The organism is Nocardioides sp. AE5 (assembly GCF_031844485.1).
Lineage (GTDB): Bacteria > Actinomycetota > Actinomycetes > Propionibacteriales > Nocardioidaceae > Nocardioides.
The window spans coordinates 172,887-230,557 of record NZ_JAUZVI010000001.1 but is presented as its reverse complement, the minus strand read 5'-3'; the positions used below and the strand labels follow the sequence as shown (position 1 = coordinate 230,557).

The 57,671-nt window shown below is 68.9% G+C and carries 50 protein-coding genes, 1 tRNA gene and 1 other RNA gene (2 of these 52 cut by a window edge); 17 read left to right on the top strand and 35 right to left on the bottom strand.

The window, feature by feature from the left end:
* A protein-coding gene (locus tag Q9R27_RS01015) for a hypothetical protein (protein ID WP_311250460.1) crosses the window boundary here: on the top strand, positions 1-916 show its 3' portion. It extends 140 nt beyond the left edge of the window; only the last 916 of its 1,056 coding nucleotides appear in the window; the start codon falls outside the window, past its left edge; it ends in the stop codon at positions 914-916.
* Between the two features lie 174 nt (positions 917-1,090).
* Here the strand turns inward: Q9R27_RS01015 and Q9R27_RS01010 are convergent, their stop codons facing one another.
* The 7 genes from Q9R27_RS01010 to ffs form a co-directional block, all read right to left on the bottom strand.
* Positions 1,091-2,128 carry an aspartate-semialdehyde dehydrogenase gene (locus tag Q9R27_RS01010; protein WP_311250459.1) on the bottom strand — a complete coding sequence of 346 codons (1,038 nt, stop codon included), beginning with the start codon at positions 2,126-2,128 and terminating at the stop codon, positions 1,091-1,093.
* Positions 2,125-3,396: an aspartate kinase gene (locus tag Q9R27_RS01005; RefSeq protein WP_311250458.1), complete on the bottom strand. Its 1,272-nt coding sequence runs from the start codon at positions 3,394-3,396 to the stop codon at positions 2,125-2,127. Before Q9R27_RS01005 ends, Q9R27_RS01010 begins: the two co-directional genes overlap by 4 nt.
* A gap of 89 nt (positions 3,397-3,485) precedes the next feature.
* Positions 3,486-4,070 (bottom strand): DUF5063 domain-containing protein, encoded by a 585-nt coding sequence (locus tag Q9R27_RS01000; protein ID WP_311250457.1) that lies wholly within the window; start codon positions 4,068-4,070, stop codon positions 3,486-3,488.
* Positions 4,063-4,662: a recombination mediator RecR gene (gene recR, locus Q9R27_RS00995; protein WP_311250456.1), complete on the bottom strand. Its 600-nt coding sequence runs from the start codon at positions 4,660-4,662 to the stop codon at positions 4,063-4,065. Before recR ends, Q9R27_RS01000 begins: the two co-directional genes overlap by 8 nt.
* 1 nt (position 4,663) lies before the next feature.
* Complete coding sequence (locus Q9R27_RS00990; RefSeq protein WP_311250455.1) at positions 4,664-5,053, bottom strand: YbaB/EbfC family nucleoid-associated protein; 390 nt, start codon at positions 5,051-5,053, stop codon at positions 4,664-4,666.
* Positions 5,054-5,068: 15 nt separating this feature from the next.
* Positions 5,069-7,210, bottom strand: a complete 2,142-nt coding sequence (locus tag Q9R27_RS00985; RefSeq protein WP_311250454.1) for a DNA polymerase III subunit gamma and tau — start codon at positions 7,208-7,210, stop codon at positions 5,069-5,071.
* 89 nt (positions 7,211-7,299) lie between these two features.
* Positions 7,300-7,390, bottom strand: an RNA gene (ffs, locus tag Q9R27_RS00980) — signal recognition particle sRNA small type.
* A gap of 86 nt (positions 7,391-7,476) precedes the next feature.
* Here ffs and Q9R27_RS00975 point away from each other — a divergent pair.
* A tRNA-Ser gene (locus Q9R27_RS00975) sits at positions 7,477-7,564 on the top strand.
* Between the two features lie 143 nt (positions 7,565-7,707).
* Here the strand turns inward: Q9R27_RS00975 and Q9R27_RS00970 are convergent.
* The 6 genes from Q9R27_RS00970 to Q9R27_RS00945 all read right to left on the bottom strand — a co-directional run bounded on the left by Q9R27_RS00970 (position 7,708) and on the right by Q9R27_RS00945 (position 13,961).
* A complete protein-coding gene (locus tag Q9R27_RS00970; RefSeq protein WP_311250453.1) occupies positions 7,708-8,958 on the bottom strand; it encodes a S8 family serine peptidase in 1,251 nt (416 codons plus the stop codon).
* Positions 8,949-10,346 carry a type VII secretion protein EccB gene (locus Q9R27_RS00965; RefSeq protein WP_311250452.1) on the bottom strand — a complete coding sequence of 466 codons (1,398 nt, stop codon included), beginning with the start codon at positions 10,344-10,346 and terminating at the stop codon, positions 8,949-8,951. Before Q9R27_RS00965 ends, Q9R27_RS00970 begins: the two co-directional genes overlap by 10 nt.
* A gap of 6 nt (positions 10,347-10,352) precedes the next feature.
* Complete coding sequence (gene eccD, locus Q9R27_RS00960; protein ID WP_311250451.1) at positions 10,353-11,711, bottom strand: type VII secretion integral membrane protein EccD; 1,359 nt, start codon at positions 11,709-11,711, stop codon at positions 10,353-10,355.
* A gap of 108 nt (positions 11,712-11,819) precedes the next feature.
* The gene (locus tag Q9R27_RS00955) at positions 11,820-12,110 is read right to left on the bottom strand and encodes a WXG100 family type VII secretion target (protein ID WP_311250450.1); all 291 of its coding nucleotides are present in this window, start codon (positions 12,108-12,110) and stop codon (positions 11,820-11,822) included.
* 42 nt (positions 12,111-12,152) lie between these two features.
* Complete coding sequence (locus Q9R27_RS00950; protein ID WP_311250449.1) at positions 12,153-12,503, bottom strand: WXG100 family type VII secretion target; 351 nt, start codon at positions 12,501-12,503, stop codon at positions 12,153-12,155.
* A 102-nt stretch (positions 12,504-12,605) separates the two neighbouring features.
* Positions 12,606-13,961 carry a hypothetical protein gene (locus Q9R27_RS00945; RefSeq protein WP_311250448.1) on the bottom strand — a complete coding sequence of 452 codons (1,356 nt, stop codon included), beginning with the start codon at positions 13,959-13,961 and terminating at the stop codon, positions 12,606-12,608.
* Positions 13,962-14,087: 126 nt separating this feature from the next.
* Here Q9R27_RS00945 and eccCa point away from each other — a divergent pair, with 126 nt between their 5' ends.
* A complete protein-coding gene (gene eccCa / locus Q9R27_RS00940) occupies positions 14,088-18,113 on the top strand; it encodes a type VII secretion protein EccCa (protein ID WP_311250447.1) in 4,026 nt (1,341 codons plus the stop codon).
* A gap of 99 nt (positions 18,114-18,212) precedes the next feature.
* Here the strand turns inward: eccCa and Q9R27_RS00935 are convergent, their stop codons facing one another.
* Positions 18,213-18,683: a nuclear transport factor 2 family protein gene (locus Q9R27_RS00935; RefSeq protein ID WP_311250446.1), complete on the bottom strand. Its 471-nt coding sequence runs from the start codon at positions 18,681-18,683 to the stop codon at positions 18,213-18,215.
* Positions 18,680-20,287 carry a helicase HerA-like domain-containing protein gene (locus Q9R27_RS00930; protein WP_311250445.1) on the bottom strand — a complete coding sequence of 536 codons (1,608 nt, stop codon included), beginning with the start codon at positions 20,285-20,287 and terminating at the stop codon, positions 18,680-18,682. The genes Q9R27_RS00935 and Q9R27_RS00930 overlap by 4 nt, the downstream gene beginning before the upstream one ends.
* Positions 20,288-20,327: 40 nt before the next feature.
* Between Q9R27_RS00930 and Q9R27_RS00925 the strand changes: the two genes are divergently transcribed.
* Together Q9R27_RS00925 and Q9R27_RS00920 are read left to right on the top strand one after the other, a co-directional pair.
* Positions 20,328-20,624, top strand: coding sequence for a type II toxin-antitoxin system VapB family antitoxin (locus tag Q9R27_RS00925; protein ID WP_311250444.1), 297 nt, complete (start codon positions 20,328-20,330; stop codon positions 20,622-20,624).
* Positions 20,624-21,205: a LytR C-terminal domain-containing protein gene (locus Q9R27_RS00920; protein WP_311250443.1), complete on the top strand. Its 582-nt coding sequence runs from the start codon at positions 20,624-20,626 to the stop codon at positions 21,203-21,205. Before Q9R27_RS00925 ends, Q9R27_RS00920 begins: the two co-directional genes overlap by 1 nt.
* Before the next feature lie 18 nt (positions 21,206-21,223).
* Here Q9R27_RS00920 and Q9R27_RS00915 read toward each other — a convergent pair whose 3' ends face one another.
* Positions 21,224-22,741, bottom strand: coding sequence for a potassium/proton antiporter (locus tag Q9R27_RS00915; protein ID WP_311250442.1), 1,518 nt, complete (start codon positions 22,739-22,741; stop codon positions 21,224-21,226).
* A gap of 101 nt (positions 22,742-22,842) precedes the next feature.
* On the opposite strand from Q9R27_RS00915, the gene Q9R27_RS00910 reads away from it, so the two are divergent.
* The 5 genes from Q9R27_RS00910 (at position 22,843) to Q9R27_RS00890 (ending at position 28,282) form a co-directional block, all read left to right on the top strand.
* Complete coding sequence (locus tag Q9R27_RS00910; protein ID WP_311250441.1) at positions 22,843-24,315, top strand: FAD-binding protein; 1,473 nt, start codon at positions 22,843-22,845, stop codon at positions 24,313-24,315.
* Positions 24,312-25,481, top strand: coding sequence for a pyridoxal phosphate-dependent aminotransferase (locus tag Q9R27_RS00905; RefSeq protein ID WP_311250440.1), 1,170 nt, complete (start codon positions 24,312-24,314; stop codon positions 25,479-25,481). Before Q9R27_RS00910 ends, Q9R27_RS00905 begins: the two co-directional genes overlap by 4 nt.
* A gap of 109 nt (positions 25,482-25,590) precedes the next feature.
* A complete protein-coding gene (locus tag Q9R27_RS00900; RefSeq protein WP_311250439.1) occupies positions 25,591-26,031 on the top strand; it encodes a hypothetical protein in 441 nt (146 codons plus the stop codon).
* Positions 26,032-26,033: 2 nt separating this feature from the next.
* A complete protein-coding gene (locus Q9R27_RS00895) occupies positions 26,034-26,978 on the top strand; it encodes a hypothetical protein (protein ID WP_311250438.1) in 945 nt (314 codons plus the stop codon).
* The gene (locus Q9R27_RS00890; RefSeq protein ID WP_311250437.1) at positions 26,975-28,282 is read left to right on the top strand and encodes a hypothetical protein; all 1,308 of its coding nucleotides are present in this window, start codon (positions 26,975-26,977) and stop codon (positions 28,280-28,282) included. The genes Q9R27_RS00895 and Q9R27_RS00890 overlap by 4 nt, the downstream gene beginning before the upstream one ends.
* A 14-nt stretch (positions 28,283-28,296) precedes the next feature.
* On the opposite strand, the gene Q9R27_RS00885 is transcribed toward Q9R27_RS00890, so the two are convergent.
* The 5 genes from Q9R27_RS00885 to Q9R27_RS00865 form a co-directional block, all read right to left on the bottom strand.
* Positions 28,297-28,758 carry a hypothetical protein gene (locus Q9R27_RS00885; RefSeq protein WP_311250436.1) on the bottom strand — a complete coding sequence of 154 codons (462 nt, stop codon included), beginning with the start codon at positions 28,756-28,758 and terminating at the stop codon, positions 28,297-28,299.
* Positions 28,759-28,881: 123 nt separating this feature from the next.
* Positions 28,882-29,496 (bottom strand): class F sortase, encoded by a 615-nt coding sequence (locus Q9R27_RS00880; protein ID WP_311250435.1) that lies wholly within the window; start codon positions 29,494-29,496, stop codon positions 28,882-28,884.
* 11 nt (positions 29,497-29,507) lie between these two features.
* On the bottom strand, positions 29,508-30,509 hold the full coding sequence (locus tag Q9R27_RS00875; RefSeq protein WP_311250434.1) for a hypothetical protein: 1,002 nt from the start codon (positions 30,507-30,509) through the stop codon (positions 29,508-29,510).
* An 80-nt stretch (positions 30,510-30,589) separates the two neighbouring features.
* On the bottom strand, positions 30,590-31,984 hold the full coding sequence (locus Q9R27_RS00870; RefSeq protein ID WP_311250433.1) for a VWA domain-containing protein: 1,395 nt from the start codon (positions 31,982-31,984) through the stop codon (positions 30,590-30,592).
* Between the two features lie 133 nt (positions 31,985-32,117).
* Positions 32,118-32,996: an AAA family ATPase gene (locus Q9R27_RS00865; RefSeq protein ID WP_397219634.1), complete on the bottom strand. Its 879-nt coding sequence runs from the start codon at positions 32,994-32,996 to the stop codon at positions 32,118-32,120.
* A gap of 183 nt (positions 32,997-33,179) precedes the next feature.
* Between Q9R27_RS00865 and Q9R27_RS00860 the strand changes: the two genes are divergently transcribed.
* Complete coding sequence (locus tag Q9R27_RS00860; RefSeq protein ID WP_311250432.1) at positions 33,180-35,228, top strand: CocE/NonD family hydrolase; 2,049 nt, start codon at positions 33,180-33,182, stop codon at positions 35,226-35,228.
* 27 nt (positions 35,229-35,255) lie between these two features.
* Here Q9R27_RS00860 and Q9R27_RS00855 read toward each other — a convergent pair whose 3' ends face one another.
* From Q9R27_RS00855 to Q9R27_RS00835, 5 genes are all read right to left on the bottom strand, one after another.
* Positions 35,256-35,429: a hypothetical protein gene (locus tag Q9R27_RS00855; RefSeq protein WP_311250431.1), complete on the bottom strand. Its 174-nt coding sequence runs from the start codon at positions 35,427-35,429 to the stop codon at positions 35,256-35,258.
* 539 nt (positions 35,430-35,968) lie between these two features.
* A complete protein-coding gene (locus Q9R27_RS00850; RefSeq protein ID WP_311250430.1) occupies positions 35,969-37,618 on the bottom strand; it encodes a leucine-rich repeat domain-containing protein in 1,650 nt (549 codons plus the stop codon).
* A 284-nt stretch (positions 37,619-37,902) separates the two neighbouring features.
* Positions 37,903-38,802 (bottom strand): hypothetical protein, encoded by a 900-nt coding sequence (locus tag Q9R27_RS00845; protein ID WP_311250429.1) that lies wholly within the window; start codon positions 38,800-38,802, stop codon positions 37,903-37,905.
* 84 nt (positions 38,803-38,886) lie between these two features.
* Positions 38,887-39,690 carry an AfsR/SARP family transcriptional regulator gene (locus Q9R27_RS00840; RefSeq protein ID WP_311250428.1) on the bottom strand — a complete coding sequence of 268 codons (804 nt, stop codon included), beginning with the start codon at positions 39,688-39,690 and terminating at the stop codon, positions 38,887-38,889.
* 89 nt (positions 39,691-39,779) lie between these two features.
* On the bottom strand, positions 39,780-40,211 hold the full coding sequence (locus Q9R27_RS00835) for a hypothetical protein (protein WP_311250427.1): 432 nt from the start codon (positions 40,209-40,211) through the stop codon (positions 39,780-39,782).
* Between the two features lie 165 nt (positions 40,212-40,376).
* Between Q9R27_RS00835 and Q9R27_RS00830 the strand changes: the two genes are divergently transcribed.
* The 6 genes from Q9R27_RS00830 to Q9R27_RS00805 all read left to right on the top strand — a co-directional run bounded on the left by Q9R27_RS00830 (position 40,377) and on the right by Q9R27_RS00805 (position 49,470).
* Positions 40,377-43,037, top strand: coding sequence for a hypothetical protein (locus tag Q9R27_RS00830; RefSeq protein ID WP_311250426.1), 2,661 nt, complete (start codon positions 40,377-40,379; stop codon positions 43,035-43,037).
* Between the two features lie 87 nt (positions 43,038-43,124).
* Positions 43,125-43,724 carry a hypothetical protein gene (locus tag Q9R27_RS00825; RefSeq protein ID WP_311250425.1) on the top strand — a complete coding sequence of 200 codons (600 nt, stop codon included), beginning with the start codon at positions 43,125-43,127 and terminating at the stop codon, positions 43,722-43,724.
* Between the two features lie 47 nt (positions 43,725-43,771).
* Complete coding sequence (locus Q9R27_RS00820; protein WP_311250424.1) at positions 43,772-47,170, top strand: BTAD domain-containing putative transcriptional regulator; 3,399 nt, start codon at positions 43,772-43,774, stop codon at positions 47,168-47,170.
* A gap of 71 nt (positions 47,171-47,241) precedes the next feature.
* The gene (locus Q9R27_RS00815; protein ID WP_311250423.1) at positions 47,242-47,859 is read left to right on the top strand and encodes an AIM24 family protein; all 618 of its coding nucleotides are present in this window, start codon (positions 47,242-47,244) and stop codon (positions 47,857-47,859) included.
* A 34-nt stretch (positions 47,860-47,893) separates the two neighbouring features.
* Complete coding sequence (locus tag Q9R27_RS00810; RefSeq protein WP_311250422.1) at positions 47,894-48,664, top strand: thioesterase family protein; 771 nt, start codon at positions 47,894-47,896, stop codon at positions 48,662-48,664.
* A 116-nt stretch (positions 48,665-48,780) separates the two neighbouring features.
* On the top strand, positions 48,781-49,470 hold the full coding sequence (locus Q9R27_RS00805) for a hypothetical protein (protein WP_311250421.1): 690 nt from the start codon (positions 48,781-48,783) through the stop codon (positions 49,468-49,470).
* 780 nt (positions 49,471-50,250) lie between these two features.
* Here the strand turns inward: Q9R27_RS00805 and Q9R27_RS00800 are convergent.
* The 9 genes in view from Q9R27_RS00800 to Q9R27_RS00760 are tightly spaced (at most 60 nt apart) and all read right to left on the bottom strand, a layout consistent with a single transcriptional unit that may run on beyond the window.
* Positions 50,251-50,604 carry a hypothetical protein gene (locus Q9R27_RS00800; protein ID WP_311250420.1) on the bottom strand — a complete coding sequence of 118 codons (354 nt, stop codon included), beginning with the start codon at positions 50,602-50,604 and terminating at the stop codon, positions 50,251-50,253.
* A 45-nt stretch (positions 50,605-50,649) separates the two neighbouring features.
* Positions 50,650-52,146, bottom strand: a complete 1,497-nt coding sequence (locus Q9R27_RS00795; RefSeq protein ID WP_311250419.1) for an NAD-dependent succinate-semialdehyde dehydrogenase — start codon at positions 52,144-52,146, stop codon at positions 50,650-50,652.
* Complete coding sequence (locus Q9R27_RS00790) at positions 52,139-53,365, bottom strand: cytochrome P450 (RefSeq protein WP_311250418.1); 1,227 nt, start codon at positions 53,363-53,365, stop codon at positions 52,139-52,141. Before Q9R27_RS00790 ends, Q9R27_RS00795 begins: the two co-directional genes overlap by 8 nt.
* Entirely contained in the window at positions 53,362-53,580 is a 219-nt protein-coding gene (locus tag Q9R27_RS00785) for a ferredoxin (RefSeq protein ID WP_311250417.1), read from the bottom strand. Before Q9R27_RS00785 ends, Q9R27_RS00790 begins: the two co-directional genes overlap by 4 nt.
* Positions 53,581-53,608: 28 nt before the next feature.
* Complete coding sequence (locus Q9R27_RS00780) at positions 53,609-54,832, bottom strand: FAD-dependent oxidoreductase (RefSeq protein WP_311250416.1); 1,224 nt, start codon at positions 54,830-54,832, stop codon at positions 53,609-53,611.
* Complete coding sequence (locus Q9R27_RS00775) at positions 54,825-55,388, bottom strand: nuclear transport factor 2 family protein (RefSeq protein ID WP_311250415.1); 564 nt, start codon at positions 55,386-55,388, stop codon at positions 54,825-54,827. Before Q9R27_RS00775 ends, Q9R27_RS00780 begins: the two co-directional genes overlap by 8 nt.
* A 60-nt stretch (positions 55,389-55,448) precedes the next feature.
* Complete coding sequence (locus Q9R27_RS00770; protein WP_311250414.1) at positions 55,449-56,177, bottom strand: ABC transporter ATP-binding protein; 729 nt, start codon at positions 56,175-56,177, stop codon at positions 55,449-55,451.
* Entirely contained in the window at positions 56,174-56,929 is a 756-nt protein-coding gene (locus Q9R27_RS00765; protein ID WP_311250413.1) for an ABC transporter ATP-binding protein, read from the bottom strand. The genes Q9R27_RS00770 and Q9R27_RS00765 overlap by 4 nt, the downstream gene beginning before the upstream one ends.
* Positions 56,926-57,671 carry the 3' portion of a branched-chain amino acid ABC transporter permease gene (locus Q9R27_RS00760; protein ID WP_311250412.1) on the bottom strand. Its footprint extends 310 nt past the window's final position, so only the last 746 of its 1,056 coding nucleotides appear in the window; the start codon falls outside the window, past its right edge; the stop codon is at positions 56,926-56,928. Before Q9R27_RS00760 ends, Q9R27_RS00765 begins: the two co-directional genes overlap by 4 nt.

Below are 57,671 nucleotides of genomic sequence, written 5' to 3'. Positions count from 1 at the left end.
GGACTTCGACGCAGTCGTCCGCGGCAAGAAGGCCGAACCCGCACCGGACGACGTACCGGCGAAGAGCGCCCCTGCCCCTGCCGCGAGCAACCCTGCGAAGGAGCCGGCACCGGCACCGCAGGAGAAGCCGAAGCCAGTCGCCGCGGAGAAGCCAGCGCCCGCTGCCCGGCAGGAAGCGCCGGCCGCCGAGGCGGAACCCACGGTGATCGTCCCGCCGGTCGACGAGCCGAGCCAGGTCCCCGACGCCGAGCCCCCCGTCGTGGTCGAGGATGCACCAGCCAAGCCGGTCGAGCCGGAGTCGGTCGCCGAGGACGAGGTTGCTGCCAAGCCTGCGCCAGCAGCCAAGGCACCGGCGGCCAAGGCACCGGCCCCCGTGGCACCAGCAACCACGCCTGAGGACGCCCCCGTCACGATCTTCGACGAGGAGACGGACGAAGACGTCGCCGACGACCAGGATGCAGAGGAAGTCGCGCCCAAGGAGCCGCGCCCCAAGCGCGAGTTCAAGCTCCCGGCGATGCCCCAGCTGCCGCCGCTGGCCGCCCGCACCGCGGCAGCCGTGACCGGCCTGATCATCGGGATCCTCGCCGTTGCACTGACCTTCGGGTCGCTGCGCGGGTGCGAGGCGGTCAAGGGGACCAGCAGTTGTGGCACCCCGGGCTTCTTCCTGCTGATCGCGATCATGATCACCTTGGTCGCGCTCGGTAGCGCCCTACTCGGGGCGTGGAAGGTGACCGACCCGACCAGCACGAGCTTCCTGGCCGTCGGCCTGCTGGCAGTGATCGCGCTGCTCTTCTTGATCCGGGTCCTGTTCAGCCCGTGGATGGCGGTGGTGATCCCGATCGTCGCCGTGATCACCTACGTGGCCTCGCAGTGGCTGACGACGCTCTTCGAGGACGAGGAAGTCGTCCCCGAGTAGCACCGCGCTCCCGACTCCGCGCAGCACCGCCGGTCACTTGTGCGGTGCTGTTGCCCCCACTTGTGCGGTGGTGTTGACGAATCGGCGCGTCGCAGCAGTACTCCAGCGACGATAACCCCGCGTTACAGCTGGGTCGACGGCGCGGCGTTACAACTGGGTCGGCGGCGCGGCCGGTCAGAGGGTGGCGGCGACCAGTTCGGCGATCTGGACCGTGTTCAGCGCGGCACCCTTGCGCAGGTTGTCGTTGCTGACGAAGAGCGCCAGGCCACGGTCGTCGTCGACGCCCGGGTCGGTGCGCAGGCGTCCGACGTACGACGGGTCCTTGCCGGCAGCCTGCTGCGGGTTCGGGACCTCGCTGAGTTCGACGCCCTCGGCAGTGGCGAGCAACTCAGCCGCCCGCTCGACCGGCAGCGGCCGCTCGAACTCGGCATTGATCGCCAGCGAGTGGCCGGAGAAGACCGGCACCCGCACGCACAGTCCCGAGACACGCAGGTCCTCGATGCCGAGGATCTTGCGCGACTCGTTGCGCAACTTCTTCTCCTCGTCGGTCTCGTTGAGGCCGTCGTCGACGATTGAGCCGGCCACCGGGACGACGTTGTAGGCGATCGGACGCACATAGTTCACCGGGGCGGGGAACTCGACCGACGAACCGTCGGTGGCCAGGCTGCGCGCGTTGCCTGCGGCCTCGACCTGGGTGGCCAGCTCCTCGACACCGGAGATCCCCGAACCGGAGACCGCCTGGTACGTCGAGACCACCAGGCGGGTGAGCCCGGCCTCGTCGTGCAGCGGCTTGAGCACCGGCATCGCCGCCATCGTGGTGCAGTTCGGGTTGGCGATGATGCCCTTGCGGGCGTCCTTGATCGCCTCCGGGTTGACCTCGGAGACGACCAGCGGCACGTCGGGGTCCATCCGCCAGGCAGACGAGTTGTCGACCACGATCACGCCTGCTGCGGCGTACTTCTCGGCCAGCGCCTTCGAGGTGGCACCACCGGCGGAGAAGAGCGCAATGTCGAGGTTGGAGACGTCCGCAGTCGCGGCGTCCTCTACGGTGATCTCACCGTCGCCCCAGGGCAGGGTCTTGCCGGCGGAGCGGGCGGAGGCGAGGAACCTGATCGACTCGAGCGGGAAGTTGCGCTCGGCGAGGATGCGTCGCATGGCGTCGCCCACCTGGCCGGTGGCGCCGACGATGCCGAGGCGGACCGGGCGGCTCATCGTCCCGTCCCCCCGTAGACAACGGCCTCGACCTCTTCGGCGTCCAGGTCGAAGGCGGTGTGGGCGGCCTGGACCGCGGACTCGATGTCGGCGGTGTCGACGATCACCGAGAGCCGGATCTCCGAGGTGGAGATCATCTCGATGTTGACGCCGGCCGAGGCCAGTGCGGCGAAGAACTTGGCGGTGATGCCGGGCTCGGACTTCATCCCCGCGCCGATCAGGGAGACCTTGCCGATCTGGTCGTCATAGAGCAGTTCGGCGAAGCCGACCTCGTCCTGGACCTTCGCCAGGGCCTCCATGGCCGCCGGGCCGTCCTCGCGGGACAGCGTGAAGGAGATGTCGGTGCGCACCGTGGCGGCTGCGGAGACGTTCTGCACCACCATGTCGATGTTGGCGCCGGTGTCGGCCAGGGTGCTGAAGATCCGGGCGGCCTCGCCGACCTTGTCGGGCACGCCGACCACCGTGATCTTGGCCTGGCTCCGGTCGTGGGCCACGCCGGAGATGATCGCGTTCTCCATGGTGCTCTCCGCTTCGCTGTCGGGATAGACCCACGTGCCCTCCTTCTGGGAGAAGGAGGAGCGCACGTGGATGGGCATGTTGTAGCGGCGGGCGTATTCCACGCACCGCAGGTGGAGGATCTTGGCGCCGGACGCGGCCATCTCCAGCATCTCCTCGGCGGAGATGCTGTCGAGCTTGCGCGCGGCCGGGACGATCCGCGGGTCGGCAGTGAAGACACCGTCGACATCGCTGTAGATCTCGCAGACGTCGGCACCCAGCGCGGCAGCCAGCGCCACTGCCGTGGTGTCGGAGGCACCCCGCCCCAGCGTGGTCACGTCCTTGGTGTCCTGGGAGACGCCCTGGAAACCGGCCACGATCGCGATCGCGCCCTCGGCGATCGCCTTCTCGATGCGCCCCGGAGTGATGTCGATGATCTTGGCCTTGCCGTGCGCGGAGTCGGTGATCACCCCGGCCTGGGAGCCGGTGAAGGAGCGCGCCTCGTGACCGAGCTGGGCGATCGCCATCGCCACCAGCGCCATCGAGATCCGCTCCCCGGCGGTGAGCAGCATGTCCATCTCACGCGGCGGCGGGAGCGGGCTCACCTGCTCGGCGAGGTCGCGCAGCTCGTCGGTGGTGTCGCCCATCGCGGAGACCACCACGACCACGTCGTTGCCGGCCTTGCGGGTCGCGACGATGCGCTGGGCGACCCGCTTGATGCCGGTCGCGTCAGCCACGGAGGAGCCGCCGTACTTCTGCACGACAATGCCCACGTCAATGTCCTCACGGTAATAGCTTTGGCTTCGACCCGACCGCGCGAGCGCGCGGGGGCCACGTCAAGGCCAAATCCTACCGGCAGCCGTCAGGGTGCCCCGTCGAGCATCTCATCGGCCAGCGCAACCTGCTCCTGCTCGAGGTCGAAGTCGGTGTCGAGCCGGTCGTGGGTGACGATCGACTGGAGCGCCCGCAACACCGCCGATGCCTCGCTCCCCCAGCTGGAGACGTAGGAGAACTGCCACCACCACAGCGCCTCGTCGACCCGTCCGGCGCGGAAGTGGCGCAGCCCGTGGGCCAGCGCCGTGGCGATGCTGGACAGGTCGTCGGAGAGCATCGAGGTGACCACCTCCGGCTCGCCGTAGGTGTCGAAGACCTCCGCATACATGTCTACCCCGTCGAGCATCCGGGCCAGGCGCAGCCGCATCTCGTCCAGGTCGGGATCGGGCCCGGCGTCGGGCTGGAACTCCTCGACCGTGGCGAAGTCCTCCTGTACGCCGAGCCGGGCGCCGGCCAGGAGCACCTGGGAGACCTCGAGCAGCAGCAGGGACACGGCCCGGCTGCCGTCCTGCTCACGGGTGATCGCCTGCAGGGCGAGCAGGAAGCTCTCCACCTGGTCGGCGATCTGCTGGGCGAACTCCTCCAGCCCCGGCTCGAGCCTTGTCTCAGTCATCTGCGGATCTCCTCCCGGCGAATGCCCGTCCGAGGGTGACCTCATCGGCGTACTCCAGGTCACCACCCACAGGCAGTCCACTTGCCAAACGCGTCACGCGCAACCCCAAGGGGCGCAAATTCCGCGTGAGGAACGTCGCTGTGGCCTCCCCCTCGAGGTTCGGGTCGGTGGCCAGGATGACCTCGGTGACCTGTCCGTCGGCCAGGCGGACCATCAGTTCGCGGATCCGCAACTGGTCCGGTCCGATGCCATCGATCGGCGAGATCGCACCGCCCAGGACGTGGTAGCGCCCCCGGAACTCGCGGGTCCGTTCGATCGCGACGACGTCCTTGTATTCCTCGACCACGCAGATCACCGACGGGTCGCGACGCGGGTCGCGGCAGATCCGGCACTGCTCGTCCTCGGAGACGTTGAAGCAGACCGAGCAGAACTTGACCCGGTCCTTCACCTTGATCAGGACCTCGGCCAGCCGGCGTACGTCGGTGGGCTCGGCCTGGAGCAGGTGGAAGGCGATCCGCTGGGCGCTCTTGGGGCCCACGCCGGGGAGCTGACCGAGTTCGTCGATCAGGTCCTGGACGATTCCTTCGTACAACTCAGATCCCGGCCCCGGGCAGCCCGCCACCCGGGAGCCCGCCGCCCAGGCCGCCGCCGCCCAGTCCACCGGCGAGGGGGCCGAGGGTCTCGGCGGCCAGGGCGTCTGCCCGGCCCTTGGCGTCGCGCCAGGCGGCCACGATCATGTCGCCCAGGTCGGAGAGGTCGTCGGCGTCGTTGCCGTCGAAGCCACCCGCCTTGATGTCCACGCCGAGCAGGTCGCCGGCGCCCGAGAGCTTCACCGTCACCGCGCCCCCGGCCACGGTGCCCTCCACCTCGGCCTCGGCCAGCCGGGCCTGGGCGCCCATCAGCTGTTCCTGCATCTGCTGGGCCTGCTGGAGCAGGGCGTTCATGTCGAAGCCGCCCTCGCCGCCGAACGGGTTCTGGGTCATGGTGCTACCTCTCGCTCAGTCATGCTTGATCTCTTCGATGATCTGCGCACCGAGGGTGCGCTGGAGCAGCTCGGTCGAGCTGATCTGGGCATCCTCCATCTCCGGGTCGTCGCGGTCCACGTCGGCATCGGCCGAGGCGCTGTCCGGCGCGGGTGCGGCGGGCGCCACCGGGCCGGTGCGGGTCGGAGCGATGGCCTCGCGGGCGGCATCGATCGCCCGCGACGGGGCGGGTTCCGGCGCCACGGCCGACTCCGGCGGAGGCTCGGGCGGCGGCTGGTCGTCCGTCGCCCACGGCGGCGGCTCGGAAGGTGCACCGGGGGGTGCGCCGGCAGGAGCGGCCGGGGCATGGGCCGCCGGTTGCTGCGGGTCGGGAGCGGGCTGCGCCGCGGGAGCCGCCTCGGCGCGCCGCGGCACCTGCGCCGGCTGGGCCGGGGCGCCGCCGCCAGCCTGGGCGCCCGGGTCGACGATGGCCTCGACGACCCAGTCGGTGCCGACCACGTCGATGGCGGCCTGGCGGACGATCTCGGGGCTGCCGCCTCCGACGAACGACTCGCGCGCGCCGGCGTTCTGGAAGCCCAGGGTCAGCGTCTTCTCGTCGACGGCCACGACCTGGGCGTGCTGGGTGAGGTGGATCCAGGTCACCCGGCGCTTGAGCTTGGTGGCTTCGACGATGTCGGGCCAGAGCCGGCGTACGTCGGCCAGGCCGAGCCCACCGGCCGCTGCGGGCGCCTGCGGCGCAGGGGCCTGCGGCTGCGCCGCGGGGGCGCTTGGCGCGGACTGGGCAGGCGCGGGCTGTTCAGGTGCGGGCTGGGCAGGTGCCTCCGGCGCCTGAGCAGCGGGCGCAGGCGCGGGCTGGGTGGGTGCCGCCGGAGCCTGGGGCGCCGATGCCTGTGCAGCCGGGGCAGGTGCTGCCTGGGCAGGCGCGGTGACGGTGACCGTCTGCGCCGCCTCCAGCCGCGGCGAGGGAGCATCAGAAGTGGGCACCCCGGTGACCGACAGTCGTCGCTCCAGCCGGTCCAGGCGGACCATCAGCCCGTCGGTGGAATCATCCGCCGCGGGCAGCAGCACCCGGGCGCAGATCAGCTCCAGCAACAGCCGCGGAGCGGTGGCGCCACGCATCTCGGTGAGCCCGGTGGCGAAGAGGTCGGCAGCACGGCTCAGCCCCGGTACGCCGAAGCGCGCGGCCTGGGCGGTGAGCCGCTCGGCCAGGTCCTCACCGACGTCGATCAGCCCGGACGTGGAGGCGTCCGGGACGGCGCCGACGATGACCAGGTCACGGAGCCGGCGCAGCAGGTCCTCGGTGAAGCGGCGCGGGTCCTGCCCGGTCTCGATCACCTTGTCCACGACGCCGAAGACCGAGGCACCGTCGCCGGCGGCAAACGCGTCCACCACCTCGTCGAGCAGCGAATCAGGGGTGTAGCCAAGCAGCCCGGTGGCGAGCGCGTGGGTGACGCCCTCGGGGCCGGCGCCGCCGAGCAACTGGTCCAGCACCGACATCGTGTCGCGCGCCGAACCACCCCCGGCCCGGACCACCAGCGGAAGGGCGGCCGGCTCGATGGCGACGCCCTCCTTCTCGCACAGGTCGGCCAGATAGCTGGAGAGCAGCCGCGGCGGGATCAGCCGGAACGGGTAGTGGTGGGTGCGCGAGCGGATCGTCGGGATGACCTTCTCCGGCTCGGTGGTGGCGAAGATGAACCGCAGGTGCGGCGGGGGTTCCTCGACCAGCTTCAGCAGGGCGTTGAACCCCTGCGGCGAGACCATGTGTGCCTCGTCGATGATGTAGACCTTGTAGCGGCTCTTCACCGGCGCGAAGAACGCCTTCTCGCGCAGGTCACGGGCGTCGTCGACACCACCGTGCGAGGCGGCGTCGATCTCGATCACGTCGATCGAGCCGGGACCGCCACGCGCCAGGTCGCGGCACGACTCGCACTCACCGCAAGGGTCCGCGATCGGTGCCTGCTCGCAGTTCAGCGCCCGGGCCAGGATCCGCGCCGAGGTGGTCTTGCCGCAACCACGCGGGCCCGAGAAGAGATAGGCATGGTTGACCCGGTTGTTCGCCAGGGCAGCCCGCAACGGCTCCGTGACGTGTTCCTGGCCGATGACCTCGGCGAACGTCTCGGGCCGGTAGCGGCGATAGAGGGCGAGGGGTGCTTCCACGCCCTGAACACTAGCCACCCGTCCCGACACACGATCACCGCGGACTCATCCGGCACCCCGGAACGCCGCGCGACGGCGTACGAAATGGAAGAGGCCCCCCGTGCACCCGACAGAGCTCACCTGCCCTTGCTGCCTTCCGGCCCTGGGGGAGTTCAGCGAGATGCCGCCGCACGGGGGGTTGGCGAGGAGTCTAGGCGAGCGGCGTACGACGGCCAAAGTCGGCACTGATTTCCTCGGGCCGCGCCCGAGCAGGTAGCCTCCTGCGCGGAGGTATCGCCTAGTGGCCTATGGCGCTCGCTTGGAAAGCGGGTTGGGTTAACGCCCTCGGGGGTTCGAATCCCCCTACCTCCGCCATCTGATTGCCCCGGCTCCGGCCGGGGCAATCGTTCGTTCTGGCGCCTTTGAACCAGCCCGCAACGGTGCACGTGCACCCGATCGGCCCCGGAACGCCGGATTTCAGGGCCGTTCGGGTGCATGTGCGCGATTGCGGCCGGCGCTCAGGCGCGGCGCCCGGCCAGCACCGGCCGCAGCACCAGGGCCAGCACCAGCACTCCCCCGGCGCCCAGGGCCCACCACAGCAGTGGGCCGCCGCGTCCGGCGTGGCCGCCGTCGGGCGCCTGCGGTGTCGCGGCCACATACTCCGAGGAGCCGGTGGACCGCGTGGTGTCCAGCGTCCCGTCGGCGGCGATGTCCAGGACCCGGGTCAGCGCCTCGAGTGGCTGCACCATCCCATGACCGTCGGTGGCCACGTCCGCCAGTCCGCCCTGCGCAGTGACCGCGATCCGGGTGCGGACCTGGGCCGGCGTCAACGACGGGTCCTGTTCCAGCAGCAGCGCCACCAACCCGCTGACACTCGCCGCGGCCCAGGTCGAGGTGGGCACATCGACGCGACACGGCAGGCCAGCCAGCATCACCGAACGCATCCCGACCACCGGCGCCGAGACGTCGACACCCGGGCCGAGCAGCAGCGCCGAGGTCGACATCGCCAGTTCCGCGTCACGGGCGGTCACGGCCAGCACCTCGGGCATGCTCGCCGGGAAGAGTACGTCGTCAGGTGCCGCGGGCGGCCCGGCTTCCGCCTCACTCCCCGTGCCCTGTCCCTCCAGCGCTCCACCACCCGGGACCGTCGCCGGGCGGTCCCCCGCCGGGGCCACCACGACCAAGCCCGCAGCCACTGCCTCGCGGATCGCGTCGGCCAGGCCGGCATGCGGTTCGGCGAAGCCGACGGAGAGGTGGATGACGTCGATCGGCTGGTCCCGGTTGGCGATCGCCCACCGGACGGCCGCGGCCACCACGTCGGGGTTCGCGCCGGTCGGCGCCGCGCCGTCACCCGGCCTGCCGGAGACCACGCGTACGTCGTACAGCGTCGCCCCGGGCGCGATGCCGGTCGCCGGGGCGGCGCCGCTGATCAGCCCGGCAACCACGGTGCCGTGCCCGTCGACGATGGAACCGGAGGCGAAGTCACGGCCCTCACCGAGCCGCAACGACGGGGAGGCAGCGATCCCGGAGTCGATCACCGCGATGCCCACCCCGGCGCCGGTGGCGATGCGGTGCACCTCGTCCAGGCGCAGCGCGACCAGGGTCGGGTCGACGTCGTCGGACGGGTCGCCCTCGGTGGGTTGGGTGCCGGCCGCCGGGGTGCCGCGCACACACGTGGGTTCCTCGGCATGGGCCGCCGTCGCGGTCAACGCCAGGCAGGAGGCTACCAGCGCCAGCGCCAGCGCGGGACCGGTGCGCCTCAGTCGCATCGCGCCATCGCCTGCGGATCCGGCATCCGCCGCGCCGCCGCCTGGGAGAGTTCCGGGCCACAGCCGAATCCCTCGGTCCACGCATCCGGGACGGTGGGCGGGCGCACCTGGGAGAGGCCGAGCAGTTCGGCGGTCTGCCCCTGCGGTCCACCGAGGCGGTAGCGGCGGGCGTCCATGTCCACCAGGACCGGGGTACCACCGGTCGCGTCACCGTGCTGGCCCACATTCACATAGGCGCCATAGCCCGGCTGGACGCTCATCTCCACCGTTCCCGGCGGCAGGTCCGCGGCGCTCTCCGCCTCGGCCGGGTCGGTGGCCAGCACGACGCGGGCGGCCCGGTCCGGCGCGGCGTCGAGGACGGCACATGCCTCCTCGGCGTCGATCCGCCGCGGCACGTCGGCGGGCCACGCCGCGAGCGCCTCGATCCGGTTGCCCGACTTTCCGGAAATCGGCAACGGGTCGCCCTCGAAGCCGGAGACGACCTCATAGACGGCGCGTGCGAAGTCGTCGAGCAGCATCGGCGCCTCGGGACCCAGCACATAGACCTGGCCCGAGTTCTCGTTGACCACCAGGTCACCGTTGCGGAAGTCGCCCGACCCCATCTGGTCGGCGTACGGGACCGGGTCATCACCGGCAGGAATGCCGAAACTGGCCAACGCCAGGTCGGGCCCCTTGGGGAAGAGGTTGAGCCAGGTCGCGCTCACCTGGTGCGGCACCGCGCCGTCCAGGCCCAGGTCGGAGATCAACCGCTCGGCCGCAGCCTGGTCGCCCATCGCCAGGCGGACCCAGCCGCCCTTGCCGTCGCCAGCCGGCACCACCAGGTGGTACGTCGCACGGTCACCCTCGCCGGTCCGGGCCAGGAAGGCTCCCTCGGCCAAGGCGCTCGCCCGGGGATGGTCGCCGATGTGGATCCGGGTGGCGCCGGTCGCCGTCGTACATCCGGTCCAGCCGGTGTTGCGGATCAACTCTGGCCCGGCCAGGTTGGTCGGTGCGTCATAGATGCCGATCCGCGGCCCCAGCGGTTCCTTGCTGATGTCCTCCTGGCGCACGCTCTTCGCCTCGACCTGTCCCATCAGCAGCCGGGCCGAGACCGGGTTGAGCACGGGTTGCAGCGGCTCGCCCTCGGCCAGCACCACGTAATGGTTGCCGTTCTCCTGGGAGATGACGATCCCCGGGTCCTTCCAGTCCGCCGGGGAACGGCCGGCGAAGATGCTGGCCAGCGCTGCTCCGGCGAGCAACAGCACGCCGAGCGCCAGCCCGGCGACAACCGCCCGGCCGGGGCGGGCCGGTTCCACCTCACGCCCGCCGGGCGCGCCGCTGGTGAAGGCGGTGACCAGGCGCCGCCGACTGAAGGCGTGCGCCTCGACCAGGTCGCGCTTGGAGGACACCGGTCCTCACCCACCCAGCCTGGCGAAGAGGCCGACGGCGACCAGGAGCAGCGGCACCAGCGCGACCAGCGCCGCGGTCTCGACCAGGTCGCCGAGACGGCTGCGGCGCACCGAGACGGGGTTCGGCAGCGCGGTGGCCACCAGCAGTACGGCGCCGGTTGCGGCCAGTGCCACCGCCAGGCCGGGGCGCCAGTCAGGGTGCAGCACCAGGACCGCGGCAGCCGTGGAGACCAGGGCGAGCACCCCGGCCAGCAAACCAGCCAGCACTTCGGAACCGGAGCGGTATTGCCGGGTCCGCAGCATCACGACCACGCTGGCGGCCACGCAGAGCTGGGCGCCGGCCAGGCCGAGCGAGACCACCCACGGCGCGACCAGCACCAGCAACGTGCCGACGGTGGCCGTCACGCCGAGCAGGATCTCGTGGCCGACGGTGGCATCACGGCGCACCGCTTCGGCCTCGATCGGCGCCGGCGCCCGGTCGATGTCGGCCGCGGAGTGCAGTTGCTCGACACGGGTGCGGGTGAAGGCGAGCGCCAGCCACGGCAGCACGGAGCCGACGATGACCACGGCCACCAGGACCACCGCAAGCGTCGGCGCGATCTCCACCTCGGTGGCGTGGACCAGGAGGCCGACCGCACCGAGGACGGCACCGACCACGATGGTGGGCAGCACCAGGGCGCGTCCGTCGAGCAGGCCGACCAGCGCCAGGACCCCGGCCGCTGCGGCACCGGCGCCGGTGGCGGCCAGGACCAGTCCGGCGGAGTCCACCTGGTGGGTCAGCAGCACGCCCGCTGTTGCGCCGTACGCCGCGCCGAGCCAGGCCAGGCACAGCGACGCCTCCCGCTCGCGCTGCACATGGCCGAGCACGATGGCGCCCACCACCAGCAGCACCGCGATCGCGCTTGCCGCGACGCCGGCCAGGGTGGTCCCACGCTGCAGCAACAGTGCGGCCGCACCGAGCACGAGGAAGAGTCCGGCCGCGACCAGCGCCGTACGTCGTCCCGCGGCGGGTTGCCACGGGGCCAGGTCGCGCTCCACGGCGTCGGCCATCGCCTCCACCACGTCGTCGTAGACGCGCGGCTGTTCCTCGTCGACACCGGCGGCGACGGTGAGCAGGCCGCCGTCCTCGACGCCCTGGATCGTCAGACCGGCATCTCCGGTCAGGCGGCGCCCGTCACCGGTGATCACCCGATAGCCGGCGTGCACCGTGGCGGCGTCCAGGAGCCCGACGCTGCGGGCCAGTTCGGGGACCAGTTCGGCCACCGGGACCGAGCCCGGCAGGACCAGGTCGACCCGGCGGGCGCCGGAGGCAACCGTGACCCTGACCAACCCCGAGGTACTGGCTGGTGTCGCGGCTTGGGACATGTGCTCCCCGTTCACTGCTTCGGTGTGCTTCCACGAGAGACGCGGCGGGGAGGCCCCGCCGCGTCCTCAGCCTACCGTCGTGGCCGGTGCGATCCGCTGCTCAGCGACTCACCCGCCGAATCGGGCCGCGTTGCGTGCCTCGGCAGCGCGGTATTCGGCATTGGAGTGACCGACCGCGGAACCGATGTCGGCCAGCACGTTCTTCATCTGCTGCATCGATGCCTCCCAGCGGACGCGGGACTCGGTGAACGACGCCGAAGCCGCACCCGTCCAACTGCCGGAGCGGGCGACCATCCGCTGCTCCATCGCTCCGAGCGCGTTCTCGATCGCTGCTGCCTTGGCGGCGATGTTGGCCGCGGCCGTGTCGAGCGCCGCATAGCCGACCCTGATCTCACCCATCGTGGTTCTCCTCCTGTTGTTGGTCCGTGCCGTGTTGTCGGGTCATGCCGGGACGCCGCCGAGGGCGGCGTACTTGTTGAGTCGCGCTGCGACCACGTCCTCGGTCTCGTGGTACGTCGCCTCGGAGCTGACCAGTGAGTCATGGAAGGTGTCCATCGCCGAGATCACCCCGGCAGCGGTGCCCTCCCAGTGCACGATGGCGCGGCGGAAGGCCGCTCCACCCAGGCCGAGCCAGGCGGAGTTGAGCTCCTCGAGCTGGTGGCGCAGGGCGGTGATCTCACTGTCGATCTCCTGCTTGGTGGTGGTGATGTCGCGTGCCGCCTCGGTGAGGACGGCATCGGCCACTGCGTGGCCGGAACCGGATGTCGCCATCGGGTGTTCCTCCTTCGTCATGTGCCCGGAACCAGTCGGCTCCGGCACCGGACTCGTGCCCGGGGCGAAGGGCGGAAAACTACGACTTCGAGTTATCCACAGGCGCCTCGACGAGGCGCAGGATCAGCCCCCGAACGGGAGCTCCCAGACGGCACGGAAGAGGCCGCTGGAGACCACTGCGGCGGCCACCACGAGCGCCGTGGCGACCGTCTCGGCGACCTCGGCCCAGCGCGACCAGGCCACCGATCGCCACCCGTGGCCGGTCGCGATCGCGATCCCGACGACGAGTACGCCGAGCAGCAGCGCCACCCCGGAGGTGACGGCCAGGTGCCACGGCGCGGCCTGCGCGGCCAGTTCGATCGCCAGCACGGCCCAGAGCAGGACGCCGCTGGTCCGCAGCGCGGCACGCGCCCGGGCGTGGCGCTGGTTGCGGGCAGCGAGCAACAGCGCTGCCCCGGCCAGGCCGACCAGGGCCCGTGCCCCGACCAGGTCGACGTCGATGCTGGCGCCACCGAGCAGTGCCACGGCCGCGCCGACGGTGACGGGCAGGACGCCGAGTGCGGTGGCCTCCACGATCCGGCGGCCCCGGCGCAGGACGGCCTCGGCCAGGCCGGCGTCGCACTGGCGCGGCTCCGGCGCGCGAGGGGCCTCGCGGGCTGACCAAGCGTTGGCGGCGAGCCGGTCGACCTCGAGCAGCGCGCCATCGGCGACGTCGACGGCAAGGTTCGGCACCCACCGTGCGGCGAGGACACCGAGCACCACCAGCAGCGTCCAGGCCACCCCCGGGTCGGCCCCGGCCAGCACGGGGACACCGGCGACGACGAAGACGGCGCAACCGCCGACCATCCAGACCGCCTGCACCGTTGGTTGCCCGCCGCCCAGGGCCCGGGCCACTGCGGCCGTGGCGGCGCCGACGAGCGCGGCGACGGCCACACCGGTCAGCAGGTCGGCGTCCGGTGCGACCAGGGCGAAGGCCGCGGCCGCCCCGAAGGCGGGTGCCGTCGCGGTCCGTGGGCCCTGCAGCCTGCCGGTCGGGAGTACGCCGAAGAGTGCGGCACCGGCCAGCAGCGCGATGGTGACGACGTACGTCGTGCCCTGCTCCAGGGTGGCGCCCAGCCAGCCGGCCAGTGCCCCGAGCATGCCCGCCCCGGCGAAGAGGATCCCCGTCACGCCGGGGGTCACCGGGTCGGGCTGTCGTGCCGGCAGCGGAGCGGGCTGCGGGTCCGGGTCGACCCAGGAGGCGACCAGGACGGTGCCCGGGGCGAGGCCGGCCTCGGCGACCGTCTGGTTGGGCAGCAGGGTGCCGCCGTCGAGGCGATGCAGTCGCGGGGCGGCGTACAGGCGGGCGCGCAGCGCGTATTCCACGGAGATGTCGGAGAGGCGCACGCCGCGGGGGACGACCAGGTCGATCGCGCCCGAGGGCCCGTGGATGCTCAGCACCACGGTCTCGGTCGTCGCCGGTGACGCGACTGCTGACACGACAGGCTCCCTTCACCCGATGGAGCGAAGGTTAGTACGTCGTGTCGGCACTGGCGTCTAGGATCATCCGGGAATCGTCGGCACGGACACTCGGACCAGACAAGCACCGACCAGGCAGGGGGATGCGTGACCGCGCTCCGCAACACATCCCAGCACGAGGGCACCCGGCTGGAGGCACCCCGGGTCCCGGTGGGCCGGATCAGCATCCAGGCGCCGCCCGAGTTGCGCGCGCACGAAGGTGCCGGAAACGCGATGATGATGGCGATCCCGATGCTCGCCTCGGTGGGCGCGATCGTGATGGTGGCCAGCCTCAGCGGGGCCGACAACAGTCGCCGCCTGATCGCTGCCGGCCTCTTCGTCCTGGCCATGGTCGGCTTCATCGGGGTGCAGGTCGACCGGCAGCGCCGCCAGCGCCAGCAGCAGGTGGCCGGTTCACGCACCGAGTACCTGCGCCACCTGGCCGCCGTACGTCGCCTGGCCCGCGAGGCCGCTGCCCAGCAGCGGGCTGCGTTGACCTGGCTCCACCCCGACCCCGACGCGCTGCCGTCGCTCGCCGAGGACCGGACCCGGCTGTGGGAGCGCACCGCCACCGATGATGCCTGGCTGCACGTGCGGATCGGGCTGAGCGCGCAACCGCTCTCCCTGGAACTGGTACCGCCGGAGGCGCAGGCGAACACGGCCACCGATCCGGCATCGGCGTCGGCACTGCACCGCCTGCTGGCCGTGCACCGGACCCAGCAGGGCCTGCCCGCCTCGATCGACCTGGCCGCCGTCGACCGGATCGAGGTGACCGGCCCCGGTGACCGGGCCCGTGCCCTGGCCCGCGCCCTCATCTGCTCCGCCACCGCCAGCCATTCGCCCGAGCAGGTCGCCGTCGCGGTGCTGTGCCGCGACGACCACCTGGCGCAGTGGGACTGGCTGAAGTGGTTGCCGCATGCGCTCAGTGGCCGCGAGGGCGACGCCGTCGGCGCCCGCCGGATGGTGACCACCTCGCTGGACGACCTCGGCGCGATGCTTCCCGAGGACCTCCCGGAGCGCCCGCGCTTCGGCGCTGACGAGGGTCCCGCCCTGCCGCACATCATCCTGGTCATCGACGGTGGCCGGTTGCCGCCGGGCAACCACGTCATCCCTCCGGACGGGCTGCACGGCGTCACCCTGGTCGACCTGCCGGAGCGCTGGGACGTCCTGGATGACCCGACCCGACTCCGCCTCGACCTCAGCACACCCGCCCCCGGCGCTCCGGGCGCTCCCGGCGCTCCGGCCCTGGTCGACGGCAAGTGCCCGGTGACGGTGCAGCGCCTGCGCCACGAGCCGATGCCCGGCCTCGCCGACCAGGTCGACCTGGCCACGGCCGAGGCGTTCGCCCGCCGCCTCTCCCCGCTGAGCACCGTCGGCGTCGGCTCCGGCAACGGCGCCGAGGCGGCTGCCAGTGACTTCATGGACCTGCTCGGCCTGGGCGACGTACACAGCTTCGAGGCGAGCCGGGCCTGGCGACCGCGACCGGCCCGTGACCGGCTGCGGGTGCCGATCGGCAACGCCGACAACGGCTCACCGGTCCACCTCGACCTCAAGGAATCCGCCCAGCAGGGCATGGGGCCGCACGGACTGGTGATCGGTGCCACCGGCTCCGGCAAGTCGGAGTTCCTGCGCACCTTGGTCCTCGGGCTGGCGATGACCCACCCCCCCGACCAACTCAACATGGTGCTGGTCGACTTCAAGGGCGGGGCGACCTTTGCCGGGATGTCGTCGATGCCGCACGTCTCCGCGGTGATCACCAACCTGGCCGAGGAACTGACCTTGGTCGACCGGATGCAGGACGCGCTCTCCGGCGAGATGGTGCGCCGCCAGGAGTTGCTGCGCTCGTCCGGCAACCACGCCTCGGTCCGCGACTACGAGCGGGCCCGGGCCACCGACCCGGAGGCCGCCAACCTCCCGCCGATCCCGTCGCTGTTCATCGTGGTCGACGAGTTCTCCGAACTGCTCAGCGCCAAGCCCGAGTTCATCGACCTGTTCGTCGCCATCGGCCGCCTGGGTCGCTCGCTGGGCCTGCACCTGCTCCTGGCCAGCCAGCGACTGGAGGAAGGCCGGCTACGCGGCCTCGAGGCGCACCTGTCCTACCGGATCGGGCTGCGCACCTTCTCGGCCGTCGAGTCGCGCGCCGTGCTCGGCGTGCCCGATGCCTATGAACTCCCGGCCGTTCCCGGCCTGGGCTACCTCAAGCCGGACCCGACCTCACTGGTGCGATTCAAGGCGGCGTACGTCTCCGGACCGCCGACCGGGCGCCAACTGGTCCGCCGCGACGCGGGCGGCAACCTGCGCGGCATCCTGCCCTTCACCATTGCCGAGGTGCAGGCGTTCGAGGCCCGCGAGGAGAAGGCCGAGGAGCCCAGCGCCGCGACACCGGGCCAGGGCGAGGCGGACTCCCTGCTGGACCTGGCCGTGGCCCGGATGGCCGGGATCGGCCCCGGCGCCCACCAGGTGTGGCTGCCGCCGCTGGACCTGCCGGCCACGATCGATGCGCTGATGCCCGACCTGGCCGTCGACCCGCACCTGGGCCTGCACTCGCCGCAGTGGCGCGCGATGGGCGACCTGACCGTCCCGGTCGGCATCATCGACCGGCCACGGGAGCAGCGGCGCGACACCCTGACCGTCTCGCTCAGCGGCGCTGCCGGGCACGTCGCCGTGGTCGGGGCGCCGCGCTCGGGCAAGAGCACGTTGCTGCGGACCATGGTGACCAGCCTGGCGATGACGACCACGCCCCTGGAGTCGCAGTTCTTCGTGCTCGACTTCGGTGGCGGCACCTTCACGCCGCTGGCCGACCTGCCGCACGTGGCCGGGGTCGCGACCCGCTCGGAGCCCGATGTCGTACGCCGGATCGTGGCCGAGGTGCGGGGCGTGGTCGACCGGCGCGAGGCATGGTTCCGCGCCAACGGGATCGACACCATCGAGACCTACCGGATGCGGCGCAACCAGGGCAGCCCCGGGGACGGTTACGGCGACGTCTTCCTGGTCGTGGACGGGTGGAGCACGCTCCGTTCCGACTTCGACGACATCGAGATCGAACTGCAGGCCCTGGCCCAGCGCGGCCTCACCTTCGGCGTACACCTGGTCGTGGCGACCGGCCGCTGGGCCGACTTCCGCTCGGCGATCCGGGACACCTTCGGCACCCGGCTGGAGTTGCGCCTGGGCGACCCGCTGGACTCCGAGGTCGACCGGAAGGTGGCCCAACTGGTGCCTGCCGGGCGTCCCGGTCGCGGGCTGGTGCCCAGCCGCGACCATTTCCTGGCTGCCCTGCCCCGCATCGACGGCGACCAGGATCCGGCCAGCCTCGGCGACGGGGTCGAGGACCTCATCCGGCGCACCGCCGCCGCCTGGTCGGGACCGGCCGGGCCCAAGGTGCGCCTGCTGCCGGACCAGATCACCCTGGCCGAGGTCCGCGAGCGTGCCGAGCCCTCCCACGAGTTGCTGCTCGGGATCAACGAGCGCGAACTGGCACCGGTCGGAATCGACGCCGATGCCGAGCCGCACCTGCTGGTGCTGGGCGATGGCCAGTCCGGCAAGAGTTCGCTGCTGCGCTCCCTGGTCTCCGAGATCGTGCGGGTGCACTCGCCGGAGCAGGCGCAGATCATCGCGGTCGACTACCGCCGGTCCCTGCTCGGGGAGATCCCGGACGACTACCGCCTCGACTACCTGACCAGCGCCACCCAGGCGATGCCCGCGTTCAAGGACCTGGCCGACTACCTGACCAACCGGTTGCCCGGCCCGGACGTGACGCCCGAGCAACTGCGCAACCGGTCCTGGTGGACGGGGGCGGAGGCCTGGGTGCTGGTCGACGACTACGACCTGGTCGCCACCGCGCAGGGCTCGCCCGTGCATGCCCTGGTGCCGCTGCTGGCCCAGGCCCGCGACATCGGGATGCACCTGGTCGTCACCCGGCGGATGGGCGGCGCCTCGCGGGCGCTGTATGACCCGGTGATCCAGGCCCTGCGCGACCTGGCCATGCCCGGCATCATGCTCTCCGGCAACCCCGAGGAGGGCGCCCTGCTGGGCAACGTGCGCCCCGAGCAGTTGCCACCCGGCCGTGGCCGGCTGGTCACCCGGGATGCCGGCGTACAGACGGTGCAACTCGCCTGGAGCGCACCGACCGCCTGATTCCGCCGAGGCGGCACGAGTTGACACAGAAAGGCGTCGAGGCGGCGTCAATTGACGCCGCCTCGACGTGAAAAAACGTCAACACGTGCCGCCTCGGCATCAGTGGGTGGGCTTGACCTTCAACTTCCAGTTAGGCAGGTCCTTGGTCGACATCTCGACCTCGTAGGTCCGCTCATAGCCGGTGTGGGCGATCCGCCAGCCGTCCGGCGTACGCACATAGCGGTCGGTGTAGAACGCCGCACCCTCCAGGACGTAGGAGTACTTCTCGATCATCACCTTGTCCTGGAGATACCAGCGACCGGTCGCGGTGCCGGCCTCGAGGTCCACCTCGATCTCGGGGTGGTGGACCTGGTGCAGGGAGACCATCGACTCGTCCATGTTCTTGCGCATGAAGGCGACCAGCGACTCCCGGTCGGCGAAGTCGAGACCGGCGTACGCACCGGTCGTCTCCGGCAGCAGGCAGTCGGCGAAGTCGTCCCACTGCTTGGTGTCCAGGCAGCGCACGTAGCGATACTTCAGCGCCTTGATCTGTTCGATCGCGTCGAGCCGCGCCAGTACGTCGTCACTCATCGCCGGCGGCCCGTGCCGAACATGCCGCGCAGCACTTCGCGGGTGGCGGTGCGCAGCACCTGCTTGACCGCAGTGTTGTCCAGGACCTTCTCCACGTTCGACTTCTCCTTCTTGGTGGACCGCTTGCTCCGCGACTGGCTGGCCAGGCGGTCGGCCTCCTTCTGCAGCGCAGTCTGCTCCTCCGCCTTCGCCTGGGCGGCTGCCTCGGCCTCGGCCTGGGCAGCGCCGGCCTCGAGCTTGGCGGCAAGGATCTCGTGCGCCGACTCGCGGTCGATCGCCTCGGCGTACTTGGCATGCAACACCGACGAGGTGACCGTTGTCTGCATCGCCTCCTGATCAGCGGGACCGATCCGCGATTCCGGCGCCCGCAGCAGGGTCCACGCCACCGGCGTCGGCGCGCCGCGCTCGTTCATCACGGTGACCACGGCCTCGCCGATGCCGAGCGAGGTGATCACCTGCCCGAGGTCGTCGTACTCCGAGTTCGGATAGGTGTTGACCGTCGCCTTCAGCGCCTTGGCGTCGTTCGGCGTGTGGGCGCGCAGCTGGTGCTGGATCCGCGAGCCGAGCTGGGCCAGCACGTCGTCGGGAACGTCGGTGGGGCTCTGGGTCACGAAGAAGACGCCGACGCCCTTGGAGCGGATCAGCCGCACCGTCTGGGTGACCTGGGCCAGGAAGTCCTTGGAGGCGTCCTTGAAGAGCAGGTGCGCCTCGTCGAAGAAGAAGACCAGCTTGGGCTTGTCGACGTCGCCGACCTCGGGCAGGTCGTGGAAGAGGTCTGCGAGCAGCCACATCAGGAAGGTGGAGAAGACGGTCGGCCGGTCCTGCAGGTTGGGCAACTCGACCAGGGAGATGAGCCCGGTGCCGTCCTCGGTGGTGCGGAGCAGGTCGGCGCTCTCGAACTCGGGCTCGCCGAAGAACGAGTCGCCGCCCTGGTCGGCGAAGTTGATCAACTCGCGCAGGATCACCCCGGCGGTGGCGGACGAGAGGCCACCGAGCGACTTCAGGTCGGCCTTGCCCTCCTCGCTGGTCAGGTGGTGTACGACGGCGCGCAGGTCGGCCAGGTCGAGCAGCGGCAGGCCCGCCTTGTCGGCGTAGTGGAAGACCAGGCCGAGCGACGACTCCTGGGTGGCGTTGAGGCCGAGCACCTTGGAGAGCAGGATCGGGCCGAAGGAGCTCATCGTGACCCGCAGCGGGATGCCGATCCCCTCGCCGCCGATCGCGTAGTACTCCACCGGGAAGCCGCGCCCCTGCCACTCCTGGCCGACCTTCTCGGCGCGGGCGTCGATCTTCGCCCCGCCCTCGGCGGCAACGCTGATGCCGGACAGGTCGCCCTTGATGTCGGCGGCGAAGACCGGTACGCCGTTGCTGCTGAGCTGCTCGGCGAGCAACTGCAGCGTCACCGTCTTGCCGGTGCCGGTGGCGCCGGCGACGAGGCCGTGCCGGTTGAGCATCCCCAGCGGGATCCGGATCGGTACGCCGGGGGCGTCGGTCTCGTTGACGAGCAACCCGCCAAGCTCCAGCGCGTCCCCGTCGAACTCATAACCGGAGCGCACCGCCTCGGCGATCCGGTTGCTGGCGGTCTCTGCTGGGGTCGCTTCACTCATGGGGGGGAGCCTAACCAGTGCCACGGATATAGTCGCGTCCGTGATCTTCAAGCGCGTGGGCAGCGAACGCCCCTATCCCGACCATGGCCTGCAACCGCAGGACTGGGCCGGGTTGGCGCCGCGCCAGGTGCGCCTGGACGAGCTCGTCACCACCAAGGACACCCTCCACCTGGGCTCCCTGCTGGACGAGGACGGCACGTTCTATGGCGACCTCTTCGCGCACGTCGTCGCCTGGCGCGGCGAGCTCCACCTCGAGGACGGCCTGCACCGGGCGCTGCGTGCCGCGCTGCAGCAGCGCACCATGCTCCATGCCCGCGTGCTGGTCCTGGAGGACTGATGGACAAGAAGCAGACTGCGGCAGTGACCATCGGCGTCCTGGGCGTCCTCACCGCGCTGATGCTGGTGATCGGCGTCAAGTGGGCCACCCAGCCGTTGCCCTCGGCCGGGTTCGGCGCCGGTGAGAGTTCGATGTGTGAGTGGCGCACGGTCTCGGCCGGCTCCCGGGTGCGTCCGGCGGACGTGGTGGTGAGCGTCTACAACTCCAGCAAGCGGACCGGGCTGGCGAGCAAGACGATGAGCAGCCTGATGGACCGGGGATTCGGCCGGGGCTCCAGCGGCAACGTGGACGCACCCGACGTGCCCAAGGTCGAGGTCTGGGCGTCGTCGGCCAACGACCCCGCGGCGCAACTGGTGGCGACCCACTTCGGTTCCCACGTGCCGATCAACACCTCCCACCCCGAGGTCGCCGACAGCGTCGTGGTGGTCCTCGGCCCGGACTACACCCGGTTGGCCCGGAACCCGGCCGAGTTCGCCGTGGCCGAGCACGACACCGAGATCTGCAGCCCGCGCCTCGACGCCGATCCCGACGCCGACCCGGAACTGGACCCGGAGGCGGATCCCGCGGCAACCGAGGAGTGAGGGCACCCGACCAGCCGGTCAGGACCTCCGCTCTTCGACGCCCAGCCACTGGGCCAGCCGCCCGCCGCGCGAGACCGCCTGCAACCGGTCCTCGGTCGCGGCCCGCTGTGCTCGCGGAGTGACCACGAGGATCTCGTCGCCGCGCCGCAGCACGGTACGCCGTTCGGGCACGCGTGACTCCCCGTCGCGGATGACCAGGGCCACCGAGACACCCGGCGGCAGGCGCAGTTCGCCGACCTCGCACCCGTGCATCCGCGAACCGGCGCTGATCGTCACCTGGAGCAGGTCTGCCGAGATCCGCTCCAGCGGTGCCGCCTCGACCTCCAGGTCGCGGGGTTCGGTCGGCACGGCGACGCCGAGCACCCGGGCCACCCACGGCAGCGTCGGCCCGGTGAGCAGGGTGAAGACGATGACCATGATGAAGACGATGTCGAAGACCTGCTCGGCGGCGTCGACCCCTTCGGCGAGCGGGATCGTGGTGAGCACGATCGGGACCGCACCACGCAACCCGGCCCACGAGATGAAGGTCAGGTCGCGCCATCCCATCGTCGTCGCCCGGGCCACCAGTGCACTGGCCAGCACCGAGATGGGCCGGGCCAGGCCGGTGAGCAGCAGGCCGGCGACCAGGGCGATCCAGATGATCTCGCCGGTGACCCGCTCCGGGGAGAAGAGCAGGCCGAGCATCACGAAGAGGCCGATCTGGGCGATCCAGCCGATCCCCTCCGCGAACGATCGGGTGGCGCCGCGGTGGGGCAGGTCGGCATTGCCCAGCACCAGGGCGGCCACATAGATGGAGGCGAACCCGGAGGCGTGCAGCGCCGCGCCGGCGGCGTACGAACCGATGGTGAGGCAGAAGATCGCCAGCGGGTAGAGGCCCGGTGAGGGCAGGGCAAAGCGGCGCATCACCAGCGCCCCGCACCAGCCGATCGCGAGGCCGATGGCGACACCGGCGAGGAGTCCATAGACGATCGTCACCACGATCAGCGGCACCGGGTCGGTGTCGAGGGCGCCGCTGGAGACGAGGGCGACCAGGACCACGGTCGGTGCGTCGTTGAGGCCGGACTCGGCCTCCAGCGTGCCGGTGATCCGGCGCGGCAGCGGCACCACCCGCAGCACCGAGAAGACCGCCGCCGCGTCGGTCGGCGAGCAGACCGCACCGAGCAGGATGGCCAGGTCCCACGACAGCCCGAGCACGTAGTGTCCCGCCGCGGCCATCACGGCCACCGAGACCAGGACGCCGACGGTGGCCAGGGCGCCGCCGAACCCGATCACGGGGCGGATCTCCGACCACTTCGTCGACAGGCCACCCTCGGCCAGGATCAGTGCCAGCGCGCCGAAGCCGATCGCGTGCGCCATCGAGGCGTCCTCGAAGGCGATGCCGAGGCCCGCCTCCCCCAGCGCCACGCCCATCAGCAGGTAGACCATCAGTGAGGGCAGGCCGGCCCGGGTGGAGATGCGTGCGGCCAGGATGGCCAGGAGTGTGACGACGGAGCCAAGCAGCAGGAAGTGATCGAGCTGATGGACGTCGAAGCTCACCCGCACCGCCTTCCCTGCTGGTCATCGGTTGGCTCGTCCACCGAATCCTATCCACGCCCAAAATCTGGAACTTGTTCTAGTTTTCGCCTACGCTGCCCACCATGGACGGAACCACCCTGCCCGAGGTGATCGCGGCACCAGCACTCTCCGGGACCGACGAGGCCTTCGACGTGGTCGTCATCGGGTTCGGCATCTCCGGCGGCTCGGCAGCCCTGGAGGCGGCCCGCGCCGGCGCGAAGGTGCTGCTCCTGGAGCGCGCCGCGATCCACGGCGGTACGTCGTCGATGAGCGGCGGTGCCTTCTACCTCGGCGGCGGCACTGCGGTGCAGCAGGCGACCGGGCACGACGACTCGGTCGAGGAGATGGTCAAGTACCTCACCGCTGTCTCCCGCGATCCCGACGAGGAGAAGATCCGCGCCTACTGCGAGGGCAGCGTCGAGCACTTCACCTGGCTGGAGGCACTCGGCTTCGAGTTCGAGCGCTCCTTCCTCGACAGGAAGGCGGTGATCCAGCCCGGCACCGAGGGGCTGATGTACACCGGCAACGAGAAGGTCTGGCCCTTCCTCGACCAGGCCGTCCCGGCGCCGCGCGGGCACAAGGTCCCGGTCGCCGGGGACACCGAGGGCACCAAGCTGGTGATGGACCTGCTCCGTGACCGGCTCGCCGACGAGGGCGTCGAGGTGCGCTACGAGACCGGCGCCAACGCCCTGGTCACCGACGAGGCCGGCACCGTGGTCGGCGTGCAGTGGCGCCGGTTCGCCGAGACCGGCCTGGTCCGGGCGGGTTCGGTGATCATCGCCGCCGGCGGCTTCGTGATGAACAAGGACATGGTCGCCCGGTTCACCCCCAACCTGGCCGAGAAGCCGTTCGTGCTCGGATCGACGTACGACGACGGGCTGGGCATCCGGCTCGGCCAGTCGGCCGGTGGGGCGACCGCATTCATGGAGGAGGCGTTCATCACCGCGCCGTTCTATCCACCCTCCTCCCTGGTCAAGGGGATCGTGGTCAACAAGGATGGCCAGCGGTTCGTGGCCGAGGACTCCTACCACGCGCGCACCTCCGGCTTCGTGATGGAGCAGCGCGACCACGCGGCGTACCTCATCGTCGACAGCGAGCACATCGAGCACCCCGACTTCCCGCTCGCCCCGTTCATCGACGGCTGGGAGACGATCGAGGAGATGGAGGCCGGGCTCGGCCTGCCCCCGGGTTCACTGGCCGCCACCCTGGCGACGTACAACGAGCACGCGGCGCGCGGCGAGGACCCCGACTTCCACAAGCAGCCCGAGTGGCTGGCCCCGCAGGACAAGGGCCCGTGGGGCGCCTTCGACCTGACCCTGGGCAAGGCGCTGTATGCCGGCTTCACCATGGGCGGTCTGGTCACCGACGTCGACGGGCAGGTACGCCGCGAGGACGGCTCGGTGATCACCGGCCTGTACGCCGCTGGCGCCTGCGCCTCCAACATCGCCCAGGACGCCAAGGGATACGCAACCGGCACCCAACTCGGCGAGGGTTCCTTCTTCGGCCGCCGGGCCGGTCGCCACGCCGCAGCCCGGGCGGTCACACTGGGGGCATGACCAACCGCTTCGCCGTCGCTTCCCGGGCCAATGTTCCGCCGTTCCACGTGATGGACCTGCTCGCGGCGGCGGGCGAGCGGCAACGCACCCACGGCGACCTGGTCAACTTCGTCGCGGGCCAGCCGAGCACCGGGGCACCGGCGCCGGTGCGGGCCGAGGCGATCCGGTTGCTCGACTCCTCCGACCCGCTCGGCTACACGGTGGCCACCGGCATCCCCGAGCTGCGCGAGGCGATCGCGCTCCACCACCGCCGGATGCACGGCATCGAGGTGAGCGCCGAGGACGTGGTGGTCACCACCGGCTCCTCGGGCGGGTTCCTGCTCGCCTTCCTGGCCGCCTTCGAGGTGGGCGACCGGGTGGCGATGGCCCGGCCCGGCTATCCCTGCTATCGCAACGTGCTGGCCGCGCTCGGCTGCGAGGTGGTCGAGATCGACTGCGGACCGGAGACCCGGTTCCAGCCGACCGTCGAACAGCTGGAGGCACTCGGCGACATCAAGGGACTGGTGGTGGCCAGCCCGGCCAACCCGACCGGGACGATGCTGCTGCCCGAGGAACTGGCCGCGCTGGCGACCTGGTGCGAGGCGCGCGGGGTGCAGCTGATCAGCGACGAGATCTACCACGGCATCAACTATCTCGACGGTGGCGACCACAGCGCCTGGGCGACCTCGCGGGAGGCGATCGTCTTCTCCTCGTTCTCGAAGTACTTCTCGATGACCGGGTGGCGGATCGGCTGGATGCTGGTGCCGCAGCGGCTGCGCCGCGCGGTCGACGTACTGACCGGGAACTTCACCATCTGCCCGCCGGTGCTCTCCCAGCGCGCCGCCCTGGCCGCCTTCACCGATGCGTCGTACGCCGAACTCGACGGCCACGTGCAGCGGTACGCCGGCAACCGGGCGCTGCTGCTGGACGGCCTGCGTGGCCTGGGCATCGACAAGCTGGCGCCGGCCGACGGCGCGTTCTACGTGTACGCCGACATCGGGCACCTCACCGACGACTCGATGGGCTTCGCCCTGGACCTGCTGGACCGGACCGGGGTCGCCGTGGCGCCCGGCATCGACTTCGACACCGGGCACGGCAACCGGACGATCCGCTTCAGTTTCGCCGGCGCCGAGGCCGAGATCCACGCCGGCCTGGACCGCCTCGGCGCCCACCTGGGACGCGCCTGATGTTTGCCGGGCTGCAGGAGTGGGCAAGGATTCCGGCTTGACCGGTTTGAGAGCCGCCGGAACGGGGAACGCGTGTCCTCAGGCAACGGATGACGAGAAGGAGTGATCCATGTACGGCGACTCCGCCGCGACGCGCAAGCGTGCCGGCCAGTTGCGTGAGCAGGCGACCGACATCCGGGCCATGGCCGACCGCTTGGTGGGCCAGATCGATGCCATCACGTGGGACGGCCGCGCCGCGGCGGACCTGCGCCAGCGGATCCAGGACCGCGCCGGGCTGCTGCGCGAGTGTGCCGCCCAGCACGAGACCGCGGCCGACTCGCTGACTCGCCACGTCAACGAGGTGGACCGGCTCAAGGACGCCATCGCCGGCGTCGAGCGCAAGGCTGGTTCGCTGGTCGCCGACGCCCGCACCCGCATCGCCGCACTCGACGCCGCCCCGAGCGACGGCGTACGGGTCGAGGCGAGTGACACCGACCGCACGCTTGACCAGTTCGTGCCGCCCGCCCCGGGCCACAAGGACTGGCTCACCGTCGAACTCCCGGGGCTGTGACCATGGCAACCATTGATCTGTCCACACCCACACCGGCACCCGCTGGCACTCTTGACGGACTGCCCCGGCGCCTGGCGCTGACCCTGCCCGAGTTGCACCTGCTGGCCGAGAAGGCCGGCGGCGCCCCGTTGCCGTTCGAGCTCACCGAACCCGAGCCGAAGCAGGGCAATGCCCTGGAGGACCGCCTCGGCAAGTCGCGCAGTTCGGTCGAGGACGAGACGTACGCCGCGGCGCTCGACTCCCTGCACGAGGCGGCCGATGCGCTGACCCGGCGTGGGCTCCTCGTCGACGGTGCCGCCGACACCGCGGTCGTCGGCGCGCTCGGGCTCCTGGCCACGCCGTCCGTGGCCGTCGACATCGACCTGAACATCGGCGGGGTCCGGGCCAAGGCCTGGCACCGCCAGCGCGGCACTGCCGTGGCCACCCTGGCCACCACCGACGGCATCGTCTTCGAGCTTGCCTGGTTCGAGGCCGCCCACTGGCCCGGCGAACTGGGCCGGGTCGCGGTGCTGCCCGAGGAGCAGGCCCAGTCCGGCGACCAGCACACCTCGCGGGTGCCCGGCATGGTCGACTTCCCCCGCGAGTTGCTCGATGCGGGGGTCGAAGCGGTGCGGTCCAACCGCACCGACCTGCTCCCCACGATCATCGCCCACCACGGCGGGGCGGCCATCGACGCCGACGGCCAGCCGCTGGGCGACCTCGAGGTGGCCTCCGTGATCCAGTCCCTCGTCTCCGAGACCGAGGGCCGGCTGCGCGTCCTGGTCGCCGACGTCTCGACCGAGGAGGTCCAGACCGTGGGTGTCCTCTCCTGGGTGCTGGTCGCCGATGGGTGGCGCTCCCTGCGCCCGCACCGCGACGACGACGTACACCGGGTCGAGGTGCGCGCCGTCCAGCCGTCCGACCTCGCCGCCGAACTCGGCCCCGTCCTCGCGGAGGTGACCCCGTGACCCCGTCCGACCAGCAGGCGTTGGAGCAACAGAACGCGGACAAGTACGACCAGCTGATGCGGCTGGCCGACTTCTTCGACTCGTCCGGAGACGAGATGCGCGAGCGCGCCTCGCTCGGCGCCGAGGTGCTGGCCGACGAGTCCGTCGCCGACTCCGCCGAACTGGCGCCGAAGACCTTCGCCGAGGCCGAGTCCGACATCCTGGCCGCCACCACCGGCAAGTCCGGCCTGATGGTGCGCTCGGTCGAACTGGACGCCGACGCCTTGGTGGTGCGGGCCACCGTGCTCACCTACCGCTGGATCGACGACCTGCAGATCGCGGCGTACAAGACGCTCGGCTCGATCGCCGCCCGCGCGGTGGGCTACCTGGCTCCCGAGGTGGAGCTGGGTGGCGCGATCTTCTCCGCCGGCCTGATCGAGACCGACGCACTGGACCGCGACGGGCTCGCCTCCTACCTCAACGAACTGGCCGAGCAGAACCCCGAGCTGATGGACCACTTCGTCAGCGGTGGCGGCGGCCTGGTCGAGGGCCTGCAGATGCGCGCGCTGCTGACCGCGGCGGTGCTGGGATCCGAGCAGGGTCCGACCGTCACCCGGGCCGGCCTGCGGGCGGTCGGCGCCGGCGACTTCACCGACGACTTCTCCGCAGCACTGCGCGACACTGCCGGCCCGATGGTCCACTCCCCTGCTGCGGCAGGCGAGGTCTCCACAGCCGCAGGCGATGGTGCGCCGCGCTCGCTCGAGGAACTGATGATCTCGCTGAGCCAGGTCGAGGGCGACCTGCTGGTGCAGCAACTGGCCGGCGGCCGCTACATCGGCTACCTGCCCGGCCGGACCACTCCCGGCGCCAGCGGCCTGCGCCTGGTCAGCACCGACCAGGGCGATCAGGTGGCCACCGTGGTGGCCGGACTGGAGTCAGCGATCGGCGACGAGCCCGGTGCCCGGGTGATGCTGGTCGGCCACGCCCAGGGCGGGCTCACCGCGGCCGGGATTGCCGCGCACGCCCACTCGGAGCGGTTCGTGATCGACCAGGTGATCACGGCGGGTGCCCCCGGCGCCCAGGTGGCGCGGGTGCCCGAGGGCACCAACGTGCTGGCCCTGGAGGACCGGGCCGACCCGGTCGCACTGCTCGGTTCGCTGATCAACGCATCCGTGCCGAACCGGCTCACCGTGGTCTTCGACGGCGGCGACCTGACCGGCCCAGCGGCGTACGTCGCAGGCGGGCGCGCCGCAGACGCTGCCACCCATCCCGATCTGCGCGCTGCGATCACCCGGATCACCGAGCTGGGCTACCTCGCCGGCTGAGCCCCGGTGGGCTCTCAGGCAGCAGCGTCAGGGCCCTTGGAGCCCTGCATGCTCTTGAGTGCCTGCATCGCGCCGCCCGCCTGGTAGAGCAGGAATCCGCCCACGCCCAGCACCACCAGGCCGATCACTCCGACGAAGAAGCCAAAGCCGAAGTGCCCGTCGGTGAGGCGCTGGATCACGAAGATCAGGCCGAAGAGGAGCGCGCCGGCAGTGACGGCGAGCGTGGCCAGGTCGGACTTGCCCTCGTCCAGCGGGAGAACCCCGGCGATCCGGGTGCCCTCAAGGACCAGGAGCGCGATCACCAGCAGCCACACGACGGGGCCGATCTCGTGCCAACCGTTGGCGGTGGCGCTGCCGAAGGGACCGAGGTCGACGCTGTACCACGGCAGGAAGCTGTTGATGAAGAGCACCGCTGCGGCTCCGAGGAGCAACTTGCGGGGCAGGGAGAGATTGCTGAGGTTCTGGCTGGCGGTCATGACACCTGACTCCTGAGAAGACGTTTTGTGATGAGGCTACGCCATCCAACCGGCCTCGCCTCACAACTCCCTCACAGAGGCATGATGCGGTGCCAGCCGGCACGCCGCCCGCCGGCTGCCGAGTCAGGCGCGCAGCAGGACCAACCGGGCATAGACGATCACCGTGGCCCGGTAGTCACTTCCATCGAAGTCACCGCAGGTCATCAGCACGAGCCGTGGCTCGCCGGCGATGCGATAGATGTCCGCAGCCATGGCGCCGAATTCCTCGACCGGGACGCTCTTCACGCGCTCCACGGCGAACTCCGCAACACCGTCCGAAGCCACGACGCGAATGGTGTCGCCGACGCGCAAGGCGTCCAGGTCGTCAAAGACGCCCTCGCCGAGCGAATAGGTGTGACCAACCAGGACGCCGGTACCTGATGCGCCGGGTTCTGTCCCTGGTGCCCACCAGCCCACTTCGTGGACCGACGTCGGCACCTCCTGGGATCCGTCTGCCTCGGTGCCCACTTCGATGATCGGCGCGTCGACGCCGATCGCCTCGATCTCGAGCCCGCGTGGCGTGCCCGCCGGAGAACGCGTCGGTGACCCGAAGCCGGCGTCGGGTGACGACGACACGGCACTGCTCTCCGACGGCGTGGCGCTGGCCGTGTCCGGTGCTGCACCACCACAGCCGACCAGGGTCAGGATCGACCCGGCTCCCGCGCAGACCAGCGCGAGCCGGGTCGAGAACGACTTCATCTCCTCTTGGGTCAGCGGCCGGCGGCAGGTGCGCGCGTCGGGTGCGTCGGCGTCGCCTCGTCCGTCTTCACCGGCTTCTCCTCCTTGACGACGCAGGGCTCCACGTCGACACGGCCGTCCTCGGTCCAGTTCTCACTGGCCCATTGGGTGGTGGCGACATAGCCGAGGGAGGTCAGCTCACCGGTGCTGATCGTGACTGACTCCTGATGGGCAACGTCGAAGGTCTCCCCGCCTGCGGTCACTGAGATCGTCGAGTCGGAGTTCACGCCAGTGAAGGTCACCGTGCCGCACGCATTCGATGTCACCTCCACGTTGGTTCCCGGATCGACCACCGTCGCACCACAGGGCTCCACCTCGACGGTTCCGCCGTGCTCTGCAGGGTCGTCGACATCGGCGAACGTTACCGACGCATTCCACTGCAGCGTCCCGGGCGCCACCGAGACGGTCTGACTGGACACGTCGTCCAGCGTGGAGGCGGGGAGGTCGAAGACGCCGGCCTCGCCGCTGCCATCGGTGTGGCTGACGTCGCTGACCAGGCCGGAGAAGTTGCTGGCCCCGGAGGTGAACGTGACTGTCTCGCAGGAGGTGGAGACTGCCTCGATCCGAGGTGCGGTCAGCACGGTGACCCGATCCATGTCCAGCACCGCGTCCGCGGCGTCGTACGCACCCACGGTGGCATACCGCTCACCCGATGGGGTCAGGGTGACATCGAGCGTGCCGGACTTGTTCGCATTGACCTCCATCAACTGGCTGGTGTTCAGGAGGGAGCCAGTCACCATGTGTCGATCGGCGGCATCGCTGACCTCCCAGGCAAAGGTGACGGTGTCACCCTCCACGGCGGCCATGGTGCCGGTCTGGCCGTTGACGGAGATGACCACGTCGTCCTCGGCCGCGCCAGCTGGATTGACCGGCGCCAACGCCAGCACTGCGGCCGCGGAGGCCAGCGCAACGGCGCGCGCAACTGCAGCGGGATGTACGGCGTACGACGATGGGCTGAGCAGTCGGAGATTCATGCAGCGGATGCTAGGCGCCAGCGCTCACAGGGCACTCACATCCGCACAGCGGTCGCGCGCCCAGCGGGCCTCAGCGGGCCTCAGCGGGCGAGATCGTGGACGAAGTCTCCGAGCTGGGTCAGGTTGCGGCACTCCACCATCGGGGCGATGGCGGCGTACTCCTTGGCGGCGCTGTCCCCGGTGCCCCAGTTGCGCTGGTGCTCCGGGTTGAGCCACCACGTCTGCTTGCACCCGTCGACCATGGTGCGGAACGTGTCCAGGTGGAGGTCGGAGTAGTTGGAGCGGCCGTCACCGAGCACCAGCAGGGACGTCTTCGGGCCGAGCGCATCGGCATGGTTCTCGACGAACTTGTCGAAGGCGCGCCCATAGTTGGTCCGCCCCCACAGCGCGGCGTGCGAGACGGACGCGGTCAGGTCGGCCATCACGTCGACCACGTCGGCGCCCGGCTTGAAGTGGTGGGTCACCTCGTGCACATGGTCGATGAAAGTGAACGCGCGGACCTTGGTGAACTGGTCGCGCAACGCGAAGACCAGCAGCAGGGTGAACTGGGCGAAGTTGGCCACCGAGCCGCTCACGTCGCAGAGCACCACCAGTTCGGTGCGGTGCGGCCGCTTCGGCTTGTGGTGGGTGGTGATCGGGACGCCGCCGGTGGAGATGGAAGCCCGCACGGTACGCCGGAAGTCGAGCGGCCCGCGCCGGCGTGCGTGGTGCTCCTGGGTCAGCCGGGTGGCCAGGCGCCGGGCCAGCGGCTGGATCTCGCGGCGCATCGCCTCCAGGTCGGTGCGCCGGGCGCTGAGGAAGGAGAGGTTGTCGATGGTGGGGCGCAGCGTGGTTTCGGCGACGCGTTGTGCGCCCTTCTCCTCGGCGATCCGGCGCAGCGCGTCGTCCTCGACCCGCTTGCGGAAGTCGTCGACGATCCGCCGTGCCCGGCGCCCGGCCGCGGCCTGGTCCATGCCCTGGGCGAGCAGGCCGGCGATGATCCGCTCGACCAGTTCGTCGGGGTCGGTCCGCTTGAGGGCCTGGTAGGCGCTGTACGCCGAGAGCCCGGGTGCTCGTCCCGGCATCGAGCCGAACGTCCCCACGGCCTCGATCGCGAGCCGGGCCAGTTGCTCGTCGTCGCCGGCCTGCATCGCCTCGGCCAGTCGGTCGCGGAAGTCGGCGAGCGCGGGCCCGGTGTCGTTGGGCTGCCCGTCCTGGGGGTTCTCGTCGTCACCGGTGTCCTCACCGGCCAGGGCGGTATGGCCGTTGCCGACCAGGGCCGGGAAGAAGAGGTCGAAGAGCGCGTCGAACTGGGGACGGTGCGCCTGGCGCTTGACCAGGGTCGCGGCGTACGCCGTGCGGAGCAGTTCCCGTTCGTCCCACGGCAGGGCGCCGATCGCCTCGGCAGCGTCGATGTCCTCGGCCAGCGAGACCGGGACGCCCGCCGAGCGCAGCGCCTCGACGAACGCGACGTGACGCTCGACCAGACCGCTCATCGGCTGCGCACCCGCCAGCTCGGGTGCAGGCGCCCGCTCGGGTGCAGATGCACCGTTGCGGCCCCTGATCGGGTGATTCCGGGGCCGATCGGGTGCACCTGCACCGCAACGTCCCGGCGGACGGCGGACCCACTCATCGCGGGCCGAGCCGGAGTTCCTTGACGGCGCGCTCGTGGTCGGAGACGTGCTTGAGCACGGCGCCGAGGGTGGCGCTGATCGCGGCCTGGTCCAGGTCCTTGATCTGCAGCGCGATCAGGGTCCGCGCCCAGTCGATCGACTCGGCGATCGAGGGTGCCTTCTTCAGTTCCAGCTCGCGCAGCCGGCTGATCACCTCGACCACCTGGCCGGCCAGCGCCTGGTCCAGGCCCGGTACCCGGGAGAGCAGGATCTCCTGCTCCCGCGCCGCGTCGGGATAGTCCAGGTGCAGGTAGAGGCAGCGCCGCTTGAGCGCCTCGGAGAGTTCGCGGGTCGCGTTCGAGGTGAGCACCACGAACGGGCGCCGGGTGGCAGTGACGGTGCCGAGCTCGGGGATGGTGACCTGGAAGTCGGAGAGCACTTCGAGGAGCAGGCCCTCGACCTCGACATCGGTCTTGTCGACCTCGTCGATGAGCAGCACGGTCGGCTCGTCGCGGCGGATCGCGGTCAGCAGCGGGCGGGAGAGCAGGAACTCGTCGGTGAAGATGTCGTCGTGCGTCTCCTCCCACGACTGGTCCGGCCCGGTGGCCTGGATCCGGAGGAGCTGCTTCTTGTAGTTCCACTCATAGAGCGCCCGCGCCTCGTCCAGGCCCTCATAGCACTGCAGGCGGACCAGTTCGGCCGACGCGGCCTGGGTGACGGCCTTGGCCAGTTCGGTCTTGCCGACCCCGGCGGGTCCCTCGATCAGCAGGGGCTTGCCCAGCGCTCCGGCCAGGTAGGCGGTGGTCGTGGTGGCGGCGTCGGCGAGGTAGCCGGTCTCCCCCAGGCGGGTGAGCGCGTCGGTCGGCGAGCTGAACCAGGTCGAGTCAGGGGTCACCCGGGTGAGCCTACTTCTCCCCGACCTGGCGGATCACGGTGGTCGGCCGAAGGGATGGCACCGGAAAACTTGCACCAGGTGACTGCGATCCGGTGCCATCATTCGCCGGCCGCGCGGTCAGCGTGACCTGCGCCATATCTCCTTCGTTGAACGCTTGTCGAATACAGCGATCCCGGAGGTCCCATGCGCCGCACCGACTCCCGCACTGCCGCCGTACGCCGTCGCCTCAGCGTCCTGGCCGCCACCGCGCTGGCCGCGACCCTGGCGCTGACCGCGCCTGCTACCACGGCGAGTGGCGACGAGGGGACGCCGGATCCGACCCAGCCCCAGGTCTCGAGCGCGTTCGTGCCGGATGCCGCCGAGGCGTCGGAAGAGCTCTACGACATCGTCACCGAGACCGACATCCCGATCACGATGCGCGACGGGCGCGTGCTGCGCGCCAACGTGCACCGGCCAGCGATCAAGGGGACCACGACGCCCGCACCCGGCGAGTTCCCGGTGATCCTGGTCCAGACGCCGTACGGCAAGTCGGTCGGCAACACCGGGCTCGGCGAGATGAACCCCTACCTGATCAAGCGAGGCTACATCGGCGTCATCGTCGACGTCGCCGGCACCGGCGGCTCCGAGGGGCAGTCGATGCTCTTCGGCACCTCCGAGGCGCTCGACGGCGCGGAGATGGTGCATTGGTCGGCCGAACTGGAGGGCAGCAACGGCAACGTCGGCCTGCTCGGTGGGTCCTACCTGGGCATCGACCAGGTCTTCACCGCAGCCGCAGTCGGGCCGGGCTCCCCGCTCAAGGCGATCTTCCCGATCGCGACGGCCTCCGACCCCTACCGCGACCTCTTCGTCGCCGGTGGCGTGGTCAACCTGGTCTCCAGCGTCGGCCTGATCGGCGGCTATTTCGGGCTGCGCACCTTCACCCCGTTCGCGGAGCGGATGAACGATCCGGCCGACGCGTTCCGGCTCGCCCTGGAGCACGGCCTGGCCGGGATCCCGTTCGAACTGACCACGGCGATCCACGCCCTGCTCGACACCGGCCGCGTCTACGACTCGGCGTACTGGCAGGAGCGGGCGCCGCAGAACGTGCTCGACCAGGTGGTCGCCAATGGCGTCCCCGCCTATCTGGTCGGCGGGCAGTACGACGTCTTCCAGCGCGGTGAGCCGCTGCTCTACAGCGGCCTGCAGAACGCGTGGGCCGGCAAGTCGGTGTGGGCGCCGATGGAGCCCGGCCAGCCGGTCACCCCGCGCTACCAGTTGCTGACCGGGCCGTGGGACCACGGCAACCAGGGCAGCACGGTGGACCTGAACGCGATCCAGCTGGCCTGGTTCGACCACTGGCTCAAGGGGATGGACACCGGTATCACCGACACCAGCACGCCGTTCCACGTCCAGGAGCCGGACGGCGCGACGTACAGCGTGCGCAACTATCCCGCCGAGACCGCGACGTACCAGCGGATCCACCTGCACCCCGGGCAGCAGCTCGCACCCGGTGCACCCGACGTCCCGACCGGGACCGAGAAGGTGACCTACCGTCCGATCGCGTTGTCGTGCCAGCGGGCGCTGGTGCAGTGGAGCGCCGGGCTGACCCGCGATCTCTACGCGAGCTGCCAGAACCACAACGGCATGACGAAGCCACAGCCCGGCGACGTCGCCTATGACTCCGGCGTGCTCACCGAGGACCTGCGCCTGGCCGGCCCGGTCGGACTGACCGTGCAGGCCACCTCGACCACGGCGCAGTCGCTCTTCGTGGTCACGCTGCAGTCGGTGGCGCCCGACGGCAAGGTCACCGACATCTCCGCCGGCGCCCTCCTCGGTACTGCTCGGGCGATTGACCCGGACCGCAGTTGGTCGGTCAACGGGGACGGGTTCGCCCTGCCCTACCACCCGCACACCGAGGAGGCCGAGGTCGCGGTGCCGCGCCGGGAGATGGCCCGCTATGACATCGAGATCCGGCCGGTCTTCGAGACCATCCCGGCCGGGCACCGGCTGCGACTGCTGATCCAGACCGGCGACACCCCGCACCTGCTCACCTCGCCGATGCGCCTCCTGGGCCTGCTCGGCGGCGTCTACCAGGTGCAGAACAACCAGGTGCACCAGTCCTGGCTGGAGTTGCCGGTGGCCGCCGGCGCCCTGCCTGCGGCACAGCCGGAGTCGCCGGTTGCCGCCGATCCGGCACAGGCACTGGTGGGGCTCCTCCAGGGCCTGTTGGGAGTGCTCCGGCTACCGTTCTGAGCCACGTCGTGTCGGAGCGTTCGACGCCTACTCGTCGCGCTTCATCACCTGGAGGGTGATCGCGGGCGGTCGCACCACCGCGTCGATGCTCAACGTCGAACTGTTTCCAGAGACCATCGATCCGGATACATCGACCTCGTAACCCGCTTCTCTCAAGACCCCGGCGTAATTGTCGGCGACATTGTCAGCATCCGGATCCACCACCAACATCAGGCGCCAGGTCGTTTCGGTGAGCTGGCTGGCCGAACTGATCCTGTCGTGTTCCGGCAGGGGTACCCCGTCGGGGAAACCATCGGGGAGGGCTGCACCGCCTTCGCTTCCGGTCGACCCCGAGTTGGTCTCGCCTCCATCTGGCTCGTTCGACGAAGACTGCGAATCGCCGCGGTGTGAGCGAATCCAGCGGCCAAGGCTTCCTCATGGTCCAGAACCGGAGCGGAGTCGTCGGCTTCGTCCTCGGTGTCGGTGTCGGGGCCCGTTCTGGACGAGGGGTCGTCCGATGACGTGGAAGTGCCCGCTGTGTTGGAGCTCTCGTCATCGTCAGAGCCACCGCACCCGGCCACCCCAAACACGAGGACAGCAGCCGTCAGCCAAGGTAAAGCCTGCTGCCGTAGGCCTCGCGGCGCTGTTGTCATGCGGTGCCTCGCTGTGGATCGTTGGAGAAATGACGAACACCGATCGGGGTGGTGCAGTGCCTGCCGGGGAGTCGAACCCCGGCGAAGACCGTCCAGGCGAGCCAGCGATTACGCTCGCTGGCGGCGCGTCCTTCCGGTCAGGACCATCAGTCCACCGATGCCCAAGAGCGCGACACCGAGGATGCCTGCGGTAGCGCCGGGGCCACCAGTGTTCGGCAGGGTATGGCCGGTGGTCTCGATCTGATCGCTGTCGTCACCGTCGGCGCCAGAGCTGGCCGGACATGCTTGGTTGGTGTCCGGCGCGTAGCCGTATTCGCGGAGCATGGGGTCGAGGTTGCCGCTGGGGTCGGAGAACACGTAGCCGTCATTGGCCTCGGCGGTCAGCAGACCATCAGCGTTGACCTTCCAGGTGAAGCCGACCGGAACGTCCGCACCCGTGGGCAGCACCCACGTGGCGTTGTCCGGACCACAGGGGTCATCGACCGGAAGATCGCCATTGGGTGCATCAATGACCCTCGGCGCGGGCGCATCGCAGTCCGGGTCATCGAGGGTGATCTCCAAGGTGGCGTAGATGTGATCACCAGATGCATCGACCCAATCACTGGCCGGATCGACGTAGATGGCGTGATCGTCGTCGGCCGGGACGGCCTCGATGGTGACCGTCTCGCCGGGAGCCACGTCACCGACGATGGTGTACGTGATGCCCTCGGTGTCCGGCAGGGTGATCTGCGGGTAGACGACATCGCCGTTCATGCAGGTGGTCTGCACGACCGCAGGGTCCTCCGGCACGGCCTGGGCAAACGAGATCCGCTGGCTGATCGTGCCGGAGAACGTGGCGTCGGTGACCGTGCCGATCGCCACCGATGTGCTCCAGGCCAGGCTCTTGTTGCCTCTGGCCGCGAACGTCCACGCATTGGTGGCCGAGTCGTAGCTGAACCCGGAATCCGTTGAGGTCACCGGCACCGCATCGCCGGCCACGTCAGCCACCGGATTCGTGGTGGTGGCACCGAGTTCGGTTGTCGGGACGCTGGCCGACTGGTCTTCTACACGCAGATTCGTCAGGTTCGTCATCCCGGCCAGTGGTGAGATGTTCGTGATGCCATTATTTTGCAGCCACAGGTTGGTCAAACTCGTCAGACTCGACAGCACGGAAATGTCGGTGATGACGTTGGCTTCCGCATGCAGATATCTCAGGTTGCTCAGGCCTGCCACAGGTGAGAGATCAGCGATGTTGTTGTTGCCGACCAAGAGGAAGTTCAGATTCTGAAGGCCGGACAACACCGAGATATCGGTGATGCTGTTGTTGGTCAAATACAGGCTAGTCAGGTCTGTGAGGCCCGACAGGGGCGAGATATCGGTGACGCTATTGCTGTTCAAGTACAACACTGTCAGGCCTGTCAGGCCCGACAAGGGCGAGATATCGGTGACGCTATTGCTGATCAAATACAACACTGCCAGGTCCGCGAGGCCCGACAAGGGCGAAATATCGGAGACGCTGTTGTTGAAGAGCCGCACCTCTGTCAGGTTGGACATGGTTTCCAGCCCGGTGATATCGGTGATGCCCATGGTCGGACAGTCCACTTCGGTGATGCCAGCGGCCTGAGCCTCGGTGATCGGGTCACTGGCTCCCTGCCCGAGGTCCGCATTGATGCAGGCACGCAGGTTGTCGTCCGGCATGGTGATCGGATCGGCCGGGCCCGCTGTGGCTGGTAGCGCCATCGCCAGGCCGCTGCCGAGCATGAGCGCCGATGCCGCCACGAGTCCCATGATGCGACGGGGTCCGCGAGCGGCCGGCCGCCGGCGTGCTCCTGATTGGCTTGGCTCATGCGGCTTGGCTGCTGCTGTTCGGTGCTTCACGGAGTGTCCTTCACATCGTTGGGGAGCGGCGACAACCTCTGAGGCCACTGACTGGTCACTAGGCGGACTGTGCACGTCACACCCGCGCTACTTCCTAAGCGATGCCGCTCACATGCCGCTCACATGATGCGAGGGCAGTTTGTGACGACAGGGTGAAGAAGCTTGCGCTCCGACGGAGCGCTGCTTCAGCGGCGCAACTCCATGTAGTCCTCGGTGGTGGCGACCTTGCCGTCCCCGTCGACGTCCCGGCCCTGGTGCAGCTCCTCCTCCACCACGGTGAGCTGCCGGGCACACTCGGGCATCGAGAACGAGCCGATGATGCCGGCCACCACCGCTTCGTCGAGTTTCTTCGCCTCCTTGGTGGGCTCGATGGTCACGACCATGGACGCGGGATAGACACTGCCGTCGAGCCAGCGGCCATAGATGTTCGCCGTCCGGATCCTGGCCTTGTATTCGTCGACCTTGAGCAGGTCCGGAGCCTGTTCGTGGTGCGCCACCAGCACCGTCACCAGCTGGCCGTCCAGCGAGACCGTGGCGAACTCCTCGTAGACGACGGTCCCGGTGACGTCGCCGACCCGGTAGTCGTAGTCGAAGGTGGTCCAGACTTCTCCCTGACCGTCACTGATCTGTCCATCCGGCAGGATCGTGTCGCCGTGGAGGTCGACGCTCGCACGGTCACTGCCGGTCCCGAATCGGACCGTGGTGCCTTCGCTGAGCGGCGAGGAAGATCCACCGGTCCTGCCCGCGGCTTCCCAGTCGTCGGGCACCGCGAAGGCAAGCCAGGCCCGGTACTCGTTCGCCTGGGCCTCCGCATCGCAGATCGCCGGGATCGTGTGGAAGCCGTCGGGCTCTACCGAGGTCTCGGGCAGGAGGAACTCGATCGGCTTGAACTCACCGCCATCCGGTTGGTCCTCCCCCGCCGGTTCCGCATCCTGCTCGTCCAGCGACTGGGCGCCACGCAATGCCTCCTCCAACGCATCCTCGTCGACGCCCAGCGGATCGTCGGGACCGTCCGATCCGCAACCACCGAGCAGGGCCACACAGAGCAGGGTTGCCGCGGTGTGGGCAAGAGCAGAGCGCTTCATGGGGCAAGTTCCTCCTCTTCGCGCGACGTACGCGATGGACGCAATGGTGAGCAACGACCGTGACAGGCTCCGCTCACGCCGCGCTCACATGCGGTGCCGCCCGCGACCCGCGCTGAGAACCGGAGTCTCGACCGGGAACCGAAGGAGCGCAGCGGGGGGCTCCTCCCGCAGGATCTTCAGGTGCAGTGCGCGAAGCTCACCGCTCGGCTCAACCCCCAGCCTGTCCACGAACACTTCACGGGCGCGCGAGAAGGCATCCAGCGCCTGCGGCGCCTTGCCCGTGGCATAGAGGGCAGTGAGCAACTGGCTCCAGTGGCGTTCCAGGAGTGGCTGCTCGCCGACCAGCACGTGGAGCTCGTCGACGACCGCACTCGCCCGCCCCATGGCAAGGTCCAGATCGACACGATCCGACAATGCCGCCTGGCGTAGCCGCGCCAAGCGCGCGGATTCGAGCTGAAGCGCGACGATCTCGTGCAGGCCCTCGAAGGCATCGCCGCGCCACAGGCCCAGCGCCTCGCGCAAACACTCTGCCGACTCGGCGCGAGCGCCCTCTGCGAGCAACCAACCGGCCTGCTCGCAGAGGTCTTCGAACCGGGTGGCATCGGTGTGGAACGTCGCCGGGTCGACGCGGTATCCATGGTCGAGGAAATCGATCTCGACCCCCGGGGCAGAGCGCAGCCTGGAGACCTGCGCCTGGAGTGCATGGCCCGGGTTCCGGGGCGCCGTTGCGGGCCACAGTTCTGCGATCAACTGCTTCGCCGGCACCTCGCGTCCCTGGGCGAGGACCAGCAACGCCAGGAGCGCCCGTTGCTTGTCGCCGCGCACCCGTTGGCCCTGCCCGTCCAACGTGGCTCGCATGGACCCCAGCACGAACACGTCCAGCACCACACGGTCCTCTCACCCGACTCATCGCACCGTAACAACGTTCGCAGGGGGGTTTCCGGGTTTTGCGGAAACTGGCAGGGCAGCTGACGGACTCAGTAGTCCAGGACCTGGACGGTGATCGTCGGCGGGCGCACCACCAGGTCGACTCGCCAGTCGCTGTTGGTTGCCTGCAGGTTGCTGCTGGTTCCCTCGTTCGTCACGGTGAATCCAGCATCCTCATAGAGCGTGGTGTATTCCGCCTTCAACGCTTCCGCATCGGCGTCGAGTGGCACCGCCACCATCAGCCGCCAACCAACGTCGCCGACAGCGGAGCCGTTCCTGAGCTCACCGGCGGGGACCGGCACATCCTCAGGGAATCCGCTGGGCAGGTTTCGCGCACCAGGATCGCCGGCGTTCTTGAAATCGGAGTTCGCGGCACCGCCGTTGCCCTGTTCACCTCCGCCCTCCGAGCCGCAGGCTGCCAGGGCAAAGGACAGGGCCATGGAGAGGGCTGCGACGGCAACTCCAGTCAGTTTCGGGCTCATGATTCCTCCGGGTGGTCGGGTCCTGACAACTCCAGCAGGCGCCACTCACACGCCACTCACATCGTCGACTCGGACCAGGTGCGCGACGGCATGTGAGCATGGCGTGAGCGGCGCCAACTACGATCCCGGTTCTGAGCCTGGCGGACCAGGAGGAGGGACGAGGAGATGGCACCACGACGATTCCTTCTGCGCGCCCGCAGAGGCGTGCTGGGGCTGGTCCTCGCCACGGCCATGCTCGCTGCCTGCGGGAGCGAGGATCCCGAGGCCACGCACGAGGAGCAGACCCCCTGCATGGTCGAGGGTTTCCCGTGTGACCTGAACGACGTACCACAGGAGGTCTTCGACGCCACCCATGAGCTCGGCGCCGAGGCCGAGGCCCTGTTCGTCGAGGACGAGGGTGACACCACCCGGATGGTGCAGCTGCTGCGCGACGACGAGCGCGTGCTCGCCCTCGACGAGTTGGAGGGCGAGGTCATCTTCCGCCTCGACGGCGGCCGACCCCACCACCTCTACACGAAGCCCACCTACTACGTGGGCACCGATGACCTGGACCTCGAGCTCCCGCCGGCACCGCCGGAGCCCCCGGCCAGCGAGCCCGACGGTGCAGCCTTCGAGGGTGCATCGTTCGAGCAGGCGCCGGGCGGGACCGGCTCGATCCACGTCACCCCGATCGCCTACCAACCCGCCGGGACCCCGGCCCAGGGCCATGACATCGGGCAGCCGCGGCGTGCGCTCCTGCTCGAGCCCCTCGGCCCGATGGCTGGTGAGGCCAGCGGCAAGGACTATGCGCGCCAGTTGGACCAGGAGTCGACGAAGCTGGGCGAGGTCACCTACATCGACGGCCGCGCCGGGGCCGACGTCGGCTTCTACGAAGCGCTCATGGACCTGGGTTCCTACCAGGTCATCCACATCTCCACCCACGGGACACCCGATGGCTTCGCCGGCCCCCGGCTCAAGCACCTGATCGACATGCCCAGCACCCTCCACAAGGCCACGATGGATGACCTGGTCGACATCCCACAGGGCGTCGACACCGGGCGGGAGCTCACCTGGAGCATGCTCGACTATCCCCTCCAGCAGAGGAACCGTTCGAACCCGGACGAGCTGGTCTCGATCGTCACGGCGGAGTTCTGGCAGATCAACTACCCGGCCGGCCTGCGTGGCACCGTCTTCCTTGCCGACTGGTGCAAGTCCTCGGAGAAGCCATACACGGGCCGGACGATTGCCGGCTCCGGCAGCGCCTACCTCGGGTGGGACGAGAACGTCGAGGTCAGGCACGCGGCCTTCACTGCCTCGTGGTTCTGGCGCTTCATGAGCCAGGGCGTCGACGTGGGCACGGCCATGCATGCGCTGGAGATGGACGGCTACACCACCTTCCGCGGCGGGAACGTCGAGAACGGCGGCGTCAACCTGGTCAACCAGGCGCACTTCACCTGGGTCGGGGCCGACCTGCGGATCCTGGACGCCGTCACCAGCTTCGTCGATGCACAGACCCGGATCGCGACCGGCACCAAGTTGGACTGGACCGGCACCATCGGCGACGGCGAGGAGGACATCCTGGACAAGCTGCGCCTGGAGGTCATCGGCGTCGCAACCGGCAAGGAGGGCGAGGCCGAACTCACCGTCTTCCTGGACAAGAAGAAGTTCCCCGAGACCTTCACGCTCAGCCAGGCAGTGATGCAGCCGAGCGACCACGAGGACTGGGCCACCTGGATCCTCGAACTCACCGACGTGGAGCTTCCCTTCGACGTGACCCGGGAGATCCTCGAGAAGGAAATGCCGTGGGAGGTCCGGGTCTCCGACGGCAGTGGTGGCTACGGCGCCCACTCCGTGCGCAAGGTCCAACTGCGCAGTGTCGAGGTCGAGGCGACCCATCCGCAGGCCTTGTCCCGCCTGGCCAACGGCGAGATCGTCCACATCGACGGCACCGAGGGTGACGGCAAGCCGGACCGTGCGCCGATCGTGCTCACGGTGCACGGCGTGGATCCCGACGAGGTGGACCGCTATGCGGTCCGCGCCCGGATCAGTGGTGGCACGCTCTCGGGCATCTGGGAGCACCAGTGGAGGTTGGACGATTTCGAGGACCTGGGCGGGGTCGACCGCCTGCGGTTCCCCGTGCAACTCGACCACGACCTGACCGATGACAACAACGACCTCACCATCGACGTCCGTCTGCTCCGCGACGGCGTCGAGGTCTCCGAGCACGCTCCCACGATCCAGCTCGAGGGCCGCAAGGCCTCCGGCTGCTCGATCGATCTCACCTGGAGTGGCTCGGCACAGGACTATCTCGGGAGTGAACCGTCCGTGGGGTCCACCGTGCCGCCGATGTCAGAGGAGAACACCGGAGCGCCCTTCGAACACAAGTTCGAGGCGGGCAGCACCTACGGCCGTGACCAGCGCGAGGGTGAGCTGAGCATGCTTCTCTACTACACCTCCGACACCAGGATCGCGCTGGTCGTCAACGCCCTGGAGACCTATGGGACCCCGCCACCCAACGCTCCTGCCTACACCCTCGACATCAGCTTCAACGACGAGATCTCCGGCGGAGCGACCGGCACCTTCACCCTGCCGCTGGTCGACGAGGACCGGGGCATCCTCACCAGCGGGATGCAACTGTGGATCCCCGACGTCGCGCCGGCATACAAGGGCGCGGCGACGGTGACGATCACCGAGAATGGCTCCACCGGCGAGGAGCGGGGCATTGCCAGCGACTATTCCACCGCAGGGTTCCTGAGTGGCACGTTCGAGGCCACGTTGAGCAACAAGAACGGTGACCAGGTGAGCGTCACCGGCGGCTTCAAATACTCACGTCAGGAGTGCTCCTGATCCGGTGATGCAGCCTCATGTGAGCCCCATGTGAGCGGGGTGTGGTGAGATGAATGGTTCCGCCGCCACCTGATCGAAGGAAGCCCCATGCAGACATCGCGTCTCGCTCGCCTGGTCCCTGCCTGCGTCTTGATCATCTCTGTTTCTGTCCTGGCCGGGTGTGACGACGACTCGACGGATCCGCCTGGGGAGTCCAACGGGCAATCCGGGCAGGTCGCGCCCGGCGAGGCTCCGGACGACACCGACCCGGGCGCGGAGGCGTCCGCCGACCCGACCGACGCTGACATGGACCCCCCGTCCCCGGCTGAGGACGGGGACGCACTCGTCCAGAAGGCCTTCGCGGGCGATCTGACCATCCGGTGCACCTTCGAACAGGAAGGCCACCACGGCGTCGCCTATGTCACAGGCGATGCCCATCTGCGGATGGAGGTCGACGCCCCCGAGGGCACCATGCACATGCTCAAGCTCGACCGGGAGAGCTACATCTGGGGCGGCGGCATGCCGATGGGCATCAAGTTCGACGGGGAAGCACTCAACGAGTCCTTCGCCGCACAGTTCGATCAGTTCACCCCCGAGGCGTTCGAGCAACATGCCGTGGGGGACAACGTGTCGTGTGAGGAATACACCGGTGACGACTCGGTCTTCGCCGTGCCGAGCGACGTCACCTTCCAGTCGATGGGCGGGTGATCCTCGAGCACCGGGTGACGATCGACTCGTAGAAAGCGGATGGTTCCATGATGCGCGCCCAGATCCTTGGGCCCCTCGGCCTCCGGGTCGCGGGGAAGCAGCTCAAGCTCGGAGGCATCAAGCAGCGGGTCCTGCTCGCCACCCTGATCCTCGCCGAAGGACAGGCCGTCTCGGTCGCCCGCCTGCAGGAGGCGATGTGGGGCGGCTCAAGCCCCGACCGCGACCACGGACACGCATTGCAGGCACACGTTTCACGGCTGCGTTCCATGCTCCCCGTGCCGATCGAACTGGGGCCGGGTGGCTATCGCATCGACACCAGCGAGTTCGACCTCGACGCGGTGCAGTTCAGTGAACTCGTCGCCTCCGGCAGGGCACGCCTCGATCAGGACGACCCCGGACAAGCGTTGAAGATGTTCGACGAAGCGCTGGACCTGTGGCGTGGCCCGGCCCTTGCCGACCTGGCCCACGTGCTCGCGCTCCAACCGAGCGTGGTGCGACTCGAGGAGTTGCGGCAACGGGCCACGACGGACCGGGTGACGGCGTTGCTGCGCCTGGGGCGTCCCGGCGATGTCATCCCCGGTCTCTATGCACGGCTCGAGGAGTTCCCGCTGGAGGAGCACACCTGGCACCAACTGATCAGCTCGCTGCAGCAGTCCGACCGGCTCAGCGAAGCCATGGCCTGCTATCACCGAGCCAGGGACACCTTTGTCGAGGAACTGGGCAGCGAACCCGGACCGGCCCTGACCGCGCTCCACCAACGGCTGCTCCGGGCGACCACCCTGACCGCGACCGCCCCCGAAGAGGTCAGCCTTGCTCCGGCGATCGGTCGTTTCCTGAGCACCCCCATCACCGGGCGCGACCGCGAACTGGCACTGATCCGGCAAGCCTGTGCGACCGCGGACGACGGCCTCCACCTGGTGACGATCACCGGCGAGCCCGGCATCGGGAAGACCCGGCTCGCCGCAGAGTTCGCCGACGAGCGCGTCCGCGGCGGGAGCCCGGTGCTCTTCGGGCGCTGCGACGAGTTCATGACCGTCCCCTACCAGCCGTTCGCGGAGATGATCCGTGCCCATGTCGAGGGCCTGACAGGAACGCCCCTGGCGCGGGCGCTGGGTCCCTATCCGGCCGAGCTCGCGCGGATCGTGCCTGACCTGGCGGAGCGCCTGCCGGCGGGTCTCTCTGCCCCGTTGCGCTCCGACCCGCAGACCGAGCTGTATCGCACCTTCGACGCTGTTGCTGGTTGGCTGGCAGTTGCCAGCAGGACCGCGCCACTCACCCTGCTCCTCGACGACCTGCAGTGGGCGGACCGACCGACGGTCCTGCTGGTGCGCCACCTGACCCACAGTCCTCGCCGGATGCGCACTCTCCTGCTGGCCACGTTGCGCGATCGGGAGCACCTGCAGTCCGGGTCCACCAGTGACCTGCTGGGTCACCTTGTCCAGCAGTCCGGCGCAGTGAGCACGGTGTCGGTCAGTCGCCTCAGGGAGGCGGATGTCGCTTCCCTGGTCGATCTGCAGGGGCTCGGGAGTCCCGCCGCTGCACGTGACCGTTCCGACCTCGTCGCCTGGCTGACGACGGCTTCCGGGGGAAACCCGCTCTTCGTCGTCGAGCTCATCCGCAACATCATCGAGGACGGGATCGACACGACGGCCCCGGGGTTGGGCCGCTTGCCCGTCGGCGTACGCGAAGTGATCCGGGGCAGGCTGGCCCGCCTGCCCGACGGCGTACGCCCCCTCATCGAGATTGCCTCGGTGCAGGGAGCCACCTTCGACGTTCACCTGCTGGCCGATGCCTCCCGCAGGAGTCCGGCAGACATCGAATCCGGGCTCGCGGCCGCGGAAGCGGCCTGGCTGATCAAGCCCACCAACGACTCCGGCGCGCAATGGGCGTTCTCCCACGACGTGGTCCGGTCGGCGCTGTACGACGAGATCCCACCCCTGCGACGTGGTCTCCTGCACCATCGGATCGCCGAAGCCCTGGAGGCCCGCCTCGACTCGCCCGGACTCGCCGACGCCACCCAGCTCGCCCACCACTTCACCCTGTCGATCTCTTCGACACCGGATGGCGAAGGCCCGGAGCGGGCTATCCGCTACCTGCGCAGCGCCGGCGACAAGGCCATGGAGCAGCAGGCCCCCGCGGTTGCCGCGGATCACTACCAGGACGCGCTCGAACTGCTGCCGGGGAGTTCCCCGGTCGCCGATCAGTGCGAACTGATGATCGCGCTGGGCACCGCGTTGTTCCGCAGCGGCAACCCCGGCTTCCGGGAAGTCCTGCTCAAGGCCGGTCGCCTCGCCCTGCGCGATGGCGACCCGCACCACCTGGCTGCAGCAGCAGTCGCCAACAGCCGGGGATGGTGGTCGAGCACGGCGGCCGTGGACCATGAACGGATCGCGATCATCGAGGCAGCGATGGACCGTTGCGATCCCGACGACGCCCATCTGCGCTGCCAGCTCCTGGCCTCGTGGGCGCTGGAGAACGTCCGTGACCCGGCTCAACGAAGCGAGGTGGCCCGGCGCGCCTCGGCAGCGCTCGAGCTCGCCGAGCAGCTCGGGGACGAAGAACTCCTCGGCTTCACGCTCTCCCACTGCTATGCGGTCACCTACGCGACCTTCAGCGACCCCCGCGCGTGTGTGGACCTCAGTGAGCGCATCTTCCGCCTCTCCCGCAGGCGGGCCGATCCTGGCCTGCGGCTCAACGCGACCATCGGCCTGGCCCAGGCGACGGCCACCCTCGGCGAGTTCACCGTCTCCGACCAGGCGCTGGACCAGGCCCTCGAGCTCGGCGAGAAGCTGCACCAGCCCGCCCGGTTGTGGATGGCGCGCACCTGGCACGCCATGCGGCTGGCCACCCGCGGACGGATCGAGGAGGCAGAGGCCGAGGCGATCGCGGCGTACGAGCTGGGGACCGAGACGGGCCAACCGGATGCCTTCACCTGGTTTGCCGGCCAGCTCTTCACCTTCCGTCTGCTGGACGGCCGGTTGCCCGAGCTGTTCGACGAGATCGAGGAGCAGGCCCACAGCCAGGCCAGCGGCATTCCGTCGTGGCAGGCGGCCTATGCGCTGGCGCTGACCACGGTCGGGCGCCATGACGATGCGGCGAAGATCCTGGATAACTTCGTCGCTCGGGACTTCGCGCAGTTGCCGCTGGACATGCTCTGGTTGCACGCGATGGCCTACCTGAGCATGGTCAGCGAGGCGCTCGGGGACACGGTCGCGGCGCGGGCCATCTATGCCGCGCTGCTCCCGCACCGTGGCCTGATCGCGCACAACGGCACCATCAATGCCGGACCGGTTGACCTCTACCTCGGCCTGCTCGCCCGCATGCTCGGTGATGAGGAGCATGCTGCCGAGCACCTCGAGGCTGCGGAGGAAGCCTGCCTGCGGATGGAGGCACCGCACTGGCTGGAGCGGGTGCGACTCGGTCGGGGCCGGGAGCCGGGGATGTGAGTGTTCCGTGAGCCAGTCCTGCTTCCATGAGGCCATCATCCGAAGGCAGGACCGAGCCAGGAGCATCCACCATGTTGAGCAGCGACCTGCTCCGTGAGCATTCGCAGGGGATCGACGCAGGGGGCCTGATGGTCCGGCAGACCCCGAGGATGCTCAGGGCGAGCATCGGCCCGGGTGAACTGCTTGCTCGTCCGGGGACGATCGTGGCCCTTCAGGGCAGTGTCACTGTCGAGCACGAAGCCCTGGGCCTGATCCGGATCTCCGGCCACGGCACTGCCTACCTCGCCGAGGACGCCTCCGAGGTCCACCTCATCGACATCCTGGACGATCGACTGTGCGTGAGTGCGCCACGCATCCTGGCCCTCACTGACACCCTCTCGTGGGACGTGGAACCGACCTGCACGAGTCCCGTCATTTCGGATCGACCGCTCACCATGATCCTGTCCGGCACGGGACAGGTGGCCGTCCAGTCCCGTGGGACCCCGGTCCATCTCCAGTGCGACGACGGACCTGTCCTCGCGGCCCCGAAGGCGGTGGTGTGCTGGTCCGCCGACCTGATTGTTTCCCTCTGCCCTGCGCCACTGGGCTCGCCCGATCCCGGCGCAGGCGGCCACCTGGTCTTCAGCGGCAGTGGTGGCGTCCTGGTGCAGCCCGCCGAGGTGGACGGCCGGATCCGCAGGGGCCTGTGAAGGCACCACCGCCGGGCGGCTACCGTGCTGAGCCATGTCGTACTTCGAGCGGACCGGACCGGATGCGTTCCTCGCCACCGAGCACACCTCCGGCGCCTGGAACATCTCCGAGCAGCACATCGCCCCGGCGCTGGGCCTGCTCACCCACTTGGTCGAGACCGACCGCAGCCACACCGGGCTGGCGATCACCCGGCTCAGTTTCGACATCCTCGGCACGGTGCCGGTGGGTCCGGTGACCACGGCTGTCGAGGTGGTGCGGCCCGGGCGCACCATCGAACTGATCGAGGCCCGGATGGCCTACGACGGACGCGACGTACTCCGGTTGCGGGCGTGGCTCAGCGAGCCCGGTGACACGTCCGCGATTGCTGCGACGCCGCTGCCGTCGATCCCGGGGCCCGAGGCGATGCAGGAGTGGCCCGCCCGCGACGTGTGGCGTGGCGGCTTCATCGCCACCTCCGAGGTACGCCGTGACCAGGAGGAGCCGGGACGGGCCAGGTTCTGGGTGCGCAGCGACGTACCACTGCTCCCCCATGACCCCGGCGAGCCAGTGGGGCCGGTGGCCCGGGCGATGCGCCTGGTCGACATCGCCAACGGGATGACGGTGCGTGCCGATCCGCGTGAGGTGCTCTTCCCCAACCTGGACCTGACCGCGCACCTGTTCGCGACCCCGCAGGGCGAATGGGTCGGCTTCGACACCTCGGTCTCCTTCGGCGCCAGCGGGGCGGGCCTGACCAGCACCGTGCTGCACGACGAGACCGGTCCGATCGGGACCCTGGCCCAGTCGCTGGTGGTCCGGCCCCGCTGAGACCGCGAGAATCCTCCGGAAACTTACGCCGATTCGAGTGACACGGCGGGCGAGCGGGCCTAGGTTTCTCCCAGCCGACATGGCGTCGGCACCTTGGAACCGGAAGGATTTCGGCAATGTCCCGATCCTCCGTGCGCAGCCGCTGCCTTGCCGCTGCCACCGTCTTCTGCCTCACCTTCTCGCTGACCGCCTGCAACGACGACGACCCGGTGACACCCACGGGTGGCGGCTCGGACGGCCCGGTCGAGCCGGCTGAACCAGCCGACGATCCCGCCGAGCCGGGCGTGGAAGGACCTGCCTCGGATGAGCCCAGCGCCAAGGGCTGGACCCCGGGCATGGCGATCGAGGTGCAGGTCTGGGGCAGCTGGGAGCCGGCCACCTTTCTCGGCATCGAGGGAGAGCTGTATCGGGTGCAGCTCGCCGACGGGACCGCGTCGCTGGAGGCCGACATCCACGTCCGGGACCTCGACGGCAATCCTCCTCCGACACCGTTGGGCGGAACCGGCGCCACTGGTGGAGGCGACCTGGCCGACGGCGAGTGGATCTGCTGGTCCTCCGGCGTCGCCGGTGGCACCCAGGCCGGTGCCATGCCGGACGGCAACTTCACCTATGCCGGCTCGCTGTTCATCTCCGGGGACTCCTTCGGCAGCGGCGGGACGATCACCGTGGACGCCGACGGCACCGCCCACCTGAGTGGTGGCGGCTATGACTCCCTCACCTGGGCCCAGGTGGTGATCGAGGGGGACGGCGAGACCGCGCTCTATCTCGGGTTCCCCGAGGACACCCAGCGCTGCACGCACGAGTGAGCCTGCTCAGCGATTCCCCGATCCGCCACCTTGGGCGCACCTGACCGTCTTGGATGCCGGGGGTCGTTGATCGAACGCACCCGTGAGGCGGCAGGGCAAGCCGGCCGCGGGTCGCACGCTAGGTGGACAGATGCACGGCAGGCAGCACCGGCGGGATCTCCCGACCGTCAGCGAGCCGGTTCCGTTGCCGTGGTGGTCCGGTGCTGGTGGTCATCGCGGTGATCACTTTCCTGTCCGTCGCGCTGGTCGCCAGGACAGGGGCAGAGGCGCCGGCGGAGTCGCCACCGGGGATCGCCGGCCCTGCCCTGCGCGACGCCGAGATCGACGTCGAGGGGTTGCCGAAGGAGGAATGCCGCGCCGCCGGGCACCTGTGGGTCAGCGAGGCATGCATGTCTCGCGCCGAGGCCGACGAGATCCGGTTCCAGATCAGGCGCGAGTCAAGGGAGGTGCAACGTCTGGAGGCGATGGGCTGGGAGCCCTACTGGACCGCTGACTTCCCCGAAGGGCTCTACAGCAAGGACTACCCCGAGGAGGAGCCCCCAAGAGCTCATCGATGCCCACTGTTGGGACACCTGCTTCCTGTTCCCGGTCCGGGCCGACAGGTTCACCTCGTGCCCGGACGGCCTCACCCTCGGCGGCGACATCATCGAAGACGGGGTCACCGTGGCTTTCCGAGACCACCGTCGAGACCATGCCGTCTGACTCCGAGGCGATGGTTGGTGCTCGAGTCCCCCGTGCCGCTGGATCTCGCCGCCGATCCCACCTTCCTGGTGACGACAATCAGTTGCACGACGCGGCTGTCATGATCGCGACGGCGTACGTCGCATAGCTGCGCGCCACGTGCGCGGGGGTGATCGGTCCGTCGGTGCGGAACCACGATGGCAGGGAGGTGCACATGGTGGCGATCGCCCGGCATGCGGTGCGCGGCTCGGGGGTGATGAAGTCGCCGTCGGCGATGGCCAACTCGGCCTGCTCGTCGAGCATGTGCTGCACCTCGGCGCGCTGGTGCGTGGAGCGGGCCAGGTTCTTGCCGGTCAGGCCACGCATCTCGCTGAACTGAATGTCGGTGGTCGAGCCGATCCTCACGGCCGTGTCCCAGGTCAGGCTCTGCTGCCCCTGGTCGCGAACGCTCATGCATCGGTGGTCAGAAGGTAACGCCGCGGATGCGGTGAGGCTGTGTCAGCCGTCCACGGAAATCGCTCTGACCTCGAGATACTCCTCGATGCCTTCACCCCCTCCCTCGCGGCCCAGCCCAGACTGTTTGACCCCTCCGAACGGGGCCGAAGCGTGAGAGACCAAGCCGCGATTGACTCCGACCAGGCCCACCTCAAGCCGTTCCGAGAGGTGCAGCGCAGTGCGCTGGTCTTGAGTCATCACATAACTGGCCAAGCCGTAAGGCGTTGAGTTGGCCAAGGTCAGCGCTTCCTCCACCGACCCAAAGGTGATCACGGGGGCCACCGGCCCGAACACTTCCTCGTGCATGAGGGTGCTTTCAGCGGACACGCCATCGACCACCGTCGGCGGGAAGAAGCGACTGGGCTCCTCAGGGTCCCACCTCCTCTTAGTCGTCACTTGGGCCCCGTTCTCCACGGACTGCGAAACCAGTGCGTGCACACGGGTCGCCTCTCGCAGGGAGATCAGCGGACCCAACTGCGCATCAGCATGGATCGCCGGCCCCATCACCACAGCGTCCATGGCGTCGGAAAATCGCTCCACGAACTCCTCGTGCCGCGAGGAGTGCACCAAAAAGCGGTTGGCCGCGGTGCATGCCTGCCCGGAGTTGCGTAGCTTTGCTGTCATCGCACTAGCCACCGCCACCGTCATGTCAGCATCCTGCATGACCAAGAACGGGGCATTGCCGCCCAACTCCAGCGACACTCTCAGGATCTGCTCCGACGCCTGCTCCATCAGACCACGCCCCACACTGGTCGAGCCCGTGAAAGTGACCTTGCGCAGCCGCCCATCTCGCATCAACGGCCCCACGAGAGCTGCCGCATGCTTGGTCGGCAGCACGCTAAGAACTCCGGGCGGAAGCCCCGACTCGATCAGGAGATCCGCGAGAGCCAACGCACTGAGTGGCGTCTCCGCGGCGGGCTTGACCACGGCAGTGCACCCAGCGGCGATAGCCGGAGCCACCTTGCGGGCGATCATGGCCAAGGGGAAATTCCAAGGCGTGATCATGAGGGTTGGGCCGACCGGGCCCCGCATGGTGAGTATTCGGCTAGACCCGTCCGGGCTGATGGACCAGGCGCCCCCAATGCGCCTGGTCTCCTCGGCAAACCAAAGCAGGTAGTCGCCGGCGTAACGAACCTCCCCGAAGGCCTCGGCGAACGGCTTGCCGAGTTCTGCGGCGATGATCATGGCGAACTCGTCGCTGCGGCGAATCAAGAGAGCGTGAGCTCGCCGAAGGATCGACGCGCGAAACTCCGGCGCCGTGTCTGCCCAGGACTGTTGAGTCGCCGAGGCGATCGCGAGTGCCTCCTCGCCCAGTTGGGGAGTGCAGTCCGCCACGCTCGCCAGCAACTGCCCATTTGAGGGGTCGAGGACCTCGAAGTCTCCCGCCGAGGAAACAACCCAATCGCCGCCCAAACAAGCCCTCTTAGGGACAGCGGCGATGGCCTCCCGCAGCGCGCTCGGGGAGAACGCCAGATCGTCCACGGCGCGTGTGTCAGCCATCGAGGTTGACCCACATCTCGCCAGGAACGCAGACAGTCCTTCCCACAAACTCATAGGACCACGGGCGCGTCAAAGCAACGTTCGGGTATCTATCCATCAGGACACCGAAGAACTCTTGCATCTCCAAGCGGGCCAGACCCGAGCCCATGCAAGCGGTCATGCCGCCACCGAACATCACCGTCGGTCGAGTCATCGTGCGATGGATGTCGAAGACGTCGGGGTTCTCAAAGGCTTCCGGGTCTCGGTGGGCGCTCAGCACGGACAAATAGAAGTCCGACCCCTCGGGGACATGGACATCAGCGAACTCGAAGGGGCTATAGGCTGTGCGACGCTGCCCGATGACGCGCGGACGGAATCGGATCCCCTCCTCGATGGCTTGCCGAGTCAGCGCCTCATCGTTGGCTTGCTTCAACTGGTTCCACTGGTCGGGGTTCTCCAACAGTGCGCTGAGGGTGAGCACCATCTGGGTGTAGGTGTTGTCGACACTTGCTTCCAGAGCGAGCACGATTAGGTCGAAGGCCTCCTGGCCCGTGATCGTGTCTCGGTCCTGCGCCGACAGCACATGGTCAACCAGATCGCCTTGTGGTTCGGCGGAGCTGGCTCGACGTTCATCGATGATGCGCTGGACCAACTCGAACACCTTCAAGTAGGTCTGCTCGACCTCGTCCTTGAGCGTGACGTCCTCACGGAAGATCTTCAGAATTGAGTCGCTGGCCTGCGCAATGAAGTTGGCCATCTCCACATCGCGGGTGTCGTGCCCGATCATGTAGAGGAAGGTGCGGGCGGGAATCTGCTCGCACACACCACGGACCATTTCCACATTGTGTGGGTCATCGACTTCATCGAAGATGTCCTCCACGATCCCGCGGATGGCGCTCTGGAGCGCCGCCACGTTCTCATGCCCGAAGTAAGCACCCACACTCGTCCTGATTCGGATGTGGTCTGTGCCCAGTGTGTTGATCAAGAAGTTGGTGCGAAAGCGGAGCACCTCCGGGTGAGTGATCCCGGCGCGGTGCGCCATGCGCACGTGCTCCTGGGACATGTTGCGGTTGCGCAGCAAAGTGAACATCTGCTGGTAGCGAACGACCTCGAATCCTCGCGGGCTCCGAAACAACCAGCCGCGATCGCGCGCGTCTGCGAGGTGACGATAGGGGTCGCTCCACCATTCCGGGTCCATCGTGTCCAGTTCTCCGGACACCAGGTCATCGATGGTCTTCACTTGTCACCCTCCTGAATCTTGATGGCCCCGACAGGGCAACTCGCAGCCGCCTCGTGGAGTGCGCGCTTCTCCTCCGCGAGTTGCTCAGGCAACTCCACTCCCTCCTCGACCATCACCACCAAGGACCCCTGATCGTCCAGGTCGAAGACGCGGGGTGCGATGGCAACGCACAACCCATTGCTGATGCACAGCGTTCGGTCCACTACAACCTTCACAGCTGACTCCTTCTTTGTTGATGCACGGCTAGAACCACTCGAACCCGGCCCGCTCAGCGATCTCGCTCACACGACTGATTCCGACGGACCACGACGTTCCTTCAGCAACCAGCGGGCGGGCACGCATGAGCACCGTGGCGGCGTCGATCCCGATCACGCCTCGGACTCGATCGTCTTTGCCCAAGATGGCCGCGATCCCGCCCCTCTCAGAACGCAGCCACGCCTCGGCTGAGAAGTTGTCCAAGAAACCCAGATATTGAATCGATCGGCCGAACTGGGTGGACCAGAAATATGGGGTGGCGGCGTGGGCCCGTTGAGCCGCAGGGTAGGCAATGTTGTGAGCAACGGTGGCCGCCTGGTCGACCGCATTCGTCCAGTGCTCCACCCGAGTGAGTCGGCCACTGATGGGGTGGGGCCAGCGCGCGATGTCACCGATGGCGTGGACGTGTGGGCCTGCGTGCAAGCGCGCGTCACACAAGACACCGTCATCAATCTGCAACGCGCTGTCCTTGAGCCAGTCAGTGGCTGGCGTGGCGCCGATGGCAACAACAAACAGGTCGCCGCCGATCACCTCGCCAGAGTCGAGCTCGAGGCTCTCCACCCGCTCCAGACCGTTGACCTTCGTAACCGTCGAACCGAGGATCAACTTCGCGCCCTCGTCGCGGTGCATCGAGGTCAGCGCATCGGAGAAGTATCTGCCGAAGTGTGAGTAGGGCTTCAAACTGGAGTCGATGACGGTGACGTCCACCCCAAGGGTGAGAGCAACCGAACTGAACTCGCAGCCGATGAAACCAAAGCCGATCACGACGGCTGATCGGGCTGCCTTCAATGCGTCGCGAAGGCGCCGGGCATCATGGACATCACGCAACTGGAAGACATTGGTGTAGCCGTCCAACGCTGGAAGAGGACGAGCAGCAGCACCGGTAGCCAGCACGAGCTCGCCGTACGTGTAAAGGCCGTTGGTTGTCTGCACCTGACGCCGGGCGACGTCCAGCCCAACTGCCTCCACGCCGGTCGTCACGGTGAGGTCGAGGGACTCCTGCTTGGCCCGGTCGAGCAACAAGATACTGTCGACCTCACGATCCTCAAGGAGGAACTCCTTGCTCAGCGGGGGCCTGTTGTAGAACGGAGTTTCCTCCTTGGTGATGACCTGGATCGATCCCCCCCAGTCCTCCTTGCGGAGAGCTTCGACGAGACGGGCGCTGCCGACCGAGGAGCCGACCACCACCACATCCGCATGAGAATCACTCATCGCGGGTCCAGAACGAGGCAGCAACGGCCCGATAGTTGAGCGAATCGTCGGCTTCCTCCGTGCCGTCACGGGAGACCGCGCGATAGTTCCGGGCGATGCCGTCAGGCTCGGCCCCGATGGAGTGGAAGACCTCCCACACCGGCACGAACTGTCGCCGAGAGATCAGCCACGTCCCTGCACTTCGGCGCCAGTCATCAAAATAGACCATGCCGGAGAGCCGCTGGAAGCGATAGCCGTGGTCGTCCTCGTCGTAGGTACGTTTCGCACACCACACATAGGTCTCGGACTTAGCTGTCTCGCCGCGGACTTCAACCTGAGGGAACCCAGCGAAATACTGGGAATCTAGGAACATCGAATCGAAAGCGGCGATCAGTCGCTCTTCCATCTCTGACGCGGGCCACGAACCGAGGGGCGGGTGGTGGTCCACAGCGTCGGGCAAGAACACACTGGCTGCCATGGCCGAATCGCGTTGGTCCAACCCGCGGCAGAAAGTAAGGAAGGCCATCCGAATCTGCTCTTTGGAGAGCAACTCGTCCACGACTTTGGTCAGTTCCATTTCGTCTCCTCCGTGATCAGGTCAGGGGCTGGGACCGCACGTCCGGTTGCAGCGGAGTGCTCAGAAGTAGGCATCGCGCATTCCTTGTCCGGTACGCAGCTCGTCCGGGGTGCCCTCGCTCACAACGCGTCCATTGGCGAGAACCACCGCATGATCAGCGGCGTCCAACGCGAGCGCGGCGTACTGCTCCACCAACAGGATCGAGGTGCCTCGCTGGCGCAGTAGGTCGAGGGCCTCGTAAATCTCGCCCACTAGGGTGGGAGCAACTCCGAGGGATGGCTCATCGAGCATCAAGAGTTGCGGCGCAGACATCAAACCCCGGCCGATGGCCAGCATTTGCTGTTGCCCACCAGATAACGAGCCGCCAGTTTGCGCCAGTCGATCAGAAAGATCTGGGAACAGGTCCAGGACCTGTTCGGTGCGCTCTACCAGCAACCGTTTGCGCTCGGCGCGAGAACCCGAGGCGAAGAAACCGCATCGCAGGTTGTCGTTGACCGAGAGGTCCGGATAGATTCGCCGCCCTTCTGGAACCAAGGAGATGCCCAAGGACAGACCGCGGTGTGCTGGCACCTGGCCAATGGACTGCCCGAGATAGCGCAGTTCGCCCGAGGCGGGTGAATGCAGTCCCGCAATGGAGCGCAGCAGCGAACTCTTGCCCGAGCCGTTTGCGCCCAAGAGCACCATCACTTGGCCACACCCCACCGAGAAAGTGACATCGTCGACGGCCTTGAATCCGCCGCGATAGGTGATTGTGACGCGATCGACGTGTAGCAGCGCTTCGCTGTTCATGCCTCTGCTCCCAAGTAGGCTTTGATCACTTCTTCGTCGGCGCGGACGTCGTCTGGGAGGCCGTCAGCGATGAGTCGACCCCGGTCCAGCACCGTCAGGCGATCGCAGGCCGACATCACGAACTTCATGTCGTGCTCCACCAGCAAGATGGTGGCGGTGGCGCGCACCTTCTCGATCGCCATGAGCACTTCACTGCGCTCGGATTCGGTCATGCCCGCTACGGGTTCGTCCAGGAGGAGCAGGCTCGGTTGAGCCGCCAAGGCGCGGGCCAACTCCACTCTTTTCTGCACCGGCGCAGGAACCTCCGCAGCAAGGCGTGAAGCCACGGACGAGAGATCGAAGTCATCTAGGAGGGCCGCCACTGCAGCCCATGCATGGTCGTAGCGCTGGGTTCGTGCTCGACCACGCTTCCCCTTGGTCAGGCTGGGGAGGCTGCCCAAGAAGACGTTCTCGTGGACGGTGTACTCCGGAACCAGACTGATGTTCTGGAACGTTCGGGTGATTCCCCGGCTAGCCCGCTTCCAACCGGGTGCCCTGGTCAACTCTTCGCCGTTGTGTCGGATGGACCCCGAGTCCGCCACAGTGGCCCCACAGATCATGTTGAACGTGGTGGTCTTGCCGGCACCATTGGGGCCGATCAAGCCGTGGACCGTGCCGGCTCGGACGTCAAAGGAGACAGAGTCCACGGCCAGGACGCCGCCGTAACCTTTGGTCAGACTCTGGAGGGCCAGTAGAGGAGTGGTGTCGGTCATTTCAGGGTCGCCCCCTTCGAGTTCGTCGCGAAACCTCGGAACAGAGACCAGGCTCGGTCCCACAGACCCGACAGTCCTCCCGGGGCGAAGAGCACCAGACAGATCACTACGAGCCCGTACACGAGCAAGCGGATGTCTGCGAAACTGCGCAGGTACTCGGGGAGCAGCGTGATCAAGATGGCGGCCACCATGGTGGCGAGCACCCTGCCGTGTTTCCCGCCCAGCAGGACGATGATGAGAAGCACAGCGCTGAACTGGATCCCGAAGCCGAACGGATCGATAACTCCGTAGACGTATGCGTGCAGGCAGCCGGTCCCTGCGCCGATCCCAGAGGCGAGCATGAAAGCGATCACCTTGCGCCGTACGACGGGGATGCCGAACGCGTCGGCCAGGCCGCTGTTGTGGCCGGTAAGTCGAATCTCCCAACCGATCCGACTGCGCCACAGCCAGCCTGCCAGCAGCGAGACCACAGCGAGCCATGCCAAAGTCAAGTAGTAGAGCTCGCCAGGTTCGAACAGTTCCTTGCCCCACACGGTGGGCAAGGGGAGCCCCGCGATTCCTGTGGGCCCGCCGGTGAGGTCGCCGCCCTTGACCAGCAGGCCAATGATGAGCATCTGGATCCCGATGGTGGCGATTCCGAAGTAGGCGCCTTGCAGTCGAAGCGTAGGCAACGCGAGAACCAAACCAGTCAAGGCCCCGGCGAGGATTGAGACCGTCATAATCAGCCACATAGGTACGTCGT

Coding starts and splice junctions, on each gene's coding strand:
- Q9R27_RS00955 (WP_311250450.1), bottom strand. CDS start 12,110: ATGGGTGAGATCAGGGTCGGCTATGCGGCGCTCGACACGGCCGCGGCC.
- Q9R27_RS00805 (WP_311250421.1), top strand. CDS start 48,781: ATGTCCCGATCCTCCGTGCGCAGCCGCTGCCTTGCCGCTGCCACCGTC.
- Q9R27_RS00935 (WP_311250446.1), bottom strand. CDS start 18,683: ATGAGTGACGACGTACTGGCGCGGCTCGACGCGATCGAACAGATCAAG.
- Q9R27_RS00845 (WP_311250429.1), bottom strand. CDS start 38,802: ATGAAGCGCTCTGCTCTTGCCCACACCGCGGCAACCCTGCTCTGTGTG.
- Q9R27_RS00765 (WP_311250413.1), bottom strand. CDS start 56,929: ATGACCGACACCACTCCTCTACTGGCCCTCCAGAGTCTGACCAAAGGT.
- Q9R27_RS00815 (WP_311250423.1), top strand. CDS start 47,242: ATGTTGAGCAGCGACCTGCTCCGTGAGCATTCGCAGGGGATCGACGCA.
- Q9R27_RS01010 (WP_311250459.1), bottom strand. CDS start 2,128: ATGAGCCGCCCGGTCCGCCTCGGCATCGTCGGCGCCACCGGCCAGGTG.
- Q9R27_RS00825 (WP_311250425.1), top strand. CDS start 43,125: ATGCAGACATCGCGTCTCGCTCGCCTGGTCCCTGCCTGCGTCTTGATC.
- Q9R27_RS00875 (WP_311250434.1), bottom strand. CDS start 30,509: ATGAATCTCCGACTGCTCAGCCCATCGTCGTACGCCGTACATCCCGCT.
- Q9R27_RS00775 (WP_311250415.1), bottom strand. CDS start 55,388: ATGGAACTGACCAAAGTCGTGGACGAGTTGCTCTCCAAAGAGCAGATT.
- Q9R27_RS00810 (WP_311250422.1), top strand. CDS start 47,894: ATGTCGTACTTCGAGCGGACCGGACCGGATGCGTTCCTCGCCACCGAG.
- Q9R27_RS00990 (WP_311250455.1), bottom strand. CDS start 5,053: ATGACCCAGAACCCGTTCGGCGGCGAGGGCGGCTTCGACATGAACGCC.
- Q9R27_RS00835 (WP_311250427.1), bottom strand. CDS start 40,211: ATGAGCCCGAAACTGACTGGAGTTGCCGTCGCAGCCCTCTCCATGGCC.
- Q9R27_RS00870 (WP_311250433.1), bottom strand. CDS start 31,984: ATGAGCGGTCTGGTCGAGCGTCACGTCGCGTTCGTCGAGGCGCTGCGC.
- Q9R27_RS00970 (WP_311250453.1), bottom strand. CDS start 8,958: ATGCGACTGAGGCGCACCGGTCCCGCGCTGGCGCTGGCGCTGGTAGCC.
- Q9R27_RS00905 (WP_311250440.1), top strand. CDS start 24,312: ATGACCAACCGCTTCGCCGTCGCTTCCCGGGCCAATGTTCCGCCGTTC.
- eccD (WP_311250451.1), bottom strand. CDS start 11,711: ATGTCCCAAGCCGCGACACCAGCCAGTACCTCGGGGTTGGTCAGGGTC.
- Q9R27_RS00830 (WP_311250426.1), top strand. CDS start 40,377: ATGGCACCACGACGATTCCTTCTGCGCGCCCGCAGAGGCGTGCTGGGG.
- Q9R27_RS00880 (WP_311250435.1), bottom strand. CDS start 29,496: ATGAAGTCGTTCTCGACCCGGCTCGCGCTGGTCTGCGCGGGAGCCGGG.
- Q9R27_RS00900 (WP_311250439.1), top strand. CDS start 25,591: ATGTACGGCGACTCCGCCGCGACGCGCAAGCGTGCCGGCCAGTTGCGT.
- Q9R27_RS01000 (WP_311250457.1), bottom strand. CDS start 4,070: ATGACTGAGACAAGGCTCGAGCCGGGGCTGGAGGAGTTCGCCCAGCAG.
- Q9R27_RS00820 (WP_311250424.1), top strand. CDS start 43,772: ATGATGCGCGCCCAGATCCTTGGGCCCCTCGGCCTCCGGGTCGCGGGG.
- Q9R27_RS00910 (WP_311250441.1), top strand. CDS start 22,843: ATGGACGGAACCACCCTGCCCGAGGTGATCGCGGCACCAGCACTCTCC.
- Q9R27_RS00795 (WP_311250419.1), bottom strand. CDS start 52,146: ATGGCTGACACACGCGCCGTGGACGATCTGGCGTTCTCCCCGAGCGCG.
- Q9R27_RS00780 (WP_311250416.1), bottom strand. CDS start 54,832: ATGAGTGATTCTCATGCGGATGTGGTGGTGGTCGGCTCCTCGGTCGGC.
- Q9R27_RS00860 (WP_311250432.1), top strand. CDS start 33,180: ATGCGCCGCACCGACTCCCGCACTGCCGCCGTACGCCGTCGCCTCAGC.
- Q9R27_RS00885 (WP_311250436.1), bottom strand. CDS start 28,758: ATGACCGCCAGCCAGAACCTCAGCAATCTCTCCCTGCCCCGCAAGTTG.
- Q9R27_RS00950 (WP_311250449.1), bottom strand. CDS start 12,503: ATGACGAAGGAGGAACACCCGATGGCGACATCCGGTTCCGGCCACGCA.
- Q9R27_RS00930 (WP_311250445.1), bottom strand. CDS start 20,287: ATGAGTGAAGCGACCCCAGCAGAGACCGCCAGCAACCGGATCGCCGAG.
- Q9R27_RS00800 (WP_311250420.1), bottom strand. CDS start 50,604: ATGAGCGTTCGCGACCAGGGGCAGCAGAGCCTGACCTGGGACACGGCC.
- Q9R27_RS00770 (WP_311250414.1), bottom strand. CDS start 56,177: ATGAACAGCGAAGCGCTGCTACACGTCGATCGCGTCACAATCACCTAT.
- Q9R27_RS00920 (WP_311250443.1), top strand. CDS start 20,624: ATGGACAAGAAGCAGACTGCGGCAGTGACCATCGGCGTCCTGGGCGTC.
- Q9R27_RS00895 (WP_311250438.1), top strand. CDS start 26,034: ATGGCAACCATTGATCTGTCCACACCCACACCGGCACCCGCTGGCACT.